Origin of the sequence: Vagococcus acidifermentans (assembly GCF_003987655.1) — a bacterium.
Taxonomy (GTDB): domain Bacteria; phylum Bacillota; class Bacilli; order Lactobacillales; family Vagococcaceae; genus Vagococcus_B; species Vagococcus_B acidifermentans.
Window position 1 is genome coordinate 1 of sequence record NZ_NGKC01000013.1, and the last position, 57,671, is coordinate 57,671.

Genomic DNA, 57,671 nt, shown 5'->3' on the forward strand with positions numbered 1-57,671 from the left:
CCATAAAGGATTAGTCTCTGCGATTCGTAAGTCATTTACCAACGCAAGTTGGCAGAGATGCCAAGTACACTTCTTAAGGAATATCCTTACGACCATCCCAAAGAAAAACTCAAAACCTTTTCGAGAAGCGGTTAAAGCTGTCTTTAAGATGACAGATATCGACTCAGCGCGAGAGGCTAAAAATCAAATCGTTGCCCGTTATAGCGACCAAACTAGCTATTCAAAAGCTTGTGAGACCTTGGATAATGGCTTCGAAGATGCTTTTCAATACGCAGTTATCAGCAATGGACACCATCGACTGAAAAGTACCAACCTTCTTGAGCGTCTGAACCAAGAAATACGCAGAAGAGAAAAGATTATTCGTATCTTTCCTAACCGTGCGTCAGCCAACCGATTGATTGGCGCTGTCCTGATGGACTTCCACGATGAATGGCTTAGTTCTACAAGAAAGTATATTAAGTTTGAACACTAAAAGACTAGTGAAACATTGTATAGTATTTTACACAAGATTATGGACTTGACTATGTTTTTTTATGATCGTTACGTTCAAGGAGAATTCAAACAAAGTTTAATGGTAACTCTGCACACTATTGTGATAAAGGAGTCTTCAGTTTTGTTCTGATTGATAACAACCATCTAACAAAGTAAGAGACTGGATCAAGTTAAGAAATAATAGCTTCTATTTTGAAAGTCTAACTCTCATGATATAATGATCGGTAAATTCGACTCAGACAAGCTTGTTGCATAATGGTGAAAGGTTTGTCAAAATAGCACAACATGGGTGATGAATATGCATAATAAAAAAATGAAAAATGCTTTAAATTATTTAAGCAGGGATAAAATGTCACATGTAGATATGCTTCAATCCATTGCTTCACAGAAATCTGACATCATATTAGCCACTAATTATGGTGTTTTGTTGCATGATAAACGTGCTAATCTCTATCTTTTATCAGTAGATTCAAAAAGCAACATGAATGAGTTTCTCGATAAATTCTCATCACCTCAATTACTCTCTGTACATCAAGACTTTTTGGCGGATGAAATATCGAAAAGATTCGGATTAAGTATATCTATGGTATGTAAACAAGCAGTTTGGGGTTCTTCACTTGACTCCAGTCATCTGGAATATGCAATTATACAGCCCTTAAATATCCAACATCTTGATAAAGTTTACGCCTTATATTCACATAAGATTGGAAAAAAGTATCTTCAAAAAAGAATTCAATCAAATAATCTTTTTGGGTATTTTGAAAATGACGAGCTAGTCGCTTTTATCGGATTACATGAAGAAGGTTCAATGGGAATGCTTGAAGTCAAATCAGAATTCAGAAACCGTGTCATTGGTTCAAAACTGCTACTGTGGCTCGTTAATGAATTGATTGAACATAAAAAAGTACCTTTTTCTCAAATTGAAATAGATAATCAAACTTCTTACTTACTTCATGAAAAACTTGGATTTGAATTTTCAGATGGCTTCGTCTATTGGCTGGAATAACATAACCTGAATTTGCATAAACAGAGGTGAAGTCAATTGAAAAAATCAAATAAACAGTTAAGTGATTTATTATTGAAAGAATTATGGGAACTATTCCCTATTGCACTGATTCATCACAAAAACATGTAGGAAATAGGTAGTCCAGCAATTTCTACTATTCGGGCAAAACCTATAGTTGAAAAATTGATTGGAATTTCTAATATTGATTCTGCTTTATGATTCCCTTGCCAACCGTATTGGCATTGAAGACGTTACAGCTGAAACCAGCAAAAATGAAAGGAAATATTTATGGAAACAAAGATTGTTACAATTTGCGGGAGCATGAAGTTTGCTAAAGAGATGATAAAAATATCGTTTGATTTAGAATTAAAAAAAGATATGCAGTCCTTCAATGCGTTTACAGTTTAGATATAGATAAAACTGAACTAATTGACTTCGATGTTTTAGATAAAATTCATAAGAAGAAAATCGACATAAGTGATGCTATTTATGTTGTCAATATTAATGGTTACATTGGAACTAGCACTCGAAGTGAAATTGAATATGCGTTGAAAACCGGGAAAGAAGTAATCTATCATGAGTCAATAAATTAATGATTCGATAACATTATAAGGAGATAATAGCTATACCAACATTTACAATCAGTCAATTGCAAGCTTATACCAGAACGAAATAAAAAAAATTAACTCATTCATTATTTATGAAATTGGTTGAAGAAGGTGCTGAAACACTCAATAAAAATGCTGGAAAACATATTTGTTTCTGTAAGGTTCGTTATTTAACATGCCATTTTTTTGCCTGTTACGGCATACAAAGCTGAATAGATAACATCAACCGACTATGTGAAATTTCCATCGGACACGAGACTCTCCCCCGCAAAAACAAAGTGTAAAAAAAAGTCCCTGGTATGCTGTCAAGAAGCTTAATCGAATCCTAAATTGAATTTTCTGAACCAATTACATTTAAAGAAATCAAAACATATAAAACGCCGAAATACTTTATCGTTAACGTATTTCGGCGTTATTCCAATGACACCCCCGACCAGAATCGAACTGATAATTGACCCTTAGGAGGGGTCCGTTATATCCATTTAACTACGGGGGCAAAGTGCTATGCAAATAGGTAAATACTTGAATATTCTCTCATGAAACACACTTTTTGTCTAGAGTTAGTTGTTGTTTTTTACCAACTATTAATCATTTTTAAAATAATTGGATAATTTTTCTATTTTTTTTCACAAAATTCAACATTGAATTGTAAACGATTTCCATTTGTTATAGAATGAAGTAAGAGAGGAGAGATTGGCTAATGAAAAAAATCATGAATCAACCCAGTGCAATTGTCGATGAGATGATCCAAGGTCTGACTAAGAGTTATCCGGACTATGTAAGTCGCCTAGAAAACACCAATGTTATTGTACGTTCTGATTTAAAGAACATGAGTCAAACGGTTGGTCTAGTCAGCGGCGGCGGCAGCGGACACGAACCTTCTCATGCCGGATTTGTCGGTGAAGGTATGTTAACTGCAGCAGTTTGCGGCGAAGTCTTCACATCCCCGACACCTGACCAGATTTTTGAAGCAATCAAAGCAAGCGATACTGGTAAAGGAGTCTTCTTAATCATCAAAAATTATTCTGGTGATGTGATGAACTTTGACATGGCAAAAGACATGGCGGAGATGGAAGGAATTAAAGTAGACAGCATCATCGTAGACGATGACATCGCCGTTGAAGACAGTACTTATACGCAAGGCAGACGCGGGGTTGCCGGAACGGTGCTCGTGCATAAGATTTTAGGCGGGCTGGCAGCTGAAGGCGCGTCACTGGAAGAAATCAGCGATTTTGCTAAACAATTGGTGCCGCAAATCAAAACGATCGGACTGGCTTTGACCGGTGCAACTGTCCCTGAGGTTGGAAAGCCCGGGTTTGTGCTGGCCGATGATGAAATCGAATACGGTGTCGGTATACACGGTGAGCCGGGTTACCGCAAGGAAAAAATCAAGACATCTTATGAATTTGGCCAAGAACTTATCGGACGGCTGTCCAAAGAATTCCAGTTTAAACAAGGCGATACATACGGCGTCCTTGTCAATGGACTCGGGGCAACACCTCTAATGGAACAGTTTGTGTTTATCAATGATGTGTTGAATCAACTTGACGAGACTGGTTTGAAAATCGCATTTACAAAAGTCGGCAATTACATGACATCTCTCGAAATGGCAGGTATTTCTCTCACATTAATCAAGCTGGAAAATCGTTATCTGGAACTGTTGAATAAATCCGTACACACAATCGCATGGTAAAGGAAGATCATCTATGCTCACACTAGAAAATCTTGAAACATGGTTGACCCTGTTTGATGAAAAAATTCATCAACACAGAGATTATTTAAGTGAATTAGACACTGCAATCGGTGATGGCGACCACGGCAATAATATGGTACGCGGCACGGAAGCAGTTATGGCGGCTTTACAGGAAAAGCAGCCGGAAACTGTCGCCGATATGCTGAAACTGGTGGCAATGTCGCTAATCGGAAAGGTAGGTGGTGCATCTGGACCATTATACGGTACAGCATTTTTAGAAATGGCTAAAATTGCCAACTCAACTGACAATCTAGCTGAACTTTTACAAGCTGGTCTGGAAGGCATTCAAAAGCGGGGCAAGGCTGTTCCGCAAGACAAAACAATGGTCGATGTCTGGTTTCCAGTCGTCGAAGCAGCCAAAGCGGATGCGTTGACTGAACAAACGATTTGGGATGCTGCGGAAGCAACCAAACCTCTCGTTGCCAAAAAAGGGCGGGCTTCCTATCTCGGCGAACGTTCGGCCGGACATTTGGACCCGGGAGCTGTTTCCAGCGCATATCTGTTCAGTGCACTCCTTGAAGCAGGTGCAGTCCAATGAGTTTGGGCATCATCTTAGTCTCGCACGTTGCTGACATTCCGATTGGTCTTCACAAATTACTGAAAGAAGTTGCAGCTGATGTGCCGATAACTTTGGCCGGCGGCACTGAAGATAACCGGGTCGGAACCAGTTTGGAGAAAATCCAGCAGGCATTGGTCGACAATCCCGCTGACGACATTCTGGCTTTTTATGATTTGGGCAGTGCGAAAATGAACCTTGAAATGGCAATTGAATTTTCCGATAAATCTGTCCATCTGTTTGACACCGCTTTTATAGAAGGCGCTTATACAGCTGCGGCTTTGATTCAAGCCGGTGTGACACTAGACGAAATCACGCAGCAAATGCAACCATTAAAAATAAAATAAAGAAAGCAGGGTAACGTATGAGTGAAGTAACAACTGATTTAAAAGAAAAGTATATCATGTCCATTGACCAAGGAACCACAAGTACTCGAGCGATTATCTTTGATCATAACTCGAAACAAGTTGCTGTTTCACAAAAAGAATTTCGACAGTACTTTCCAAATCCCGGTTGGGTAGAACACAACGCCAATGAAATTTGGAACTCTACCCTATCAGTTATTGCCGGCGCATTCATTGAGTCAGGCTTAAAACCTCATCAAATCGCCGCAATCGGTATTACCAATCAGCGTGAAACGACTGTCATTTGGGATAAAGAAACAGGCGATCCAGTTTATAAAGCTATCGTCTGGCAATCCAAGCAAACCAGCGGTATTGCCGACCAATTAAAAGCTGACGGCTACAGCGATTTATTCCAACAAAAAACTGGTCTTATTATTGATTCTTATTTCTCAGCAACAAAAGTAAAATGGATTTTAGACAATGTCGAAGGTGTGCGGGAACGGGCTGAAAAAGGTGAATTGCTATTCGGAACGATCGACACTTGGCTGGTCTGGAAACTGACAGGCGGCAAAGCCCACGTCACCGACTATACTAATGCCAGCAGAACGATGATGTTCAACATCAACACATTGGAATGGGATAAGGAAATTCTTGACATACTTGACATTCCTGAATCGCTTCTGCCGGAAGTCAAATCAAACTCGGAAATTTACGGTTACACAGAGTCCTTCCACTTCTATGGCGAAAATGTACCGATTGCCGGAATGGCCGGCGACCAGCAGGCAGCCCTATTCGGTCAAACTGCCTTTGAATCCGGAAATGTGAAAAACACTTACGGCACCGGCGCCTTTATTGTCATGAACACTGGCGAAAAACCAATCATTTCCGAAAACGGCCTGTTGACAACTATCGGCTACGGTATCAATGGAAAAGTCACATATGCATTGGAAGGAAGTATCTTCGTTGCAGGTTCTGCGATTCAGTGGTTAAGAGACGGACTGCGTCTGTTCGCCAAATCGCCGCAGTCGGAAGAATATGCCGCAAAAGTACCGGATTCAGACGGCGTGTATGTCGTGCCAGCATTTACCGGACTAGGTGCGCCTTATTGGGATCAGGATGCCAGAGGGGCTATCTTCGGCCTGACCCGTGGCGCGACCAAAGAGCATCTGATTCGTGCCACATTGGAATCTCTGGCCTATCAGACACGCGACGTCGTGGATACAATGGAAAAAGACTCCAATATCCCGATTACATTGCTGCGTGTTGACGGCGGTGCTTCAAACAACGACTTGTTGATGCAGTTCCAATCAGACATTTCCAATACTGTCATTGAGCGTGCAGGCTATCCTGAAACAACTGCTCTGGGTGTTGCCTTCTTGGCAGGTCTCGCAATCGGCTACTGGAAAGATTTGGATGAAGTGAAAAAACTGAACTCTTCCGGAAAATCTTACGAACCGAAAATGAGCGAAGAAGTACGCGAAGATTTGTATGCCGGATGGAAAGAAGCTGTCAATGCTACCATGCAATACAAACACATGCCAAAAAAAGGATAGGAGGACTCACTCATGAGTGACACAATGATTCAAGCTTTTGGAGAATTTTTCGGAACATGTATTCTGGTTTTACTAGGTGACGGCATTGTGGCCGGCGTCTCATTGAATAAAACAAAATCCAACGGTGCAGGCTGGGTTGCAATAACATTTGCTTGGGGTTTTGCTGTGACGATTGCAGTTTTTCTAAGCGGCTTTATGACACCGGGAGCGCACTTGAACCCGGCAGTTACCATCGGAGTTGCCATGGCGGGCAACTTTGAATGGTCGATGGTCGTACCGTTTATCATTGCTCAAATGCTCGGTGGTATTTTAGGCGCTGTGCTGGTGTGGCTGCACTACTATCCTCACTGGGAAGCTACCAAAGATCCGGCAACCATTCTAGGCGTTTTCTCTACTGCGCCGGCAATTAGACACACATGGTCAAACTTGCTTGGCGAAATTATCGGGACTTTTGTTCTTGTTTACGGTATTTTAGCCTTCGGGTACAATACCTTTGCTGACGGATTAAATCCGATTGTCGTCGGTATTTTGATTATTGTTATCGGTCTGTCATTAGGGGGGACGACCGGTTACGCCATCAACCCGGCACGTGACCTCGGACCAAGAATCGCTCACTTTATTCTGCCGATTGCCAATAAAGGCGATTCGGACTGGGGATACAGCTGGATACCAGTTGTCGGACCAATCATCGGCGGCATTATTGCAGCCCTGATTTACGGAATGTTCCCTGTTTTGTAAATCAGCGCAAAAACCGGTTAGAGAAGTTTTACTTCTTTAACCGGTTTTTCTTTGTATCCTAGTCGCTTGATGCCACTGTTTTTTCTTGCCGCATGACTGCCATTTTAACGAACGGTATATAAATCACAATAGAAATCAACAGATTAACAGCGGCCAAAACACCGCCCATCAGACTTTTCGTAGCAATTATTCCGCTTAATATCGGCGGCACCGTCCACGGCGGCATCACGACGACTGCCGGTACGAGTCCTGAAACCATTGCCAAATAAGTCACCGTGACGAGCACACTTGGCACTAAAATGAAGGGAACAAACATAATCGGGTTCAAGACGATAGGCAATCCAAATAAAAGCGATTCATTGATATTGAATATCCCCGAACCGAAACTCAATTTATTGATCATCATAAAGGCATCGCTGTTTCGTCCTACAAGAAAAACGGCGATAATCAGTCCCAAAGTTGCACCTGTCCCACCCAAATTGACGAAACTGTCGATAAACGGTTTATTCACAATGTAAGGTGCCATCTCACCCGCTTCAATAGCTTTCACGTTGGCTTCAATCGCTGGCGCGTTAATCATCTGTACCAGCGGCTCAATCAGACCCGACCCATGAAGCCCAAAGAACCAGACAAACGGTGTAATAAATGCAAGAAGCAGTGCTGATGGATAAGTATTAGCAATTGCCATGAAAGGTTGCTGCACTAACTCATAAAAAGAGCCAATAATATCAGTAACTCCAAATCTGGAAGAGACGGCTGCAACCAAGCCGAAAAAGCCAATCACAACCATCACCGGGAATAAATCGGCAAGTGACTTTGACACTGCCGGCGGCATGCCTTCTGGCATTTTGACCACTAATCTTTCGTTGCTGCTGAACCGTATGTACATCTCACACGAAACCACACTTACAAGCAACGCAACAAACAAACCTTTAGCCGACATCCCTTTTGCTCCGCCTAATGCAAAAAAAGAACCGAGAGAAACAATACCGGCTGAGATGCCGTCTTTGCCGTAACTGCGTGCCAAATGATAGGCAACCAGAAACACAATTATGACAGATAATACGCCAAACGTACCATCCCAGACTTTCACGCCGAATGCTTTCCATGTTTCGCCGCCGAAAAGTCTGTCCATAAACTCATTAAATGCATCAATTGGCAGATTATTGAGCATCGCGCCTAATGTTCCAATAATCATCAGCGGCATAGTAACCATAAATGAATCCCTTATCGCAACAAAATGACGCTGTGCACCGATTTTTGATGCAACGGGAATAAAATATTTTTCCATCCAGTTAACAAAATTGTTCAACTCTAACTCCTCCGTCCTTTAATCAAAAAATTGTAAAATGCATCATTTTCGAACAATACCGCCTTTAGCAGTTTAAGAAAACTGACTTCTCTTTCTTAGATTGTATCATTTTTTATTTTACAAATTACCACTATTTGTCATTTTATTGAAAAAAACAGCCTTTTCGATTAAAGAAAAGGCTGTTTCATCCATTCAGTTGAATATTAGTCTTCCGGCGGAGCCATCTTATTAGCAGCAATAACGAATGGTACCCAAATAAAGAAGGCACACACCATCGCAACCAACGTAACAAGCGGTGCCCGCCAGTCAGCACCTGTTGCCAGGAATGAGAGCAGAAGCGGCGGTGTTACCCAAGTCACTGCCTGGGAAACGGGTGCAACTAAACCTGCTAACGTCGCAAAATAGCCGATGGTCACAGAAACCATTGGCGCAACCAAGAATGGAATAAACAAAATCGGATTCAATACAATTGGCAGACCGAACATGACCGGTTCATTGATATTGAACAGTCCCGGTCCGACAGACAACTTGGCAATTGTCAAGTAATCCGACCGTTTAGAGAACAAGAGTATTGCCAAGATCAGCACAATCGTCCCGCCTGAGCCGCCGTACCAGATGTAAGCATCGAATGAACCGCGTACCCAGTTGAAGGCTTCTCCGTCCTTTATAGCTGCCAAAACTGCTTCCGTTCCCTCTTTGCCACCATAACCATTTTGGAAAATGCTCTGGTTGATTAACTGAGCCTGACCGTAAACCCCTTCAAGCAGCGGCGCAAGCACATTCGGTCCGTGAATACCGAAGAACCAGAATACCTGAACGGCCAAAGTAATTACCAAGACAGCGCCAAATCCTTGGGTAAAGCCCATCAGCGGTTTGGCTATGTACGTCTGCACGGCATCAATAAACAACATACCTGTCACTTTATTAAAGAAGAAGTTGAAAATAGCAATAACGTAAAGTGCGGCGGTAGCAGGAATAATGGCTGCAAAAGCTTTGGAGACAGCCGGCGGTACAGAGTCCGGTAATTTAATCGTGATGTTTTTATTCATCAGCTTAGCAAAAATAATAACAGAAATAAATCCAACAATCATTGCTGTAAAGAATGCGTTACCATTTAAGTGGTCCAGTTTGAGCCAGCCCCAGGCACCGTTTTGAATAGAATCAAACGTTGAAATGGCTCCAGTCACCGGGTCTTTTTCAGTGATTTGCGTAACTACTGAACCTGCATTGGTTAAGGCTTCAAGGGCCTTGTCTCCCAATTCTCCTTCTGGTACGTTCACAGTCCCCGTTGCAGAAAATGCGATGCCCTGAATCAAAGCGGCCAATGAGACCAGACCTCCGGCGAGTTCATTGACTTTGTAGACTTTTGCCAGATTGTACCCTAACGAGTAGGCAAAAATCATACCGGCAACCGCAATCGTACCATTCCAAACGAAGCCGTTGATACCAACAAGTTCGTTCAGTACAGGTATCTGACTGACATCATACCCGTCAATAAACTGTCCCGGCAAATCACGCACAATCGCATTAATCATCACCGCGAATGACCCGGCCATCGTTACAGGAATCGTGCCGATGAACGCATCACGCAAGGCAACTAAATGCTTTTGCGAGCCAATTTTGGTAGCGGTCGGTAGAATGTACTTCTCCATCCATGCCATAAATTTTTCCATGATGCTTTCCTCCTATTTTTTATATACAATCGGATATCTCCGGATTGCCGAATTGAGGTAACAGTGCGGAATACTTTCCACATACTTTTACTAGCAAAAACTGTGCCAGAAAAACAAACAGCAAAGGCTGATATATCAACCTTTGCCCACAAGTGCTTCTTAAAAAAACTTCCTTTATTTCACACACACTATAATTTAGTGTGTAAAAATACACTTTTAGTTCAATAACAGTTCATTTTTTATGGAAATGACAGCATGGAGTACAATTTAAAAAAAAATGTACAAAAATATATCCCGGCTCCGCAACTATACGGAACCGGGATATATTGGGTATTCAGTGAGTGTCCTTAAACAGGTATAGAAAATACACTCAAATAATTAATAAGCTGCCTCTATCATATCGAGCATCTTGATAAACCGCCGTTTCTTAAAAAATCCGAGCAATGTCCCCATAACTGCATCATTCATTTTTTGAAGGAAACCGTAAGAAGTCATGCTCTCTCGATAAACGACCTCACACGAGTGATCATCGAGCGGTTTGATATCATACTGTACAAGATAATCATTATGTGTGGTAGATGTTCTGAAATGATAGGCACGATTTTCAACATGTTTTTCTATTTTGATTTTTGCCTGACTGTTTTTTGAAAATGTTTTGATGTACTCAAAATTGGTTAAATTTTGACGTGTGACTTTTTTCCCAGTCTGCTTGCGAATATCAAAGATAACTGAATCAATGATTTTCTCGTAGAAAAAAGTAGCTGGCACATTTAATTGCTTCACAATTTCCATAGTAATTCACCTCACATAATCATTATATCTCAATATCCAGTAAAATACTTCATAAACATGACCAGCCGTATCAGATAATAGGCTTGGGGGCTGACCAAAGAAAACTATTTGCTCTTCTTTTTCTTCCGGCTTCTGAAAAAAAGCGCCAGACCTCCACCCATGAGCGACAAACTGGTGACAATATTCAAAACATTGTACTCACCTGTACGTGCATTGGCACTGAGAACAAACAGCACCATTCCCAAACTTATTAAAAACAAAGCATTTTTTTCCATAACCTTCAAATCCTCTCACTAGGCAGTCATTAAGCAGGGATAACTTGGAAATAAAGGACTTTTCCCCACTCTTGCGCCTTGATTTCTTCTTTTGCAAGTTTCGCTGCTGCTTCCAGGTCTTCAGCGTTCGTTTCAAAGAACAGCTTGATGCCTTGTTTGTTTTTGTATGAGAAGCTCACGCCGTCCTTGTCATATTGATTCAGCAATTCGATAATCGCGTCTTGCTGCATTGGTGAATTGACTACAATCATGTCCATCTTCCTCTCCGCTAGTTTATAACTTAATAATATAGAACTCCACCGGATGATTCAAGCAAAGAACCACCCGGCAGTCAAAAATTCTATTAATCCTCCCCTAAACTAGGATCCATTTTGTTTGCTGCCAGCACGAACGGTGCCCAAATCAAAGCAGCAACTACCAGATTGATCACTGTCAAAACAATTGCACGCCAGTCGCCCCCTGTTGCTAGGAAGCCGCTGATACCTGCCGGTATTACCCAGATAACGTTCACAACCACTGGGGACACAAATCCTAACATCGTTGCAGCATAGGCAATCGAAGCTGTCGCAAGCGGAGCCACGATAAACGGAATACCCAAAATCGGGTTCAATACAACTGGTAGACCAAACATCACGGGTTCGTTAATGTTGAACAAGCCTGGTCCGATACCCAGCTTACCGACTGTCTTGTAGTCAGCACGTTTGGAGAACAGCAAGATGGTTATCAAAAGAACCAATGTGACACCTGCACCGCCCGGCCAAACAAATGCTTCAAATGAACCTGCTACCCATTTGTAAGGAATCTCCAAACCTTTTTGGAAGGCGTTGCTGTTGTCTACCATTGCGGTACCATAAATCGTTTGCAAAACAGGTGCCATGATATTTGTACCGTGCAACCCGAAGAACCAGAGAACGTGAATCAACAGGACGATGACAATGACTGCACCGTATCCTTGAGAAAGTTTCAGCAGCGGAGCTTGAATCGTTTGTGCAATCCAATCAATAATCGGCATATTAGTTGCTTTTTCAAAGACATAATAAATGATACCAACAATATACAGGGATACTACACCAGGAATGATTGCTGCAAAGGCTTTGGAAACTGCCGGTGGTACAGAGTCGGGCATTTTAATAATGACATTCTTTTTCATCAATGTAGCAAAAATAATAACTGAAATAAACCCGAAAATCATTGCTGTAAACAAACCGGAGCCGCCCATGTGTTTGCTGAAGTTGAAATAACCCCAAGCGCCGGCGCTGATTGTCTGCACACCATCTGCAACATCGACCGTGCCGCCTGCATCAGTAATGATTTTAACAGCACTTTCCGGCAATTTTTCAGCCAGACTTAGTGTGGCAGTAGCGGACTGTGTCATCCCCATGACAAAAGCAACCAGCGATACAATCGCACCAGACAATGAATCCACTTCATAAGCGCGTCCTAATTGATAACCGAGCGACATCGAAAAAATTAATGCCATGATAGCCAGTGAACCGGTCCAAATCAGTCCGTTGATGCCGATAACAGGTTCGAAGAAGGCTGTTACCGCATTCGCTTCACCCAAATATGTTTTCGGGAAATCGCGCATAAACGCATTCAACAATGTGGCAACCGCGCCGGCCATTGTTGCCGGCATCATGCTGATAAATGCGTCACGCAAGGCAACTAAATGTTTTTCGGAACCGATACGTGCCGCAACAGGCAAAATATATTTTTCCATCCAATTAACTAAACTGTTCATAATTTCCTCCAATTCTGATATCCCATCAAATAAGTGGTGATGTGTATCATTTGTATTCGATTACATACTTACCCTACGTTATATCAATATAATGTTCAGCAGGAAAAAATTTTTTTAATTTGATTGACAGTTTCCGATAACACATACCTTACGCCAACAAATTAAAAAAATTTCCTACAACCAATGATTTACGCGGAGATTTTACGATAAATATCGATAATCTCTTTTGCCAAATCAATGAATGTGATTGCCGTCATCAAGTGATCTTGACTGTGAACAGTCAATAAAGTGATTGTCATGTGCTCGCCTTGAGCCTCTTGTGTCAGCAAGCTCGTTTGCGACTGATGAGCTTTGGTGATGGATTGCTCGGCACTGGCGACTTTTGCCTCAGCTTCATCAAACTCACCTTTTTTAGCTGCATAAATTGCCTCCATTGCATCACTCTTTGCATTGCCGGCATTCATGATCAGTCCCATGACTGCTTCTAAGTTCTTTTCATCCATTCTGTAAACGCTCCTTCTGTTTGCTACTCTTCTCCCATCAGCTTCATTGCCTGATTCAGGACATTTTCGCCATTCATCATGCCGTAGTCACTCATGTTGATGACATCTAACGGAATATTTTTAGCTGCCAATTTTGGCTCAAATTGTGATTTCATGAAACGGACTTGAGGTCCCAATAACATGACATCCACATTTTTGTTTTCCAAGTTATCATCCGCTTCAGAAGCTGAAACTGCGAAAATATCGGCATCTAAACCGCGACCTTCTGCTGCCTTCTGCATTTTAGTCACCAATAAACTGGTACTCATTCCTGCAGAACAAACCAGCATGATAGTCTTTTTAGCCATTTCTTCCACTCTCCTTTTTAGTTTTACATCTTTTATAAAGCAAATGCTGTGCCAACTTTTTTAGTCCGATAAAAAGTTATCCAGCATTGATTTAACGCTTTTCTTGCACACTGCCCACCCGCTGCACACTAAAAGACTAAACTGCACACTGTGGTCAGTGTGCAGTTTTGCTTGAGCTTTCCAGCTGGTTATTCAAATACATTTCTGTCAAATAGGCGATTTCACTGTCCGGAATCATGATGTGATAGTATGATTCAAGCGGCAGGATATTGGTTCTGACCACATCCATCTCATAACGATGGCTTCTTTTAAATGCGGCCAAATCAGGAAACTTTCTAACGTCATTTTTCAGTAAAATATTTTCAACAAGAAAAGCGGTGTGAATAATGATACCGGACGTCACGCTCGGGTCAATGATCAAATTCAAATCCATTTGGATTTTCTGGACAATCTTTTGAATGATTTCAAGTAACTCCCGCAGCGACGGCACTGCCGTAATCGTTTCCGACAACGAATCGACCATCTTCTCAATCGGCACGTCTGCTGCTACGACACGGGCAAATGCTTCAAGAGACTCTTTCCTGAAAATATCGAATGCGGAGAAGAACGGGATATGCTGATAGTCCATCTCGACAGTGCCGACGATTGCTCTGATGTCATAGCGTTCCATCAGTTCGTCGATATGCTGTTTAAAGGCGGATTTTTCAAGAAATTGCATTTGAATTATTTTGACTTCCGCTTCATTGACAACTGGTCTAATCCGCTGATACAGTTTGGCTGCCACACCCTCGCCTGTAAAACACGTGACAATGACCGCTTTTTTCAGCTGTTTATTCTCTCTAAACTGGTTGCGCACGGACGTTTCATAGGCAGTTTGGATGTTCTCGTAAATTTCATTGAGGCTTCTGCCGATACTGGCCATCCGCACGGCTTCCAGCACAATCAGCGTGCTGACCATCGAAATCGCTTTTGTGCGGATGCCGGTTTCTTCGTGAATCATGTCGCTAAAAGAATTGAGTGAACCCATGTCCGTCAACAGAAGCACGCCTCCTGAAAGGGCGTCATGCTGATTGATGATGTAATTTTTCACCTGTTCGTACATCTGCTTGACTTCCATTGTCAGCGGCATGTTGAAGGCAATGCCGGTTTCGGTGCCCAAAAGTTCCTGCACTGCTTCCAGCATACTGGAGGCGGTTGATTTGCCGTGCATCAGCAGGACGACTTTGACATTATTCTCCTGTTCCACAACGCTGTCGGCAATATCGACAGACAAAAACATCGTCATGAAACCAATCTCATCAAACGGAATATCAATGTCAAATTCCTGTTCAATGATGCTTGACCACTCCATCGCCACTTGAAACTCATTTAAGTTTTTCTTGCGCACGTCATTCAAGTTCGGATGGATAATCGATTTTTTCCCCTGAATCCGCTCGATGGTGCTTTGCAGATGCAGAGCAAACGTAAAGCGCGTGCGTTCATTAAATGTGCGGGACAGACGGCTTTCCGCCAAGTCATACAGACGGTCGGTCAGCGTCCAGATACGGTCTTCTATCAAATCACGGTGTACATCGCTGCGGGACAGCTCATCCACGTAGACTTGAAAATATTTGTTGACGTCTGTAGCAATCAGCTTTTCCAAATCGATGTCTTTCAAGCCGACTTTGGATAAGCTGGCAACTTTTTCATCGATTGTTTCATAGACATCCATATGCTTTGCCGGGTCTTGCGACCAGACAATGTCCTTTGAGCCGGGGTCAAACGTCAAGTAATTATTGTTGGCATCAATGAACCGGTCAAGCCGGTTGGACACTTCTTTAATTTTCAGCAGACCTTTTTGGACATGCAGCGGCAGGTCGCTCTGATTAATCGTGAGATACTCTTCCTGATGCGTACGGTAATGAAGAAAGGCTTTGGCACACACCAGCTTCAAATCACGTTTGACCTGTCCGATATTGCCTTCTGCCTCGTAAAGCATGAACGCTGCTATCGCATTGCGGTCCACTGTAATGCGCTGATTCAGCCTGTTGGCCTCTTGTTTAAGGAACAAGGTTAAAATGGCGTAACGTTCGTCCAGCGTACGTTCGCTGAGCGGCGGCAGTGTGATAGACATCGGAATCCGCCGCTTGAACGTGGCAAGGAAAATATCTGCAGACTCTGTAGTCGCACCGATGATTTGCACTGAAGCCGAATGGGTCATCGAACTTTCGCCAAGCGGCCGGTACATCCCTTTGTCAATAAATGTAAATAGCATTTCCTGTCCCTCGGGCGGCAGGCGGTGGATTTCATCCAGAAACAAAATACCGCCGTCCGCTTCGCCGATCAACCCTACTCTGTCGGCATCCGCTCCGGTAAATGCACCTTTCTTGACGCCAAAAATATGACTGAACAACAATTGCGGATTCTGCGCATAATCGGCACAGTTAAATGAAATAAACGGCGCTTCGTCTTTCAAAATATTGGGCTGTACAGCAAATTCATACATACATTCTGCAAACAGCGACTTGCCCGTACCGCTTTCGCCGAAAATAATCGTGTGCAGCCCCCGCGGCGGATACAGCATGGCTGCCTTTGCCTGCTGGATGCTGACTTTCAGCGATTCATCCGCACCGACCAGATTGTCGAAGGAAACATTTTGCTGGCTGTCTCCTTCTCCGCTTGCGTGCTGGCAAATCTTAAACAAGACAGGCCGTCCCTCGATGCGTTCAATCTGTTCTTCCTTGTACAACTCATTCAAATAACGGCTCACTGTGCTCCGGTCAAGATCAATCTGTTCAGCTATCTGCGTTGTGCTCAGACTCTCCTGGCTATTCAGTAGTATGTTGAAAATCTGATCCTTCTTGTTTAACATGTTCTCAACTCCAACTAATCCTTCAGACTCGATTTTTCTTTCTGACACCTTTATTTTTTTGCGCTTTTTTCTTCACTTTCTTCTTTTTCCGTTTCGTCTCCGGCTCTTTCTTCATTTTGCCGGCAGCGGCAGTTTTCTTTGCCTCGAAATCGGGCAGCTCGTCATTTTTTTTCTCAGGCTTTGTGTCAAGGATAGCGCCGTGGCTGACAAACACTTCCTGCAGCGTATGACCTGTGGCCTGAACCATTTTTTTCAACTCGCGCACAGCACGTTCATTCGACAGCGTGAGCACCATCCCGTCATGCCCCATCCTGCCTGTCCGGCCCGACCGGTGCGTATACACGTCGGCCGTTTGCGCCTGATCATATTGAACAATATAGCTCAAATCAGCAAAGTCCAAGCCTCTGGCCGCCACATCAGTGGTCAAAAGAAGCGGCAACCGGGCGTCCGCAAAGGCGCTGACGGCTAATTTCCGTTCCATCTGGTTCTGGTCTGACGCGAGTGTTGCATGGGGGACGCCCAAATAAGTCAGACGTTCCGAGACTACCCCGAGCTCGCTCACTTGGTTAAAAAACACAAGCGCCCTGAAATCCGGGATATGCGCCAGACGCCGCAGGACTTCTGTCCTTTTGCGCGTCGGAACAATCACAAATGCATGCGTGACTGTTCCTTGCGAACGGTCGCGGCCGGTAACATCAATCGTCACCAGTTCTGCGGAAAACATGTCCGAGAGCGTCGCTGCGGCAGACAGACCTGTGGCAGAGTAAGCGGCCAATTGGGTGTCCTGCTGCAAAGTTTTGATGATGCTTTGACTGCTTTGTCGGCTGGTTTCTTCAAGCAGCTGGTCGACCTCGTCAAGGACGACAGCGTTTATCAAATGGCTTTTGACTTTCTTCTGCTTGATCAGCTCGAGTACTCTGCCCGGTGTGCCGACAAGTACTTCCGGACGTTCCTTCAGCTTCTCAATTTGCCGGCGGATATTGGCACCGCCTGTCAACGGCAGGACGGCAAAGCCGAAAGGTTTGGACCATTTTCTGGCAACCGCAGCCACCTGCATGGCCAGTTCCTGGGAGGGCTGCAAAATCAGCAGCTGGTTGCCTTCCCCTTTCACCACTTTGGTCAACAGCGGCAGCAAATACGCCAGTGTTTTCCCGGAACCGGTAGGTGAGATGCCTAACACATTTTTCCCCTCCAGCAGCGGTTGAAAGCTTTCTTCCTGAATCACGGCAGCGTCGTTAAATCCTTCTTCCTGCCAAAGTGCCTGCCACTCTGCAGGCAGCTGTTCGATATATGTCATAGTAACTCCTTACGTCAATATTATTCGTCGGCGGCAAAAACGATGCCCGCTTCTTTCCGCATTTTTTCCATCACTGCGTGCACTTCTTTTCCTAACATCACTATTTGGTGGTACCGTTGCTGTGTGGCACTGGTTTCCGGCGTCTGAATCATTTTGGCAAAGGCACGCGCTTCTTCGACCATTGGATTGTCTTTTTGCGGCAGCGCAAGATTGCCGCCGTCATGCGCTCCGTCCCGTGTATGAAGGCGGATGTCGCTAATACTGTTGACAGCGTCCAACCGGATAGTCTGATTTTTTGTATAAATTTCCGACGGCAGGAAACTGTCGGCGATTTTGCCTGTCAGCATAGTGACATCGAACGTACCGTATCTCAGCACGATTGTTCCGAGTCCATCCACACCTGTCGGCAGCTTTTGCGCAATGTAGCGGCTGTCCTCCGGTACGCCAAACCAGCCGATGGCCGCATACAGCAAATAAACGCCCAAATCCATCAGTGCGCCGCCGGAAAATTTTGGTGAGAAGATGTTCGGTTCTTCCCCTGCCAGCACGGCATCATAGCGGGATGAATACTTCATAAATGTGAAGTTGGCACCGAGTATCTCTTTTTTATCAGGAAGCAGGTCTGCGACCACTTGAAAATTTTCTTCGTGAATATGACGGGCCGCTTCAAAAAAGAAGACTTGCTCCTGACTGGCGATTTCCATCAATTCGGTGTATTCGGAAAGTTTGGAGACTGCCGGTTTCTCCACGATCACGTGTTTTCCATTCAGCATGGCTTCTTTCGCCTGCTGATAGTGGAGGCTGTTCGGCGACGCGATGTAAATCACATCCAGCTCAGGATCTGACAAAAAGGCTGACAGATTTGTTTCCGTGCCGGCATTGCCGTACGTCTCCGCAAATTTTTTGGCTTTTTCTTCTGTCCGCGAATAGACGGTAGTCAGCTGATACGCTCCGCTTTCATGAGCCGCCTCCACAAATTGCCCGGTAATCCAGTTTGTTCCGATGATTCCTAACTTTAACATTTCTCTTTCCCCTCTCATTGACTATTCAAACGATTCATTGATATCAAATGGAATCGGTTTTTTTAATTTAATACTGCGTGCCGTCACCTGACAAGAATAGGCCGCCACATCCAGCCCGTCAGCCATCCCGGCAACAAAAGCTGCTTGCAATTCAGGTTGCATGCCGGCATGAATGGTCGCCACATCGACACTCGCCAACTGGACAACAAACACCACTAACGAGCGGTAGCCCTCCGACATCAGCCGGTGCAGCGACTGGACATGCTTCAATCCCCGCAACGTCGGTGCATCAGGAAATGCCGCCACACCATTTTTGGCTAGGGTGACGCCCTTGACTTCTACAATCAGTTTTTCCTGCAGCGTGGTCTCGATATACAAATCAAACCGGGAAGAACCGATTTGTTTTTCCCTTTGTAACAGACAGATATCCCCTTTTAATCCCGGCACTTTTATTATACCAGAAGCAATGCCGTCATATACCAGCTGATTAGGCGCCAGACTGTCGATGTTTACCCACTGGCCGTCTTTTTTGACGGCAATCAAATCGTAGGCTGTTTTCCGCCGGTCATGCGCCTCGTAGCTGAGCGACACTTCAGCTTGTGCCACCAGCAGTTCGCGGCAGCGCCCGGTGTTTTTCACGTGGACTGTCACCTGTTCGCCGCTGCCGTTCAAACGGCACACGGCAACGAATCGATTCACCCGCTTCAGAAAAACAGCTTTTTGAATCACTTGATACGTTACCAAATAATCCCTCTTTTCATTTTCTCACCTTTCACAATATCATATTTTACCATATAAATACCATTTTAACGGCTGGATGTGCTGTATCTCTATTTGACCGTTTGTGTTAATTGTTACAATTTCTTAATTATTTTAACGTTTCTCTCATCCCGCTCTCATGGTATCATGTGTATAACGTATCACAGCATGGAAGGGGATGAAAACAGGTGAAGCGAAAAAGATTTCCCCTGTTTGTCGGTTTGTCGGTCATAGCCGGGATTGCCGGGTCAGCGCTGCTCAATAGGCGCCGCCGCACCTCAGCAAAAGACTACCAGCCTGTTCTGGAAAATTATATTGGGAATTGGGGGTTTATCGACCCCCGGGATAAGCACAAAGGAATTCTTGGCATCACTGTGTCTCAGCAATTGATCGTTGACGGCAAACTGCTCAGAGGCGACATCATTTCCTGCACACCGGAAGAACTGGTCTTTCAAGACAGCTTCGGCTATCTGCTGACCATCCAAACTGACGGCAATGTGCCGGTGTTGCTTTTCGATGAAGCTGAAAATCAGTCCTACCGCTTGGAAAGACAAAAACCGTAAACAATACTTGTTTACGGTTTTTTCATTTTATTCGGCTTCTTCAGAGAACTGGCTGTTGTAAAGCTGTTCATAAAAACCTTTGCGTTCCAGCAGCGAATCGTGCGTCCCCTGTTCGATGATTTGTCCCTGATTCATCACAAGAATCAAATCGGCGTTTCTGATTGTCGACAAGCGGTGGGCTATCACGAAGCTTGTTCTGCCTTCCATCACTTTATCCATCGCCTTTTGAATAAGCGACTCCAGCCGCGTATCGACCGAACTGGTTGCTTCGTCCAAAATCAGAATTTTCGGGTCAGAGATAATCGCCCGGGCGATTGTAATCAGCTGTTTTTGCCCCAGTGAAATATTCGAACCTTCCTCGTTGATTTGCATATCATAGCCGTCAGGCATCGTCCGGATAAAGTGGTCCACATTCGCTGTTTTTGCCGCGTCAACGACTTCATAATTAGTAGCATCCAGTTTGCCGAAGCGGATGTTTTCAAGAATTGAGGCGTTGTACAGCCAAGCATCTTGCAGAACCATGCCGAATACTGATCGGACATCGCTTCTGTCCATCGCTTTCGTGTCGATGCCGTCGATTTGGATGCTTCCTCTATCCACATCATAAAACCGCATCAGCAAATTGATTAACGTTGTTTTACCCGCACCGGTCGGACCGACGATTGCGACTGTCTGGCCGCTCTTGACTTCAATGTTCAAATCTTTAATCAGCGGCTTGTCGGGGGTGTAGCTGAAAGACACATTTTTGAATGACACATCGCCTGCAATCGTCTCCGGTAGCGGAATATTTTCCGTGTTGCGGACTTCTTCCGGTTCATCCAATATCTCAAATACCCGTTTGGTTGCGGCTGAGGCGCTTTGCAGCACGGCCGACAGCTGGGTAATCTGACCGACAGGCTGGCTCACTTGCCAGATATACTGGATGAATGCCTGCAAATTACCGACCGTCAGTACGCCGGCAATGATATTGAATGCCCCGACGATTGCGATGACGATATAGACACTGTATGCCACTAAGTTGACCAGCGGCATCATCAGCCCGGAAATCGCTGCAGCTTTAAAACCGTTGTTTCCCAGCCGATGATTGATGGCGGTAAATTCCTTCAATGTTTCCTGTTCCCGCCCGAACAGTTTCAATATGCTGAACCCTGTCAAATTTTCCTGTACGAATCCGTTCAAATCACCCAGCGATTTCTGCTGTTCGCGGAAATACTTTTGCGAAATGCTTACGATTGTTCTGGAAATGACCAAAGACAGCGGCACGATGACAAGCACTATCAGCGTCATCGTCGCATTAATCGTCAGCATGGCGATAATCGCCATGGCAATCCCTAAAAACGCGTTGATTATGCTGATAAAGCTCTGCTGCATCGCATTGCTTATCGCATCGACGTCGTTAGTTACCCGCGACAGCACATCGCCGTATTGGTGTGTGTCAAAGTAAGAGACGGGCAGCCGGTTGATTTTTTGAGAAATATCCTGACGCAAATCACGCATCGCATGTTGCACGACATTTGTGATGAAAAAACTGGCCAAGTATTGGGAGGCGCTGTACACAAGCCCCACAATCAAAATAATAACGACTAGCCTGAAGACATAAGGGAAGTTGACACCTGTTCCCTCGGCAATATTTTTCGCAATCTCAGTGGTCGGCAAGCCGGAGAGAAACGGCAGCATGGCATTCAGCACAATCGCAACGAGAGTCAGGAAAATAGCAAGAAAGAATGTCCACTTATAGGGCGAAATGTAGCTGCCCAAACGTTTAAGCGAGCTCAAAAATTGATTTTTCATCATGCCAATTCCTCCTCTGATAATTGTGACGATGCAATATCGCGATAAATCTGACAAGATGCCAACAGTTCCCTGTGCGTACCGATATCAACGACGTCCCCCTCATCCAGCACAACAATTTTGTCCGCATGCATGATAGTACTTATCCGCTGAGCGACAATCAGCACCGTAGCATCTGTTATTTCGCGTTTCAGTGCACTGCGCAAGGCGGAGTCAGTCTTATAATCGAGGGCGGAAAAACTGTCGTCGAAAATATAAATCGACGGCTTCCGGATGATCGCTCTGGCAATCGCCAGACGCTGCTTCTGTCCCCCTGAAAAGTTACTGCCTCCTTCAGCAAGCATTTCATGAATCGTGTCTTCCTTTTGCGAAATAAATTCTGACGCTTGCGCAATCTCCAACGCTTTCCAAATCTCTTCATCGGTTGCATCAGGTTTACCGAACAGCATGTTTTCCTTGACGGTACCGCTGAACAATAAAGCCTTTTGAGGAATATAACCGATTTTTTTGCGCAACTCTGAGAGTTTGTAGTCGCGGAGGTCTGTGCCGTCTAAATAAATCGCACCTTTCGTCACATCGAAAAAGCGCGGTATCAGCTGAATCAGCGTGGATTTACCGCTGCCGGTACTGCCGATGAAGGCCACGGTCTCACCCGGATTAGCGGAAAACGACACATCGCGGATAACCGGCGCTTCTGAATGACCGGGGTAAGCAAAGGTCACGTTGTCAAAATGCAGAGCGCCTTTGATACCTGAAGAGTCAAGTCCAGCATTGTTTTCCGGCACAGACGGATGCGTATCAAGCACCTCTTGGATACGGTTCGCAGAAACTGCCGCCCGCGGATACATCATGAACACTGACGCAAACATCATAAACGAAAAAAGCGCATGAAAGATATATTCGATAAACGCAATCAGCGTCCCGACGGCTAAATCCCCGGCGTCGATTTTAACGGCGCCAAACCAGATAACGAGTACCATGATCAGGTTAAACAGCAGAAAAAAAGCTGGCTGTGCAGAAGCCATCAATTTAAAGAGTTTTTTAGAACTATTCGTGTATTCGGTATTGACCTCGTCAAACCGCTCTTCTTCAAATTTTTCATTGACAAATGCCCGAATCACCCGCAAACCGGACAGATTTTCCCGCAAAATCATGTTGATGCTGTCCAAGTTGCGCTGCTGTCTGTTCGACAGAGGTTCTGACACTTTGGCAATCAAGATGACTCCCAGCAATAAAAACGGAATCGCACCGAAGACAAAGGCCGACAGCGGCGGGCTGGTCCTGATGACCATCACGATACTTGCCGCAAACATCATCGGTGTCATAAAGCCGACACGTAAAATCATACCCAGAAAGTTCATCACCTGAAACGCATCGTTGGTCGTGCGGGTAATCAGTGATGAAACCCCTAACTTCTCATACTCTTGATGGGAGAAGTGCTGAATATTATCAAACATATCATCTCTCATGCTCATAATAATCCGGGTATTCAAGCGTGCCCCGACTATCGCCAGCATGATGTTCAAAAAAATACCGGTCACTGTGATAGCGACCATCATCAGACCAATTTTTTTCACGTAGTCCGTGTCTTGATTCATGACGCCGTTGTCAATCATGTCGGCAAGCAGCGTCGGCAAGCCCAGCTCGATTAAAATAAAGCCGAAAACACAGAAAAAATTGATCAGAACGAGCCATTTATGTCGCATCACATAATGCCACATTGTTTTCAATTAATCATCTCCCAATTCAGTTTAATTCCTCGGTAATTTCAATATAGCATACAACATTTATATTGTAAATTTTGACATAGCAACAGGTTTTTCTACATAAAACGGATGATTTTTAGCGGTTATTTCACACAGCTGTTTATTTCAGCCCGACATTGAGCTTTGGAGGCGTGTATGAGGCAATCTTCTCCGAATCAGAAAAAGCAAGTGTACAGACTAAAATGATTTTCTGAGTACCAATTGGCTCCCTTACAGAAAACACGCCTCAAAGCAGCCCGTCAGCCGGAAATATGTCTTAGTGAGCCTGTTTTTTTGCCGCTGTGCCGCTTTTTCGCTTGTCGCAAATAAACGTGTTTCTATACAACCGTGCCAAATTATGATAGAATAATTCTAATTGTTACAAGCATTCATTAATTTAGTGAACGTACGGTGAATTGATTTATCTTTATAGATGAAACAAAGGCAAGGTTTCATGTCATCCGGAACAGACTTGTTTGGATGAGCGTATACTTTTTTAAAAGGTGCATCAGAACACCTGAGTTTGTTATGTTCAAAATTAAGCGATCAAAGGAGATAAGAACAAGATGATATTTAAAGTGTATTATCAGGAACAAAAATCACAAAGCCCTCAAAGGGAAAAAACAAAATCGTTGTACATGGAAGCAGCGGACGCTATCAATGCGCGCCGCATACTGGAAGAAAAGACACCTTACAACATAGAGCTGGTACAAGAACTGGGAGAAAACCATTTAGCCTATGAAAAGGAACATGCTGACTTCTTCTTAACGGAGTTTGAATAATTATGAAGCTGTCAATTAAAAATAATGAAACAGCTGTTTTCGGCATTGGCGGATTAGGTGAAATTGGCAAGAATATGTACGGCGTCCAATTTCAGGATGAGATTATCCTCATCGACTCCGGCATCAAGTTCCCGGAAGACGACCTGCTAGGCATTGACTATGTTATCCCAGATTACAGTTATGTCGTCAAAAACCTGCCGAAAGTAAAAGCACTGGTAATTACGCACGGTCACGAAGACCACATCGGCGGCATTCCTTATTTGCTGAGACAGGCAAATATCCCGATTTACGCAGGACCTCTGGCATTAGCACTCATTACCAATAAACTGGATGAACACGGCTTGCTGAGAGATGCCGAACTGCATGAAATGAACGAAGACACCGTGCTCAAATTCAGAAAAACGTCTGTCAGTTTTTACCGGACGACCCACAGTATTCCTGAAGCGTATGGTGTTGTCGTCAAAACACCTTGCGGCAACATCGTCTATTCAGGCGACTTTAAATTCGACTTCACACCGGTCGGCGAACCGGCAAATATTCATAAAATGGCGCGCATCGGCGAAGAAGGTGTTCTGTGTCTGCTGTCAGACAGCACTAATGCGGAAATACCGGAATTCACCAAATCGGAAAAAGTCATCGGCGACTCGCTATTGAAAATTATTGAAAAAGTCGAAGGACGGGTCATTTTTGCAACGTTTGCATCAAACATTTTCAGGTTGCAGCAAACAGCGCAGGCGGCAGTCAAAACAAACCGGAAAATTGCAGTCTTCGGCCGCAGCATGGAAAATGCAATCGTCAACGGGCGCCGGCTCGGCTATATCAATGTGCCGGACGACACCTTTATAGACGGACGCACCATCAACCAATATGCCGCCAATGAAATCATGATTCTCTGTACAGGTTCTCAAGGTGAGCCGATGGCTGCTCTGAGCCGGATTGCCAACGGTACACACCGGCAAATCAGCATACAGCCCGATGACACGGTGATTTTCTCAAGCTCGCCGATTCCAGGCAACACGATCAGTGTCAACCGCCTAATCAACTTGCTGTCAGAAGCGGGAGCGAATGTCATTCACGGCAAGATCAATAACATCCATACATCCGGGCACGGCGGACAGCAAGAACAAAAACTGCTGCTGCGTCTGTTGAAGCCGAAATTCTTTATCCCTGTTCACGGGGAATACCGGATGCTGACAGCGCACTCGCAGTCAGCCCAATCAACCGGCGTACCGAAGGAAAATTGCTTCATGATGGAAAACGGCGACGTGCTGGCGCTGACAAGTGATTCTGCCCGCATTGCCGGCCACTTTAATGCAGATGATGTCTATGTCGACGGCAGCGGGATTGGCGATATCGGCAATATTGTGCTCAAAGACAGACGTATTCTGTCTGAGGAAGGCTTGCTGCTGGCAGTGGCAACGGTCGACTATAAGAAACAAACCATTGTTGCTGGACCGGACGTTCTGTCGCGCGGCTTCATCTATATGCGCGAATCCGGCGAGCTGATTCAGGAAATTCAAAAACTCTTGTTCCACACAATCCGGAAAGAATTGAAAAAGCCTGACTGCAGCGAAGCGACCATCAAGGAAGCTGTCATCAACGCATGCGACCCGTTCCTAATTGAAAAAACTGAGCGCCATCCGATGATTCTGCCGATGATTCTGGAAGTCAACAGTTAAATCAAGTAACAATTACAGAACTTAATAACCACGGAAGCAAATGCTTTCCGTGGTTTTTTGGGCTGTCTGTCAATAATTAAAAAAAAGGAACCGCAGCATCGTCTGAACATTATGATATACTATGCCTTGTAGAAAAGTGAAAAGATGGCGGCTAATCTCTTGGATAAGTTGTCAAGACAACCAGAACTATAGCGATTCCAGAAGGTGATTCATCTGCTGTCAAGCAGATGATTGACCGTTTACAGTGACATTCAAATAACGAAAACACCCCGCCGGTCATCCGGCGGGGTGTTGTTATCTGATTAAATTAGTTTTTAACCACGTTTGCAGCTTGAGGGCCACGGTCTGTTTCTTCGATTTCAAATGATACTGACTGTCCTTCTTCTAAAGTCTTGAATCCATCGCCTTCAATTGCTGAAAAGTGTACAAATACATCGTTTCCTTCTTCTTGTTGGATAAATCCGAAACCTTTTTCTGCGTTAAACCATTTAACTGTTCCTTGAGCCATTCTGTTTTTTCCTCCTCGTGCCTAAGCACATAAATAATAATGATGTAATAGTTGCCTGGTACGATATAGAGGTGTCAAACGATGAAACAACTTCTATTGAACGCCAAAACAATAATTACAATTCTTATGATAACCCAATAATAGCGCAATTGCAAGCGCAATTACATTGTTATTGTAAGTTTATAGCCGATTTGTTTCCCGAAAACTGACGTAGCTGTCATTGCCGATGACCAAATGGTCCAGCAGTTCAATCCCCATCAGTTCGCCGCATTCTTTGACTCGTCTGGTAAAGGCCTCATCTTGCTTGGACGGGGCGCAGCTGCCGGTCGGATGATTGTGCGCCAGTATAATTTGTGCCGCAGAATAACGCACTGCCCCTCTGAATATTTCTCTCGGGTGGGCGATTGACTGGTTGACTGACCCGATAAACAAAATTTCTTTTTTAATCAGTTCGTTTTTAGTATTCAAGTAAAGAACGACCAAATGTTCCTGATGGTAATCTTTCATTTCTTCAATCAGCTGCCTGCCGAGTTCATGACTGGAGGTGATTTTACCGAGTTTCAACTGGTTGCTGTTGGCGATGCGTTTGCCAAGTTCAATCATCGCCTTGATTTCGATAGACTTCACCGCACCTACCCCGTTGATGGTCCGAAGCTCCTCCAATGACGCTTTTTTCAGCTCATACAAACTGTTGAAATGATTGAGGATGTACAGCGACTGTGTCATGACGTCCATTTCACGGGAGCCGGTCCGCAAAATAATCGCCAGCAACTCCTGATGGGACAAAGCTTCTGCGCCGTATTTTTCCAGACGCTCGCGCGGGCGCACCTCTTCAGGTACGCTGGACATAAAATTGGATAATTTTCCCATAAAAAACTTCCCCTTTCGTACTTAACATACGAAAAGGGAAGCTGTTTTATCTTTGCTTGATAAAATGAAGCACGTCTGCCAAAGAATCTACGATACAAAGGGTTTTTTCCCGCGCTTCTTCATCCGGCGGCAGCATGTCCGGAACCATGACGACAGGCACTTTGGCAGCATGAGCTGCCCGAATCCCGTTAATCGAATCTTCCAGCATCAGCGTTTCAACATTCGGTGTCTCCAGCAGTTCAACTGCCTTGTGGACTATTTCGGGATCGGGTTTGGCATTTTTTACATCATCCGCAGAAACAATCCCTTTGAAATAGTTTTGGATGTTGCTTTTTTCAAGCAGCACTTCAATATAATGTTTCATGTTGCTTGACGCAATGACCGCCGGGATACGTACCTCCTGCAAATATTCCAGCAGCGGCACAACGTACGGCTTGACCGGTGCACCATTTGTCCGAAACTCGTGCATCGTCGCCTGACGTGTTTCCTCAAAAAACGACTTGATTACTTCCGCGCGGTGTTCTGAAAAGTCATGCAAATATTTTTGAAACACTTCCTCATCCGACAAACCGACTTCGGTCAGATAGTACGCGTCATCATAACCTGTCAGTCCAAATTCCTTTGCCAGACGGATGTTCACTTCTGAATAAACCTTTTCCGTATCAAACAGCAAACCGTCCATGTCGAAAATAATCCCTTTAATTGACTGCAATCATTTCTCCTCCTGTTAAATAATGTCTGACCTGAGAGATAAAGTACAATGACCCGGTAACCAGCAGCATGTCGTCTTGAGACAGCTCCGGCAGAATTGCTGCCGCTGCCTGCTGCCAGCTGTCATACACCGGATAGGGCATTCCCTCATAGTCTTGAGCTTGCCGCGCTTTCGGATAATCAAAAGCCGACAAGTAAAGATGAACATTAGGCAGACGCGACAACCGGGCCAACATATGCCCGACATCTTTTGTCAGCAGTGCGCCAAAAATCACATAAATATCCTTATCGCCAAACTCGCTCCGTAAGTTATCGACCAGCCGTTCCACTGCCGGTTCATTGTGTGCGCCGTCGAGCACGATCAGCGGTTCCTCGGAAAGTCTTTCCATCCGTCCCGGCCATAGAGCCCGGCGCAGCCCGCCAGCAATATCTTTCCGCGACACACTGTAAGAAAGCAGTTCTGACAGCAGCAGGTAGGTTTCTATCGCTGTCGCCGCGTTTTCTGTCTGATGCCGGCCGATCATCGCTGTTTCCAGATTGGTCAAGCGGTACTCCCGATTATGAAAGTCGAACACCTCGCCCCAACGGCTTGCGGGATGTTTGTACTGCGCTGTGTAATCCTGAAACATGCCGTAAAAAGAACTGTTTTGTTTTTGAGCAGCATCTTTAATGACACGAAGCGCCTCTTCCTGGATATTGCCGGTGACAACAGGAACGCCCGGTTTGATGATGCCGGCTTTTTGTTCGGCTATCAGTTCAATGGTATCCCCTAAAATATCCATGTGGTCCATGCCGATGGTAGTAATCACGGAAACCAGCGGCGTGATAACATTTGTGCAGTCGTAAGTGCCGCCCAGCCCCACTTCGATGATGGCAATATCCACTTCCTCTGCCAAAAAATAGCAGAAGCTCATCGCCGTGATGATTTCAAACTCGGTCGTATGTTTCAGCGCATCATCCTGATCCATCTCTTCCACCAGCGGTTTGATGTAAGCAACCAGATCAATCAAATCTTCATCAGGAATCGGCCGGCCGTTGATCGCCATCCGTTCATTGAAGCATTCGATATACGGCGATGTGAAGGTGCCGACCCGCAGGCCCTGCTCTTCCAGCAGACATCTTAAAAATGTCACTGTCGAGCCTTTGCCGTTCGTTCCGCCCACATGGACCGTCCGGATACTGTTTTCCGGATGGTCCAGGCGGTCCAAAAGTGCATTTATTCGCGTCAGCCCAGGGCGGGAACCAAATTTCAATCTTCCGTGAATCCAAGCCAATGCTTCTTCATATGTCACACGATTATCCCCTTCGCTTACATTTTTCTTAACTGCTGCAGGCGCTCTTGTACAGCTGCCTGTTTTTCAAGATAGTCCTGCTCTTTGGCGCGTTCGGCAGCCACAACCTGTTCAGGTGCATTGGCGACAAATTTTTGATTCGCCAGCTTGCCTTGCACGCGCTTGACTTCCCCGTTCCACTTAGCCAGCTCTTTTTCTAGGCGGCTGATTTCTTCCTCGAGGTTAATCAAGCCTTCCAGCGGCAGGAAGATTTCACCGCCTTTAATGACTGCGCTCATCGCTGTTTCCGGTGCATCCAGTTCATGGTCGATGACAACTTTTTCAGGATTGCAGAAACGGTTGATGTACGTTACGTTTTCGGTCAGGAACGATTTGACCGTGTCATTGCTGGTTTTTATCAGCAGCGTAATCGGTTTGGAAAGCGGCGTATTGACTTCCGCACGGATGTTGCGCACCGCACGAATCAAATCTTTCAGCGTTTCCATGCCTTCAGCCGCTTTTTGGTTAGTGAGCGACTCATCTGCAACCGGGTAAGATGCGGTCATGATAGAGGCCCCTTCATGCGGCAGTTTTTGCCAGATTTCCTCAGTGACAAACGGCATGATCGGGTGCAGCAGACGCAAAATCTGATCCAATGTATACACAAGAATGCTTTTCGTCAGTTGTTTTTGCGTATCATCTTCACCGTACAGCACTTCCTTGCTCATTTCAATGTACCAATCACAGAAATCATCCCATATAAAATTATACAGAACTCTGCCCACTTCGCCAAATTCAAAGCGTTCTGACAAATGTGTGACCGCTTGGATGGTATCATTCAGCCGCGTCAAAATCCACTGGTCGGCCACGTTGCGGTCACCGGTAAGGTCAATGTCTGACACTGTCATGTCTGCGGCATTCATCAGCACAAAACGGCTGGCATTCCAAATTTTATTAATAAAATTCCAAGCGGCTTCCATCTTCTCATGGCTGAATCGCATGTCCTGACCGGGCGACGACCCATTGGAAAGAAACCAGCGCAGAGCGTCTGCGCCATACTGGTCGATAACGTCCATCGGGTCCACACCATTGCCCAGCGACTTGCTCATTTTACGGCCGTCTTCTGCCCGAATCAGCCCGTGTATCAAAACCCGCTCAAATGGCCGCTGGTCGGTAAACTCAAGACTTTGGAAAATCATCCGGCTCACCCAGAAGAAAATAATGTCATAGCCTGTCACCAGTGTGTTGGTCGGGAAGTAGCGCTGATAATCAGCCGCCTGCTCGTCCGGCCAGCCCATCGTCGAAAATGGCCAGAGTGCTGAACTGAACCATGTATCAAGCACGTCTTCATCCTGTACCCAATTTTCGATATCATGCGGCGCTTCTTCGCCCACGTATAATTCGCCGGTGTCTTTATGATACCAAGCCGGAATTTGATGCCCCCACCACAGCTGGCGTGAAATCACCCAGTCATGGACGTTTTCCATCCATTGGGTGAATGTCTGGCTGAAACGCGGCGGATAAAAAGACACTGCATTGTCTGTGTGCTGATTAGCAACCGCTTTTTCGGCCAGCGGCTTCATTTTGACAAACCACTGCGTTGACAACCGCGGCTCGACAATCACACCTGTCCGTTCAGAGTGGCCGACGCTGTGAATCATTTTTTCGATATTCAGCAGCAGTCCCTGTGCGTCCAAATCTTTCACAATTTGCTTGCGGGCTTCAAAACGAGTCATGCCGGCATACGCGCCTGCCTGCTCATTCATGCTGGCATCATCGTTCATGACGTTCACGCGCGGCAAGTCGTGGCGGTTACCCACTTCAAAGTCATTCGGGTCATGCGCCGGTGTGATTTTCACCACGCCAGTCCCGAAATCCATGTCAACGTACTCGTCCGCAATAATCGGAATTTCCCTGTCCATCAGCGGCAGGATGACTGTTTTGCCAATCAGATGCTGATAGCGTTCGTCTTCCGGATGGACGGCGACTGCTGTATCGCCGAGCATTGTTTCAGGACGGGTCGTAGCAATTTCGACATTGCCGGAGCCGTCCGCCAGCGGGTACGCGATATGGTAAAAGGCGCCTTCCACATCTTTATGAATCACTTCGATGTCCGACAAAGCGGTTTTAGCTTGCGGGTCCCAGTTGATAATATATTCGCCGCGGTAAATCAGGCCTTTTTTGTAGAGAGTGACAAACACTTTGCGGACAGCTGCCGACAGCCCGCTGTCAAGTGTGAAACGTTCCCGCGAATAATCCAGCGACAAGCCGAGCTTGGCCCACTGGTCGCGGATATGGCCGGCATATTCCTCTTTCCATTCCCATGTCTTTTCAAGAAATTTTTCTCTGCCCAAGTCATAGCGCGACACCCCTTCTTCACGCAGACGTTCTTCCACTTTCGCCTGAGTCGCAATCCCGGCGTGGTCCATGCCCGGCAGCCACAACGTGTCGTAGCCTTGCATGCGCTTTTGACGGATGATGATGTCCTGCAGAGTCGTATCCCACGCATGCCCCAGATGGAGCTTGCCTGTAACGTTTGGCGGTGGGATAACAATCGAATAAGGTGCCGCTGATTTGTCGCCGCTTGCTTTAAACAAGTCCTGCGAAAGCCACTGCTGATAGCGGCCTTTCTCCACATCAGCCGGCTGGTATTTAGTTGGTAAATTGGTTTCTTCGTTCATACATGCCTTCCTCTCTTCCTAAAACATAAAAAAAGTCCTAAAATATATTGCTATACTTTAGGACGAATCAACTTCGCGGTACCACCTAGATTATAGTACAGTCCACATAACGGCCGGTACTATCTCTTCATTTGTGAGTTAACGCTCACTAAACGGATAAACTATCTGCTCCTAAGCAACCTTCGCACCTTTCCAAATAAGAATCTTTCAGCAGTTGATTCTCTCTCTTTGAAATATCCGGGTGCTACTCCTCTTATTCAACGCATTTGGTTCATTCTACAATGAAATGCCCCGTCAAGTCAATCCTAACCTTATACTAAAGCTTTAGCCGCTGCCAGTGCTTTTTGATAATCAGGTTCCGTCGCTATTTCCGGTACAATCTCTTCATGGACGATCGTGCCTTGCGTATCCAGCACGAAAATAGCCCGCGCCAAATGACCGATTTCCGGAATATAGAGCCCGTAGTTTTTGGCAAACTCCAAATCCGTATCGCGCAGCATCGTCATATCCACGCCTTCTGCTGCACACCAGTTCGCTTGCTGTTCTTTAGTATTATTTGAAATGGTGACAAAGTGAACATCGTTATTGGTTGCAGCTTCCTGATTGAACCGTTTGGTTTGCAGTTGGCAAACGCTGGTATCAATGTCAGGAACCACACTGATAATGGCCGGTTTGTCCAGCAGTGCAGTCAATTCAACCAGCTGGTCGTTTAAATCCGGCAATGAAAAATCCGGTGCTTTTTCATTTATTTGGGGCTGGACCCCTTCTAATTCAACCGTTTTGCCTTTTAATGTTACGTTCATTTGCGACACTCCCTTTTCATATATTGTTAAGACAAGTATACGCAAAATAAAATTAAAAAACAAAGAAGTTGCTTTAACGCAAGGTTTCAATCATGTTGTGATTTTCATCAAAGTAAATCAGAGTCTGCAATTCGGTCGTCAGATCAATGTATTGCACTTGCACGCTTTTCGGAATTTTTAACCGTCTTGGCGCAAAGTTCAATATCGCTGTCACGCCTGCTTTCACAAGAATATCAGCGACCGGTTGTGCCCGTTCGCTCGGAACAGTCATAATCGCCGTTGTTATTTGTTCTTTCTTTATTGTCTGTTCCAGCTCGGAAATGTCCTGAACTTTGCATTCATTCACTTTTGTGCCGATGACTTCCGGATCGACATCGAAAGCTGCCACAATGTTCAAATTTTTATTTTTTCTGAAATTATTGTTAATCAGCGCTTTTCCTAGATTCCCCACGCCAACCAAAGCAATCCTTTTTTCAATTTCCGTGTTGAGAATAGAGCTGAAGACTTCTATCAAATACGACACATCATATCCGTAGCCGCTTCTTCCCAATTCACCAAAATTAGAAAAATCACGCCGGATGGTTGCCGACGGAATCTGAATCATCTGACTGAAATCTTTTGATTTGATGCGGTTCACACCGCTTTTTTCCAAAGACTTCAGATAGCGGTAATAAAGCGGGATCCGTTTTGCTGTAGCCTTTGGTATAGTTCTGCTTTTCTTTTCCACGTAATCGCCTCCTCCCAAACATATCTTGTTATTATTTTCACATTATAGTGTAACATGCAATTGTCTTTTTTTCAATATCTTTGTGAAAATTGCGGTGGACAAAAAAACTAGCTCACCTTGACGTGAACTAGTTTAATGCTAAAACAACTCATCCATTTGCGTGTCGCTTTTGTAAAGAAACTGATCAGAGTTTTTGATTGCCTCAACTCGAATCCCTGCCAGACAGCGGTCAATCAATCCTTCCACATCAAGCGACTGCTCGTAATGTTCAACCCGCTCGAGCTTGGGTTTGGTTTTGGGCTGAGGCGGGGCAAAGATAGTGCAACAGTCTTCAAACGGCTGGACCGCCAAGTCGAAGGTATCGATCGCTTCGGCTATCTCGATGATTTCATTTTTATCCATCGTGATGACTGGCCGGATGACCGGTGTCGCCGTCACACTGTTAATCGCCAGCATGCTGTGCATCGTCTGGGAAGCCACCTGTCCGAGCGATTCGCCGGTAATGATGGCCAAGCCGTTGCGCTTCTGGCGGATGCGGTCAGTGAGCCGCAGCATGAAACGGCGGGTGACGGTCATCAAATAACCCGACGGGACGTGTTTCTTGATTTGTTCCTGAATTTCCGTGAAAGGCACTTCAATGAATTGAATGCTGCCGCCGTAAGCTGTCAGCTTCACTGCCAGTTCTTTTGCTTTGTTCAGCGCATTTTCACTCGTGTATGGCGGGCTGTGAAAATGGACTGCTTCAATCGTGACGCCTCTCTTCATGGCAAGGTAGCCGGCTACCGGCGAATCAATGCCGCCTGACAGCATCAGCATCCCTTTCCCGCTTGAACCCACCGGCAAGCCGCCTGCGCCTAAAATTGTTTCACAAGACAAATAGGCTGCCTCGTTTCTAATCTCCACCTGCAGTGGAATATCCGGCTTGACCATCTGCACGGTAATATCCGGAAAAGCCGCAATCACAGCCGCCCCGACTTCCCGGTTCAGCTCATTGCTGTCAAGTGCGAATGATTTATCCGACCGTTTGCCGATGACTTTAAACGACATGCCTGACTGATATACTGAGGCCACCATTTCAACTGCCGACTGGTAAATCACAGACAAGTCCTTGTCGATTTTCAGCACAGGTGAAAAACTTTGGATGCCGAAAATCGGCCGCAGCAGCGACATGACATGCGCACTGTCGGCCCCGTTCAGCACAAGGTGCATACGGTCATGGTCGCCGTAAATTTTGACACTCGGGTATTGGTGCAATGCGCTGCGCACATTTGCCACCAGCTGGTTGATAAACACACGGCGGTTTTTGCCTTTTGTGGACAATTCACCGTATCTTACCATAATTTCTGTATACTTCATGGGTATCCTCCACTAACTGTTGATTTGAGAAAATTGCTGATACAGCTGTTTGAAAACAATCATGAACTGCTCTGCTTCCATCAGCGTATTGGTTTCATCCAGACTGAGCCGGACACCGGTCGTCCGCTCCGACTCCGGCACACCCATTGCCAGAAGCGTACTGGATTTGACTTTCTTTTTGCTTGAGCAGGCACTGGTTGTCGACAAGTAAATTTCTTTTTGTTCAAACGCATGGACCAGCACTTCACCCCTGATGCCTTTCAGACCAAAACAAAGGATGTGCGGAGCACTCGTATCAGAATGCTCGGAAAAAATCCTGACTTTGTCAAAAGATGCCAGCGACGCCATCAAGTAATCTTTCACTGCTCTGATGTGTGCCGTTTTTTGTTCACTGTCTGTCAACGCCAAGCGAAACGCTTTGGCCATACTGACAATGCCGGCAACATTTTCCGTACCGCTGCGCTGATTGTTTTCCTGACCGCCGCCTGCCAAAAGCGGAGCGATTTTACGGCCCTGACGCCAAAAAACAAAGCCGGTTCCTTTTGGCCCGTGAAACTTGTGCGCCGAAAAAGTTGCAAAATCGACTCTGTCTGTCAGCCAGTCAGTCACCGGCACTTTGCCGACAGCCTGTACGCTGTCCACATGAAAATGAATGTTGGGATAGGCTGCAAGGCATTCGCTGATTGCACGAATCGGCTGGACCGAACCCACTTCATTATTGACCGCCATAACGGAAACTAAAATCGTTTCTTCGCGAATCAGCGGCTGCAAATCTTCCGGCTGAACATGACCGGTGGCATCCACCGGCACACGTGTCACATCAAATCCTTGTTCTGCCAGTTGATTGACCGTTTCACTGACTGACGGGTGTTCAATGCTCGAGATGATAATGTGATTGCCAAAGGGGCGCTTGGCTGCCGCTGTGCCTTTGATGACCCAGTTATTCCCCTCTGTAGCACCGCTGGTGAAAAAAATTTCCGAAGGTGCCACATCCAGCAGTGCCGCCAGCTGTTCGCGTGATTTTTGCAGCAGCAGGCCGGCTTGTTCACCCAGCCGGTGCAGACTGGAAGGATTGCCGATAAAACGCTGGCTGGTTTTCATATAAGTATCCAGCACCTCCGGAAGAATTTGCGTTGTTGCACTGTTATCAAAATAAATCACATTCGTCACCTTTTTCTATAAAATTCAGTATTCATTATATACGCATTCAAGCGTAACAGCAAACAAAAGAAAAACAGCAGGAGAGCCTGCTGTTTATAATATATCATCGCGGTTGTTCTGATAAAATGTCCGGATACGGGCTGTCACGCCCGGTTCGATTCGTTCCAGCTCCGCAGCAATCACATCCAGCGCATCACTGTAACGGTGCTCTCTGGAGAATAAACTCAAACTGCGGTCAATGGCGTTCTTGATTTCCGGATGGGAGAAGCGGAAACGGTTGGCATGTTGAATCATCTGCTCGGTCAGCGCCGCATCGTCCACCAGACTGTTGGATTTCTCCCTGAGGATGGCGATGTCTTCATCGCACGCCCGCACTAAGTTGTCGATGTAGTTCATGTCGATGCGAATTTTATTTAATTCATCGGCCAAATCTTCCACACGCTCGCTGGTGACAAAAAAGAATTCCAGATAGCTGTTCGGAATACCCGGCAAGCGCTGTTTCTCAACGAACCGGCGGATGTTGCGCAGCTCCAGCTCGTAGTCGTCAATCTTCTGAACTGCACGGTGCTCACGCACATTCAGTTCTTTGACACCTCTGTCAATCGCCACTTGCTGTTCCTCAATCTCTTCCAGTTGCGCCAGACTTTCCTCATAGAATTTCGCAACCTTCGAGAATACTGCCTCGTTGCTTTCTAGTTTCTCATTGTAAGACTCATACGTTTTTTTGATTTCATCCATCAGCGCCTGAAATCCGCGGGTCACTCCCAGCTCGTTATTGTTTAAAATATAACTTTGGGAAATGTGGTCCAGCTCAATCATCAGCTGACGGTTGTTTTTATTGGCATGGCTCAGGAAGCCGAGCAAATTGTCTTTGTTTTCAATGACATAGCGTTTGGCTGAAATTTCCTTTTCCATGATATCGTATAACTTATCAATGTCTTTCGCAGTTTCCTTGTTAGCTCGTTCAACGGCATCGACTTCCAGTTTTTCCAAGTCAAGCAGTGTGGAACGGATTTTTTCCTCCAGCTTTTCAACACGCTCGTCGATGTCGTCTTCTTCAAAGACATAGTTATCTTTTTTCAGCGTCTCGTAGCCTTCTTTGATTTCTTTCAGCTGTTCAGGGAACACCGTATCCAGCGTTTCAAACTGCGGCGGGATACGCTCGACAGTCTTTTGAATGGCATAGGTTTTTTCTTCCGCCTGGTCAAGCACTACCCGGGCTTCCATCGGGTCACCGGCTGTATTCAGCGCCATGAACTGTGAAAAATCGCGGTCGATGCTTTTAATTTGTTTTTCCAGTTCCTTAAAGGCATTGCCGTATTTTTCTTCTTCACTGACGACTTCTTCACTGATTTGATGGTACAAGTCCAACGCTTCCTGGACTGCTTCGGAGTTGCGGGCTTCGCTTTCACGCAGGTCCTTCAGACCGTCACGGATAGTTTCTACCTCGGTTTCCATTTCAGTCATGGTCTGGTTGGCCTCATCAAGCGCAGTTTTAACTTTCATAAAGCGGAAAGTGTCGTTTAAATTTTCGACTTCAAAGATTCGGCTTTCCAGTTCAGCAAAAGAGATGGTCGACAAGTCTACCCATTTCTGGTTCCATTCCCTGAACGTGTTTTGACTCTGACCGACAAGGTGCATCTTCTTAACCTCGTCAACCTCGTCCAGCACTGGCAGGTCAAACAGCGTCGTCTTGCGTTCTTCCAATTCTTGCAGACGTTCCAGATTTTTTTTCTTCAATAAAAAAGCGATTAAGTAGAGTACCGCCGCAACGACGATCACTCCCAAAAGAATCCACAGCACTATATTCGGTTCCATTAACTTTCCTCCATCTATCTCCATGAACTTCAGCATAATCTATCAAAGTTAACATCAAAAAGCAGCCCATTTTCAGAAAAATGGATGACTTTGTATAAATCTTAACATTAATTTTTTGCATCTATTTCAGATTATAGCATATTCATATCCTCACTTCATTAATAATAGCGGAAAAAATCGTTTTTTTCAATTGCGAAAGCCCTTTTCCGTTCGGCATCTTTTCTTAAAAATTTGAATGTTCGGCAAATCACGGACAATTTCCAAAAAAAATGAGGAAAATATCATTTAAACATTGATTTTATAGAATTTATTTTGTATGCTTAAATTTACTTATATTCAATTAGTCAATGATTGTGACAGTCGTTAATACGTAGGAGTGAAGACATGAAAGTCATTAAATTTGGCGGAAGCTCGCTGGCTTCAGCTGAACAGCTGAAAAAAGTACTAAACATCATTAAAAGTGATCCGGAACGCAGAATCGTTGTCGTCTCAGCGCCCGGGAAGCGCTCGGGAAGCGACACGAAGGTCACGGATTTGCTGATTCAGTATGCGGAAGCGTACTTAGCCGGCAAGGACTACACCGCCATTCAACAACAAATTATTGACCGTTATCAGAGCATGGCTGACGAACTGGGCCTGCACTCTGCCATGAATGACGTCCGGGACGGCTTGCAGGAGCTGGCTAAAATGGACAAAAACAGCCCAGAACGTGTGCTGGATGCGTTTAAAGCCAGCGGCGAAAACAACAATGCGCTGATTGTTGCCGAATTTTTGGCGAAGAACGGTCTCCCTGCAGTATATGTAAATCCGCGTGAAGCGGGTATCATTGTCAGCGATGTGCCTGGCAATGCACAGATTCTGCCGGATTCTTATGAAAAAATCTATCAGCTGACCGAACGCGACGGCGTATTGGTCATCCCGGGATTTTTTGGTTACACGGAAAACGGCGACATTTGCACGTTTTCCCGCGGCGGCTCGGATATTTCGGGAGCCATCGTGGCAGCTGGTGTCAAAGCCGAGCTTTATGAAAACTTCACCGATGTGGATGCTATCTTCTCGGCCCATCCCGGCCTGGTGAAAAATCCGAAAGCTATTACTGAGTTGACGTTCAGAGAAATGCGGGAGTTAAGCTATGCAGGCTTTAATGTGCTGCACGATGAAGCATTGATTCCGGCTTTCCATGCAGACATTCCGGTCGTCATCAAAAATACCAATAACCCCGAAGCGCCCGGCACACGGATTTCCAGTGCACGGACTATCGGCAAAGAGACCGTCTCCGGAATTGCCGGCGACAGCGGCTTCTTAAGCATTTATTTAAGCAAGTATTTGATGAACCGCGAAGTCGGTTTCGGCAGAAAGGTCTTGCGGATTTTGGAAGACATGCACCTCAAATACGAGCACATGCCGTCCGGTATTGATGATATTTCGATTATTTTGCGGGAAGATCAGTTCACGGACGAAATCGAGCAGACATTAATCAGACGTTTGAAGGAAGAACTGCATCTGGACGAAATCAAAATCAAACACGACTTGGCGATGGTGGCGATTGTCGGCGAAGGCATGAAAAACAGTATCGGCGTTGCTGCCAAGGCGACACGCGCACTTGCTGACAATCAAATCAACATCGAAATGATCAACCAAGGGTCTTCCGAAGTGAGCATCATGTTCAGCCTTGAAAATGGACAGGAAAAACGCGCAATCCGTGCCTTGTATGATGCTTTTTTCAACTAACTTACTGCTAAAAAGAAGAAACGCAGCCGTTATTCGCTGCGTTTCTTTTGTTTTTCAATTTCATTAAGGATACGTGCCTCCGGAGCATATTTCTGCTCCCAGTTTGCCGGTTTCAGCACTTTGCCGGTCACCGGATGATAGTGCGGCTTGCCGTCAGGAAAGACTTTCCCCATATTAGCGCGATGAACAATGTTGAAAATTTCTGTCGGGTCGACCCCGAGCATCACAAATGACCCGTAGGTAAAATAAAGCAGATCAGTCAGTGCATCCACTTCATCCACCAAAGGCGTCACTTCTTTGTCTGCTGCAAGAACCTTTTCAACAGACTGGTCAATCGTTTCCTTTAAATAATCGACTGCTTGCAAAAAAATCTCCTTGTCGTTATCTGCTGCGGCATACAGAAATTCCACAATCTCCTCTGCCTTAAACCCCGAGCGGTGGCGAGCCGTTCTTTCTGACAAGGGGGCCGGTGCATGATGCGCAACCGGGTCGAATACTGCATGAAATTCTTTGACTTGCTGGTACGGATTCATCATATTATATCGCCACAACTCCTGTTTCTAAATAATGTTAAAATGCTTCAATGCATGAAAAATACCGTCTTCATCGTTCGTCCACGTTACAAAATCTGCCACTCTTTTCACGTCGGCATTGCTGTTGCCCATTGCAACCCCCAGTCCGGCATGCGTCAGCATCTCAATGTCATTCCAGCTGTCACCAAAAACCGCTACCTCACCCATGTCGACACCTAAATAGTCAATGGCCTGCTGTATTCCCACCAGCTTTGAGCCGCCTTTTGGAATAATATCGACTGAATACGGATTGGATCGTGCAAAATGACAATCCGGAAAGGTCTGCTCCAATTGTTTTTGAGCAGACAGCGGGCTGATGAGAACACACTGATAAATTTTTTCCTGGAAAATTTCCAGTTCTTGATACGACATACTGCCAAAGAGTGGTTTTGCCGCCAGCTGCTCCAGTGTTTGTCCTAATTTTCGGTAATGCGTCAAGAGCGGCAAAATTTGCTTGATTTTTTTGACAAGCGCCGTTTGGCTGACTTGCATCGTCTGACTGCCATGATAGGCATGACGCGTGCCGAAAATCATGCGGCTGTTCGTCTCATCGCCATAAACTGCCAGCCGCTCAACCGTTTCGCGAGGAAACGGATAGTCATAAATCCCTCTGTCTTCCGTAAATACCAGCTGACCGTTGTACACCACGTAACAATCGGCTGGCAGATAGTTAATCAGCTGCTGCAGCTTGATGGGGCTTCTACCGGTTGCGATACCGCAAACAATGCCTTGCGCCTTCAACAAATGCACTGCCCGCCATGTAGATGGCAAGAGCGCCCCTTTTTTGTCGAGCAGCGTGCCGTCTATATCAAAAAAAACAGCTTTGATCATCTTGTTGCCTCCTCTTTAAAACAATGATGTCTGACTCGGATTCAGCCCCTCATACGTGATATGCAAATAGTCCTTCAACATCATCGCATTGTCAGCTGCGTCGCCGGCAGAATTGTTATTGAAAATAACGGCTGTCTCCCGTCCGTTCAGCGAGCGGATGACCGCAGCCAATTCTGCCAGCTCATCCGCAGAATAGCGGTATAGATTGCGCTTTTTCCGCCAGTCTGGACTTTTATCCAGCCAGTTTCCTTTGTTACGCCCGTGCAGTCTGACGTAGACAAATTCGGGGTTGGTCACCTCAGGGACAAACGGGACAGAATGAATCGCGACTTGGGGCTGGTCAACGATAACCAGCGACATCTTCTCTTTGCGCATGAACGCGAGCAGGGACGGCAGCATGTCTGCATCATACCAGCTCGTATTGCGCAGCTCGATTGCCATCATGTCATCAGGAAATATTTTACGCAGTTTCCGCAAATACACAATGTGTTCTTCCGTACAGTCAAAAAAACTCGGAAACTGAAACAAAATGGCAGCCAGTCTGCCCGAATCGCGCAACGGTTGAAGAAAGTCAAAAAAAGCCTGATACATTTCTTTTTCCGATGCGTAGCTGTCCTCCCACGACCGCTGACGCGTGATGCCCTGATATGCTTTGATGATAAATTTAAATGTGTCAGGCGTTTGCTTCAGCCAGTCCTGCGCAGCGGCTTTGGAACGGATACCGTAAAACGTTGTATTGATTTCCACTATGGGCAAAACGGATGCATATTCGGACAAGGTCAGCTCATCCTGATGCAGCAAACTGCCATGTTCTTTCCATGTTGTCAATCCGATTTGAATCATCCGTTATCACCTCTTAACACATCTTATCTTAACAAATTATCCTGTGAATGAAAACTATCAAAAACTGCCGCCGGCTTCCCGGCGGCAGTTTATTCAATTCACTATCGTCATAAGTTACACTTCATCCGCGACACCTAAAATAGTTGCAACAGTTTGCTCCATCTCCTCCGGCGCAACCACGGTATCGTGACGGATGGCCGCCTTTTCCAAAGAACTGACAGCGTCCGGAATCGGCACGCCGCTGATGTCTTGCAGTGTGTCGACAAGCGTAAAATCGTCTGCCGTCGCTGTTTTTTTCTGAATCGCTTCGACCACAGCCCGTGGAAACTTGTACGGACTAGCAGTCGCTGCAATGAGCGATACCCGCTTATCGCCGGTATCATTCCGGTAATCAGCAAGGACTTTGGCAGCTACTGCTGTATGAGGGTCAGCAACATACCCCGTTGCTTCAAACAGCCGGCTAATCTCAGCCGCAGTTTCCTCCTCTGTTGCATAATTCGCATAGAAAAGCTGAAGCCCTTGCTTCATCTCATCTGTCAGCTGATATTCGCCTGTTTCTGCCAGCTGCGCCATCAAAGCGGACGTCACTTGATCCGATTCCCCGGACAGCTCGAACAGCAGTCGCTCCAGATTACTTGACACAAGAATATCCATCGACGGCGAAGACGTCACAAAGAACTGGCGACGGCGGTCGTAGACACCCCGGTTGAAGAAATCAGTCAGCACATTGTTCTTGTTGGAAGCACAAATCAGTTTACCAATCGGCACGCCTATTTTGCGGGCATAGTAAGCGGCTAGAATGTTGCCGAAATTGCCGGTCGGCACGCACACATTGATCGCTTCTCCCTGCTGCACCGCCTGTTTGGCAATCAGCTGGGCATAAGCATAAACATAATACACGATTTGCGGAACCAGACGGCCGATATTGATTGAATTGGCTGACGAGAACTGTATCCCGTTTGCATGCAGTTTTTCCCTGAGCGCAATGTTGTTGAACATTCGTTTCACATTGGTCTGGGCATCGTCAAAGTTGCCGGTGATACCGACAACGTAGGTATTCTCACCAGTCTGGGTGAGCATCTGGCGTTCCTGAATCTGACTGACCCCGGACTTCGGATAAAAAACAATGATTTTAGTACCCGGCACATCGGCAAAACCAGCCATGGCAGCTTTACCAGTGTCGCCGGAGGTCGCCGTCAAAATCACGATGTCGCGGTTCACCTGATTCTTTTTAGCAGCAGTCGTCATTAAATGCGGCAAAATGGATAGCGCCATGTCTTTGAAAGCAATCGTCGCCCCGTGAAACAATTCCAAATAGTAATCACTGCCGACTTTTTTCAGCGGCGCAATTTGTTTATCAGAAAATTTGTCATCGTAAGCCGCAGCAATACAAGAGTGCAGCTCTTGTTCCGTAAAGTCAGTTAAAAATGCCTTCATTACTAAAAGCGCAACTTCCTGGTACGTCATCTTTGCAAGACTGGCAAAATCCAACACGACCTCCGGCATCTCAGAGGGTACATATAGACCACCGTCTGCGGCCAGTCCTTGAAGAATAGCTTGCGATGCAGTTACCTGATTATTTTTATCCCGTGTACTTCTATAAAACAACGTCATCCTAAACTCCCCTTTTCCACAGCTATAACGTAAGTAGTAACAAACAGTATATCATTTTATTAAGTAAATTTTAATAGTTTTGTTACCTATTTATCAGCTATCAGAAAAATTTCATCAATCTTTCAACTATCTGCCGGTAAAACGGGAGCTCGAAAGGCACATTCTTTTAAAAATGAAGCCGTGATGGATGCAACCAACTATTTGCCAAGACCTAGCAGCACAGCATTTTTACGCCGATTTTTGTTTGTTAGGTCCTCTTAAGCCGATAATCACTGCTAAAAATAGCAAAATGAGCGGAATAATCACACCTTTTCCTGTTAAAAATATTTTTGCCGCATTGAAAACAATGATGGCAGCAACAATCCAGTTGGCGTACGTCATAATAAATTTCATTTAAAATTCCTCCTTTAAATGAATCTTATAGTATAATACAAGATGTAACACAAAACGAACTTATAAGTTCCCAGGAGGATACGCTATGCACTTCGGCGAAACGTTTAAAAAATTCAGAATAAATAAAGGGCTGTCCCTAGTTGATGCAGCTGATAATATCGTTTCTCCACAATTTTTGGGACGATTTGAAAAAGGACAAAGCGACATGACAATCAGCAATCTCTACTTGCTTTTATCACATATTAATGTGGGGATAGACGAATTTTTTTATGAATACCAAAAGAACAGAGCATTGTTTTCTTTAGAAGTATTTGAAGAGCAGCTCGATCTTATTTATCATACGAAAGACAGGCATCTTTGGCTTAAGCTATATAGGAAAAACTTGGAAAATGTGACGGAAGAAACGAATCAATACTACCACATTGACCAATGTTTAAAAAATTGGTCGAATTACGTTTTCAAAACAGAGTATATCATTGATTTTCAAACCATTATTGACTATTTGGAAGCTATCGAAACGTGGGGAAAATACGAATACTTTTTAGCAACTTTCTTTATTCGGAATATTCCAGTCAAACACCTGAGTTTACTCTTTCAAAAAGTTTTCCAGAAAAAAATCGACCAGCTTCCCCTGCAAGCACAAGCCTATGATTTTTATTTCCACGTGTCAACACGGTTGATTGCCGAAAAAGAATATGACTTGGCTGAAAAAGTGATTGAGTATTTTGAAAAAATTCAGGAACCTGAAAAAGTGCTGTTCAACATGTGGATACTGGCTAGCCAAAAACTGTTAAAAGCCATCTTGCTGCTTGATAAAGAGCCCGAGCAAGGTGTGTTGCAATGTCAACAGCTGCTCTCTTTGTATGAGGACTTAGAATTTTATATTTACGCAAAGCGCATTAAAGAAATTGTTTTTGAGATGACAGGGGAAAAATTAGTTTAACAGGGACTGATTGAGAAAATCAATCCTGCTGCAGTTACCGTTGACTCTTTTCCAGCAAGAAAAAATAATTAAACTTTGATAATAACAACTGGCAGGCAACTGTTTTCAAACAATTTACTCGCCAGTTTTTTTACTTTGTCAATCTAATTGTTTTGACTTCATATGCTTGAAGTTCAATATCAGTATCTGCTTTGTAGCATATTTCAGTATTTTTTTCCATAAGATTTGTTTCTCTTAAATTAAATTTGCTGCATGACGTTATTTTTATCGACTGTTTGCCACCAGTTACGTTATTAATGCGCAAAATCCAACCATCGCCGTCCGCTGCTTTCTTCAATGCGCTAACCATCACCGGTTCTGATGAATCGATACTAATTTCCGGAATGAACTCTTGGCCATCAGTAACAAGGAATGGAGTCGCATTTAGCTCCCAAGCCTCTTCGATTACTTTACCTTCAATGAAATCACCTTTATGAGGCAGCAAACTGTAAATAAAGTGATGCTTTCCGATGTCTGCATTCGGATCAGGATAGATGCCTCCTTTGAGCAAACTTAATCTCATCTGATTATCCTTAATATCATAACCATATTTGCAGTCGTTCAACAAGCCGACACCATAACCATGCTCGGACAAATCTGCCCATTGATGGCCGACTGTCTCAAATTTTGCCATATCCCAAGAAGTGTTCCAATGAGTTGGACGTTCAACATTCCCATATTGGATATCGTACAATGCTTTTGTGCTGCGGACATTAACATCAAACTTGACTTTCAGCAAACGTTGGTGCTCGCACCAGTCAACATCCGTAATAAAATCAATCCGCCGCGAATGCTTGTACACACGCATTTTTTGAGTCAGTTTCGACTGTCCGAAAACAGCATTTGATGTGACGTCTGCAAACAACTCATTATTTTCAGTAACTGTTGTGCCACTGAATCGGATATCTGTCTTCTTCTCCTGATAATAAATATCTATATCCCATGCATCAAAGTTCATTGGTTTGTCTTCAAACAATTGCAGGACATTGCCCGGACCGTTTACTGCCTATTAAGTAAAATAAAACGAACAAAATTGATTTATGCCTATACCAAACCAACTATGAATTTCAATAACAAAACCTCCCTAAAAAAGTAGCAATGTACCTTTTTAGAGAGATTTTGACAACACATTTTTTTCTTCAACTATCCGCCAAACCGCGCCCTCGCCACATACGACGTGTGCAGCAGTTCATGCGCCTTCTCGCCGCCCGGTTTGCCGAGATATTCATCATAAACAGCATGGACCACCGGCGTCGAGTGACTGGTGCGGTAAAGACTGTGGTGATCGATGTCATACAGCGCTTTGGCCCTGAGTGCTTTGACATCGTAATTGTTCCTCACGCTGTCACGCGGAATCACCTGTCCGCCGCCGTTAATACAACCTCCCGGGCACGCCATGATTTCTATCATGTCAAATTGCTTGCGGCCGGATTTGACGTCTTCAATAATTTTTCTGGCATTGGCAAGACCTGATACAGCCGCAACTCTAATCGTTATGTCGCCAATGACATATTGCGCTTCTTTGATACCTTCTGTCCCTCTGACTTCCACGATATCGGTTCTGTCAAAATCGGGACTCAGCATGCGACCGGCTGTTCGAATCGCCGCTTCCAGCACACCGCCGCTGGCACCAAAGATACTGCCGGCACCTGAATAGACATCAAACGGATTGTCTGGTTTTTCCGGCTGCAATTTGTCAAACTTCAAGCCCATTTCTTTTATCATCTGAGCCAGTTCGCGTGTCGTCAAAGCGATGTCCACGTCTTGCAGTTCCGAGTGCAGCTGTTCCGGCCGGCTAACTTCAAACTTCTTGGCCGTACACGGAATGATACTCACAACCACCAAATCTTCCGGGTCAATATTTTCTTTTTCACAATAATACGTCTTCAGCAGTGCACCGAACATTTGTTGCGGCGACTTGCATGTCGACAGATTCGGAATCATTTCCGGGTAATTATGTTCCAAGAACTTCACCCAGCCTGGACAGCAGGACGTAAACATCGGCATTTCCGCACCTTGCTGGATGCGTTCCACCAGTTCGTTGGCTTCTTCCACAATCGTGAAATCGGCCGCCACATCCATGCCGAATACTTCATCGAATCCGAGTCGGCGCAGTGCTGCAATCATCTGGCCCTCCACATTCGTGCCTAACGGGTAATCAAATGCCTCCCCCAGCTGCGCCCGGATGGACGGTGCGGTAAAGACGACGACACGTTTGGTCGGGTCATTCAGCGCATCCCATGCGTCATCCACATGATTTCTTTCCGACAAAGCGCCCACCGGACAGACAACGACACACTGCCCGCAGCCGACGCAGTTGGAATCGCCGAGTTCATAGTTGAATGCACACGTGATGTGTGTTTCATGTCCTCTGTCGACCATCCCGATGGCCCCGATACTTTGCATCTCTTCACACGCTGTGACACAGCGGCGGCACAAGATGCACTTGTTGTTATCCCTGACGATATAAGGAGAAGACATGTCAATCGGCACCTTGTTCTGGCGAGCCGGGAAGTAGTCCTCATCCACATTATATTCTTGGGAAAGCAGCTGTAATTCGCAAGAAGTGCTCTTGAAACATGAAAGACATTTTTTATCATGGTCAGACAGCAGCAACTCTAACGTCAGCTGCCGGGATTTTCTGACAGCCGGCGTATTGGTATGGACAACCATTCCTTCTTCGACTGGCGCCATACAAGAAGCCACCAGATTTTTACGCCCTTCCACTTCAACCATACAAATGCGGCAGTCGCCCATCGCATTGACTTCTTTCAAATAACACAGTGTGGGAATAGTGATGCCCGACAGTCTGGCTGCGTCAAGGACGGTTGTTCCGCTTGGAACGGTCACTTTTTGATTGTTGATTGTTAAATTTATATTTGCCATTAGACTGCCTCCTTACACTTTCTCAATTGCGTTAAAGTGACAAATATCATAGCAGGCGCCGCATTTGATACACAAGTTCTGATCGATGACATGCGGTTCCTTGCGATCGCCGGAAATCGCCTGAGTCGGACACTGGCGGAAGCAAGCGTGACAGCCTGTACATTTTTCCGGAATAATTTTAAACTGGAACAAGGATTTACAGACACCGGCCGGACAATATTTTTCTTCAATATGTGCAATGTATTCGTCTCTGAAATAACGCATCGTGGACAGAACCGGATTAGCCGCTGTTTGCCCTAATGCACACAGTGACGACTTTTGCATGTGTTGCGACAGCTCTTCTATTTTATCCAAGTCCTCCATGGTGCCGTTGCCTGAGGTAATCTTCTCCAAAAGCTCAAGCAGGCGCTTGGTTCCAATACGGCACGGTGCACATTTACCGCAGCTTTCATCCACAGTAAATTCCAAGTAAAACTTAGCAATGTCTACCATACAGGTGCCATCATCAAGCACAATCATCCCGCCGGAGCCCATCATGCTGCCGAGCTTCACCAGATTTTCATAATCAACCGGCGTGTCTTTCAATGTCGCCGGGATACAGCCGCCGCTAGGTCCGCCGGTCTGAACTGCTTTAAATTCCCGGCCTTCCGGAATACCGCCGCCTATTTCTTCGACAATTTCACTGATGGTTGTGCCCATCGGTACTTCCACTAGACCCACATTATTCACATCTCCGCCAAGTGCGAATACTTTCGTGCCTTTCGAGGATTCTGTCCCGACAGCATTAAACCACTCTGCACCGTTTAAAATAATTTGCGGGATGTTGGCATACGTTTCAACATTATTCAACACCGTCGGCTTGCCGAACAAACCTTTAACTGCCGGAAACGGCGGACGCGGACGCGGTTCGCCGCGATTACCTTCGATACTGGCCATTAAAGCGGTTTCTTCGCCGCACACAAATGCCCCTGCCCCCAGCTTGATGTCGATGTCAAAACTAAAATCGGTATTAAAAATATTTTTCCCCAGCAGACCTTGTTCTCGCGCCTGCTGAATCGCAATCGTCAGCCGTTTCACTGCAATCGGGTATTCTGCACGCACATAGACATACCCTTGATTGGCACCGATACTGTAGCCGGCAATCGCCATTGCTTCAATCACCGAATGCGGGTCGCCTTCCAAAATAGACCGGTCCATAAAAGCGCCGGGGTCGCCTTCGTCCGCGTTACAACAGACGTATTTCTGATCGTTACGGCTTTGCATGGCAAACTGCCACTTCTGACCGGTCAGAAAGCCGCCGCCTCCTCTTCCCTTTAAGCCGGATTGAACCATCGTGCGAATCACATCATTCTGGCTCATCTCGGTGAGTACCTTATGCAAGGCAAAGTAACCGTCCCGTGCAATGTATTCGGTGATGTCCTCCGGATCAATCACACCGCAATTGCGAAGCGACAAGCGCTTCTGTTTAGAATAGAAGTCCGTTTCTTGCAGTGCTTTGACACTGCCGTCCTTACTGACGGTTTCTTTATACAAATATTTGGTTACAACATTACCGTCGCGAATATGTTCCTGCACGACCTTTTTCACATGCTTCGCGGTCATTTGCGAATAAAACACGCCTTCAGGATACACAATAACAACCGGACCCAACGCACACAAACCGAAACAGCCCGTCTTGACAAGCTGGACCCCCACATCCAGATTTTCTTCTGCCAAACATTCTTTAAAAGCGGCAATCACCCCATCTGCCCCGGAAGCGTGGCAGCCTGTGCCGCCGCAAACCAGAATCTGTCTGTCTACGTGGTTTTCTTCCAGCTCTTCAAAGGTGTCATGAATGGCAGCCCTTGCGCTGACAAGCGGTCTGTAACGTGTTTTAACTGCATTTAATTCACGAATATCCATGCAACACTTACCTACCCTTTCTTTTTCTGATACGTTTGTAAAATCTTCGCAACCTTCCTCGGATTCACCTTACCATACACATCCTCATTCACTTGGACAACGGGTGCCAAACCGCAAGCACCGACACACCGGGTCGCATCAAGGGAAAACAAGCCGTCTGCCTGACATTCGCCTGATTTGATTCCCAGCTGATTTTCAACTTCTTCCAAAACTTTGTCTGCCCCTTTGACATAACAGGCTGTGCCGAGACAGACATTGACTTTGTACGTCCCCTTCGGTTCCAGATAAAATTGAGAATAAAACGTGACAACACCATAAACATGCGACAGAGAAAGATTCAGTCCTTCGGCAATCATTTTCTGCACTTCTTCAGGGAGGTAGCCGTAAATATCCTGCGCACCATGAAGCACATGCATCAAACCGCCCTGAACATCTTTATATGCCGCAATCAATTCGTGCAGTTGTTTTTCCTGCTCTGCTGTTCCGCTGAACGCAGATGTTACTTGTTCCATGTAAACACTCCTTCCGAAAAGTAGTTATATCAAATAGTTTTGCGGTTTCTAACTTGAGATAATATGGGGAGAATCGCCGTTGCAGCCAGCCCGCCGATTACAGCCGTCACCAGCTGCGGTACGGAAAACATCCCAGACAATATCTGTGCTTGCGGCTCTGGCGGTGCAATCAAAATCGGTACAACAAATTTCACAATCGTGAGATAGAGTACCAAAAATTTGCTGATGGCACCGGCAACACATGCAATCAGATGCTTCACATGGGTGTTGCTGATGTCTGCGCGGGTCACCAGATGCCACACTAAAACCAAGACCATGTTGCCTAGGGCGATAAATGGCAAGATAACTAAAAAAGCCGGTCCCATTCCGAACATCCTAGCAACAAATGGCGATAATACAGCAACCGTCAACCCACTAGATAATCCGACAATCGAACCAGCAACAATTAGCACAAGATTTACAAACGACCCCGTCAAAAGCGTGTTTTTTAACGGACTGGTCAACATCTGAATGACAATCAGCAACGCAAGCGATAAACCTGTTTCCGTAATCCACCGGCTTTTGTTTGTCATAACTATTTTCCCCCTTTTGTCTAAAGACCGATACTTCTTTTAATAAATGTGAAAAAAATCACTAATGAATGTAAAACATTGGATTAAATTATTATCTATTATACCATAGCGTGGGATAGTCGTTCAAAAAAAGATGATAAAAATTAATTTTTATACAATTAAAAAATTATTTTTTAGTTAAACCACCGACAAATTGTCGGTGGTCTGTTTAATCAGCTAATATCTTGTCAATTGTGTCAAGCTCGCTAGCCGTAAAGGATAAATTATCCAGTGCTTTGACGTTGTCCTGCAGCTGGCTGAGTCGACTTGCCCCGATCAGGACGCTGGCGACGGTGTCCTCACGTAACAACCAGGCAATGGCCATCTCGGCCATCGTCTGACCGCGCTCCTGCGCAAGTTGATTTAACTGCTTCACTTTAGCCAGTGACGCATCCACCCTGTCTTTATCAAGGAACGGGCTGTCTGTCCTTGCAGCGCGGGAATCTGCCGGGATACCTTTCAAATAACGATTGGTCAACAAGCCTTGAGCCAGCGGACTGTAAACGATGGCACCTTTTTGCTCCTTAGCCAGCATGTCTGTCAGACCGTTTTCTATCTCACGGTCGAACATATTGTAGCGCGGCTGATGAATGACAAACGGTGTCTTCAGTTCTTTGAAAACAGCAATGATGTCCTCCGTCTGCTGTGCCGAATAATTCGAAATGCCGATATACAATGCTTTCCCTTGTCTGACCAGCAAATCCAGCGCTGAGGCAGTTTCCTCAAGGCATGTATCCGGGTCCGGGCGGTGATGGTAAAAAATATCCACATAATCGAGTCCCAGCCGGCGCAAACTCTGGTCACAACTGGCAGTGATGTATTTTTTTGATCCCCATTCGCCGTATGGCCCCTCCCACATATAAAAACCGGCTTTGCTGGAAATAATCAATTCATCACGATAACCTTTCAAATCTTCCCTGAAAATCCGTCCGAAGTTTTCTTCCGCACTGCCTGGCGGCGGACCGTAGTTGTTCGCCAAATCGAAGTGGGTGATCCCCATGTCGAATGCCCCGCGGATAATTGCCCGCTGATTCTCCAACTGGTCCACATCGCCGAAATTATGCCAAAGTCCCAATGAAATCGCCGGCAGTTTCAGTCCGCTGTTGCCGACACGGTTATACGTCATTGATTGATAGCGATTGCTGTCTGCTTGATACATCTGCTGCAACCCCTTTCTGTTTGATATATTCAGTTTATCATATTACTCATGATGTCCCCACTAAAATTTTTTCCCGCTTTCTAAATTTTGTGTAAACATCCCGTTTCTTTCATGTACGATGTGGCAAAAAGACTGCTGCGTGTGATATGCTTGACATAGAAAATAGCGCATGTAAGAAAGGAGGACATTCATGCACAACCGGTATGACGCACCCCGCTTTCGCGTCACACTGAACACTGACAGTAATTTGTTTGTCGTTTATATGGCAGGCAATGATGCATTGTCGGCTCACGGTGTGACCATTGAAGAAGCGAAAATGAAGCTGGTCAACTTGCTCAGGCAAGCCATGATCGCGGAGCAGCCACATTCATGCAGATAAGCACATGAGTGTTTTTTATTGCCTGAAACTTCCTTAAGCATGCCCTCGAAAATCCTCCTGTACAGTCAGACGCTTCACCAGCCGGACAGCAAGCGGCTCTTCCGGTATTTTTTTATCATTCAACGCATTGTATATATAGATGAATGAATTAACAGCCTGCTTGTCGAGGCTGTATTCCACTGTGGTCAGATGCATCAGTTCGCTTAATCGGCTGTTGTCAAAACCGATTACCGCCACATCGTCAGGCACCGAGTAACCTAACAACTGCAGCGACGACATAAACTGTGCGGCAATGTCGTCTGAAAAAAATGCCAGCGCGTCACATCGCTCATCTTGCTCAGCCCATTGTTTTGCAATAACTTGACCGCTGCGTTCAAAATTACTGTTGGTCGACACCCACGCATCTGCCAGTGCCAACTTTTTTTCCCGATAAAAGTCGTCAATTGCCTGCAGGCGGGCCTGTGTATTCAAATTCTTCGCACTGCCGAGAATATGGCCGATTTTGCGGTAGCCGCAGTCGTACAAATAATTCAGGCTCATCACATACCCGTCATAATGGTCTACGTAAGATGAGTAGATGTTTGGGGAATCGATACGGTGCCACGTGGCAATCGGACCATACATGCTATACGCTGCGATCGTCTCCCAGTCATTGCTGCGCGTCAAAATAAAGACCCCGTCAATTTGTTTGTATTTCATCAGATTCAGCGCATCCAATTCTTTTTGTTTGTCTCCGCCGGTAAAATATAAGTGGATAAAGTACCCGTAATTTCTGGCGATTTGGGTGAATGTTTCCAAAAAAACACCCAGCGTATCAAAATAGCCTTGAGCAAGAAAGCCGATGGTTTTTGTTTCGCCGGATTGGAAATGACGGGCAAGGGCATTGGGGATATACCCGGTATCTGCCATCGCTTTCAAAACTTTTTCTCTGCTCTCCTTGCTGACATAGCCGTTGCCGGATACGACCCGCGAGACTGTCGACTTGGAAACACCGGCAGCTTTAGCCACATCTATAATCGTCGCCATATATTCATTCTCCAGTCTTTTCTTTTTAAAATAATTATAACAAATTCTCCTTGACATGGGAATGTTCCCACATATTATCATAAGAATGTAACCACTCTCAAAAAGTTGAAGGAGGATCATTTATGGTAAGAAATGCTTTAAAAATCGTCACGATCGGCGGCGGTTCGAGCTACACACCTGAATTAATCGAAGGCTACATCAAGCGCAAGGACGAACTGCCGATTAAAGAAATCTGGCTGGTAGACATCGAAGACGGCAAAGAAAAACTGGAAATTGTCGGTGACATGGCCAAACGGATGGTCAAAGCTGCCGGCTTGGACTGGGAAGTACACTTGACACTTGACCGGCGTGAAGCACTCAAAGACGCGGACTTTGTATCGACCCAGTTCCGTGTCGGTCTGCTGGATGCCCGTATCAAAGATGAACGCGTGCCTCTGTCCCACGGCGTGCTCGGACAGGAAACCAACGGGGCCGGCGGTATGTTCAAAGCGTTCCGGACAATTCCTGTCATTTTAGATATTATTAACGACATGAAAGAACTCTGTCCGGATGCTTGGCTGGTCAACTTTACAAACCCGGCCGGCATGGTCACGGAAGCTGCCATCAAACACGGTGGCTGGAAGAAAACTGCCGGACTGTGCAATGTGCCGATTGGTCATAAAAAGCAGGCGGCTGAAAAGCTGGGCATCGATGAAGACAAGTTGTTCTTCAAATTTGCCGGTATCAACCATTTCCACTGGCACCGCGTGTGGGACGACGAGGGCAACGAGCGCACAGCAGAGCTGATCGACTTGATTTACGGGCCGAAAACTGAACAGGAAAGCCACCTTAAAAATATCTTTGACGCCTCGTTCCACTACGAACAAATCAAAGACTTGGGACTGCTCCCTTGCGGCTACCACCGTTACTACTATATCGAAGATGAAATGCTGGCGCATTCTGTCGAAGAATTCGAAAAAGGCGAAACACGGGCACAAGTGGTCAAAGAAACAGAAGCGCGCTTGTTTGAATTGTACAAAGACCCCAAACTCGACTACAAACCAAAAGAGTTGGAACAGCGCGGCGGCACGCACTACAGCGACGCAGCCTGCGAGCTGATTGCCTCCATCTACAATGACAAGCGCACTGAAATGGTCGTCTCGACACAAAATAACGGCACGATTACTGACTTGCCGTATGATTGTGTGGTCGAAGTGTCCGGTCCTGTCACAGCCCACGGCCACGAACCGTACAACTGGGGCAATTTCCCGCCGGCAGCACGCGGCATTATCCAGCTGATGAAGGGCATGGAAGAAACGACTATCCGTGCGGCGATTACCGGTGATTACGGTGCGGCACTGCACGCGTTCACCATCAATCCGCTGGTACCTGGCGGAAAGATGGCGAAGACCCTTCTTGATGAACTGCTGATTGCCCATAAAGAGTATCTGCCGCAGTTCAGCGAAGCAATCACGCGCATCGAAGAAACTCAGCCGGAAACTGTTGCGTACGTCGAAAAATTAATGGCCTCCAACTAAAGGCAAAAGAAGCGGATGCTTATACGTTTGTATAACCATACCGCTTCTTTTTTATGATACCAATGATAATCTCAACAGCACGACGCCGCAAAACAGGCTCATCGCAAATAAGGCCAGCTCCAGTTTGCAGTTTGTCAGCCCGCGGAACGTCTTTGTCTTCGGCAATTCTCTGATTGCCAATATACCTGTGACGATGCCGACGATATTGCCGACTGCCAGCGCACTGGCGACATAAATATAGAGGCTTGTCCTCATCGTGTCCCGGCTCTCAAGGTCGGAATAATTTGCTTGGAACACATAAAACCAGATCAGCGACAGGCATGCGATAATAAAAAACGGAGCCACTGTCGGGTGATTGGTCAGCAACTCTTGAAACGAGACTGATTCGCGCACCAGGATTATCAGCATGTACACCCCGTAAATAACGGGAATGGCAAGAAGCCATAGTTTAAACAGCTTGAACCAGCTGTGTTTATTAAAAGCGAGCATCATATTCCTCCCCTAACTGGATGATTTTTCTAAAAAGGGAATCAACAATTAAATACAATGGCAGAAAACTAACAAATTCATTGTCGGTCAAGTAATGAGTTGTTGTTTGAAAATAGAGATTGTAGGTCGAAATAGCCGATAAATAATTATTACTCAAACTCGTAATCGACAGACTTTTTATTCCTTTGACCAGTGCATAGGTCAGCTCCGATTCGATTCTGGAAATGTCGCCGCTAAGCGACAAAACGATGCACATGTCCTTGTCTGTCAATTCATTTTTGACTACTTTTTTAAATTCGAACGTTGACTTGACTTCTATCGGAAACAGGCCGATGGACTGCATGTTTCTGATAAAGTCATTGATGACATTCCGCTGTCCCCAGCCTGTCCCGAAACAAATGAGCCGATCGGCTGTGTAGATATCTTTAACCATCTGTTCATTGAACATTTGCTTAAACAGCCGATCAGTTGCATGTAAATCTTCCATCTGCATATTGCTCATTTCAGTCGTCAACTTCTCCCGCTTCCGCTCTGTCGTGTCGCTCAGACGATACTTGAATTCCGAGTAGCCGGCAAAACCCAACTTTTTCACCAATCTGGAAACGGTAGACTTTGATGTCAAGGTTTCTTTTGCCAACTGCACAATCGTCAACTTGGAGACTGTTTCCCTGTTGTTCAGGATGTACTCCAGGATTTGTACCTCTGTTTCATTTAGTTTCGAATAATTTTTACTAACTATTGCCTCAAAATCCACTGATAGACCACCCCTTGTTTTGATAAAAAATATGACAATTACCTTAAGACATAAAACGAGCGTTGGAAAATTGTCTCAAACATTCTTTATCATAACATAGATTCGGTCTGTCTATTTCAATTCAGGCCAAAAGTCTTTATTTGCTTCAATCAAGTCATCCAAAATTTGTTTTGCAACACGGGCGTTCGGTACGATTTTGCTTAACGTCAACGCTTGCCACAGAGTCTGATAAGAACCTTTTTCCCATGCTTCAACAACCAGTTTTTCAACGGCTACTTGCTGTTCCATCAGGCCTTTCTGGAATCGTGGAATGTTGCCTTGGACAAGCGGCTCAGGTCCGTTCGAGCCGACCAGGCAAGGAATCTCTACCATGGCGGTCTCGTCAAAGTTAACCAGTGCGCCTTGGTTTTCAACAATCAGCAGCATTCTTTCTTTCGTATTGTAGGCAATCGCTCTGGCCAAATCGACGATGTAAGACGCATGGTCATCTGCCTCCAGCTTAACGTCGCGTGCGGTACCGGCATCAACGACACGCTGGCATTCAGAAAATACCAGTTTTTCCCGGTGGTCCATGACTTCATTGGCCCGTGTGTAATTCGGGTCAGCAATCGCCACTTCATCTTGTGCGTAAAAATAGTATTTCAGATACGTGTTCGGCAATGTCTCTGGGTCAAGCGCAAAAACATCTTTTGCTTTTTCATAAGTGTGTTTCCAGCTTGCTTCGATATCGCTCTCAGCCGAGGATAGTTCCGCCGGCGTCACATACCCGTGTTTGGCTACGTGCTCCTTGATTTTCGGCATTAAGTCATTACCGTCTTTATCCCGAATATCCGTCCACCAGCCAAAGTGATTCAATCCGTAATAGCGGACAGTCATGTCTTTCCGGCTGGACAGTCCTAAGACTTCTGCCATGCGGTGCTCAATCCCCACCGGCATGTCGCAAATATTAATAATCTTGCTGTTAGGACGCAATTTGCGTGTCGCCTCCGCCACGATAGCTGCCGGGTTTGAATAATTCAGCATCCATGCATCCGGAGAATATTTTTCCATGTAATCCACTAATTCCAAGACCCCGCCAATCGAACGCATCCCGTATGCAATGCCGCCCGGTCCGCAAGTTTCTTGTCCGATGACACCATATTTCAATGGAATCTTTTCATCTTTTTCACGCATGGCATACTTGCCGACCCTGATATGCGCCATCACAAAGTCGATATCAGTAAATGCTTCCTCCGGTTTTGTTGTCGCAGAAAACGCAATCTCCGGCGCACGCTCCTTCAGCAAAATGCGGCAAGCATCCGCAATTTTATTTTGTCTGTCTTCATCATTGTCATAAAACTTGATTTGTCTGATCGGAAACTTGTCCAAGTTATCCAGCAGCA

The 57,671-nt window shown here is 45.5% G+C and carries 53 protein-coding genes, 1 tRNA gene and 1 other annotated feature (1 of these 55 running past the window's edge); of the genes, 14 read left to right on the top strand and 40 right to left on the bottom strand.

Going from position 1 to position 57,671, the window contains the following annotated elements; all coding sequences use genetic code 11:
- Both CBF27_RS10790 and CBF27_RS10795 read left to right on the top strand, forming a co-directional pair.
- The coding region (locus tag CBF27_RS10790; protein ID WP_211334652.1) for a transposase at nucleotides 1-472 on the top strand (472 nt) is incomplete at its 5' end.
- A 369-nt stretch (nucleotides 473-841) separates the two neighbouring features.
- Nucleotides 842-1,498: a GNAT family N-acetyltransferase gene (locus tag CBF27_RS10795; protein WP_170175095.1), complete on the top strand. Its 657-nt coding sequence runs from the start codon at nucleotides 842-844 to the stop codon at nucleotides 1,496-1,498.
- Between the two features lie 1,032 nt (nucleotides 1,499-2,530).
- On the opposite strand, the gene CBF27_RS10800 is transcribed toward CBF27_RS10795, so the two are convergent.
- Nucleotides 2,531-2,602, bottom strand: a tRNA-Arg gene (locus tag CBF27_RS10800).
- 204 nt (nucleotides 2,603-2,806) lie between these two features.
- Here CBF27_RS10800 and dhaK point away from each other — a divergent pair.
- Genes dhaK through CBF27_RS10825 form a run of 5 tightly spaced genes read left to right on the top strand, consistent with a single transcriptional unit; the run spans nucleotide 2,807 to nucleotide 7,050 of the window.
- Complete coding sequence (gene dhaK, locus CBF27_RS10805) at nucleotides 2,807-3,799, top strand: dihydroxyacetone kinase subunit DhaK (protein ID WP_126814317.1); 993 nt, start codon at nucleotides 2,807-2,809, stop codon at nucleotides 3,797-3,799.
- Nucleotides 3,800-3,812: 13 nt separating this feature from the next.
- Entirely contained in the window at nucleotides 3,813-4,397 is a 585-nt protein-coding gene (gene dhaL, locus CBF27_RS10810; RefSeq protein WP_126814318.1) for a dihydroxyacetone kinase subunit DhaL, read from the top strand.
- Complete coding sequence (gene dhaM, locus CBF27_RS10815; RefSeq protein WP_126814319.1) at nucleotides 4,394-4,762, top strand: dihydroxyacetone kinase phosphoryl donor subunit DhaM; 369 nt, start codon at nucleotides 4,394-4,396, stop codon at nucleotides 4,760-4,762. The genes dhaL and dhaM overlap by 4 nt, the downstream gene beginning before the upstream one ends.
- Nucleotides 4,763-4,779: 17 nt before the next feature.
- Nucleotides 4,780-6,312, top strand: a complete 1,533-nt coding sequence (gene glpK / locus CBF27_RS10820) for a glycerol kinase GlpK (protein ID WP_126814320.1) — start codon at nucleotides 4,780-4,782, stop codon at nucleotides 6,310-6,312.
- Nucleotides 6,313-6,324: 12 nt separating this feature from the next.
- Nucleotides 6,325-7,050, top strand: a complete 726-nt coding sequence (locus tag CBF27_RS10825) for an MIP/aquaporin family protein (RefSeq protein ID WP_126814321.1) — start codon at nucleotides 6,325-6,327, stop codon at nucleotides 7,048-7,050.
- 58 nt (nucleotides 7,051-7,108) lie between these two features.
- On the opposite strand, the gene CBF27_RS10830 is transcribed toward CBF27_RS10825, so the two are convergent.
- The 12 genes from CBF27_RS10830 to sfsA form a co-directional block, all read right to left on the bottom strand.
- Nucleotides 7,109-8,362 carry a PTS sugar transporter subunit IIC gene (locus CBF27_RS10830; RefSeq protein WP_126814322.1) on the bottom strand — a complete coding sequence of 418 codons (1,254 nt, stop codon included), beginning with the start codon at nucleotides 8,360-8,362 and terminating at the stop codon, nucleotides 7,109-7,111.
- A 203-nt stretch (nucleotides 8,363-8,565) separates the two neighbouring features.
- Nucleotides 8,566-10,035, bottom strand: a complete 1,470-nt coding sequence (locus CBF27_RS10835; protein WP_126814323.1) for a PTS sugar transporter subunit IIC — start codon at nucleotides 10,033-10,035, stop codon at nucleotides 8,566-8,568.
- 378 nt (nucleotides 10,036-10,413) lie between these two features.
- Nucleotides 10,414-10,827, bottom strand: coding sequence for a DUF3284 domain-containing protein (locus tag CBF27_RS10840; RefSeq protein WP_126814324.1), 414 nt, complete (start codon nucleotides 10,825-10,827; stop codon nucleotides 10,414-10,416).
- A gap of 104 nt (nucleotides 10,828-10,931) precedes the next feature.
- Entirely contained in the window at nucleotides 10,932-11,102 is a 171-nt protein-coding gene (locus CBF27_RS10845; RefSeq protein WP_126814325.1) for a DUF3188 domain-containing protein, read from the bottom strand.
- Between the two features lie 29 nt (nucleotides 11,103-11,131).
- Entirely contained in the window at nucleotides 11,132-11,353 is a 222-nt protein-coding gene (locus tag CBF27_RS10850) for a hypothetical protein (RefSeq protein WP_126814326.1), read from the bottom strand.
- Between the two features lie 92 nt (nucleotides 11,354-11,445).
- Complete coding sequence (locus CBF27_RS10855) at nucleotides 11,446-12,843, bottom strand: PTS sugar transporter subunit IIC (protein ID WP_126814327.1); 1,398 nt, start codon at nucleotides 12,841-12,843, stop codon at nucleotides 11,446-11,448.
- Nucleotides 12,844-13,031: 188 nt separating this feature from the next.
- A complete protein-coding gene (locus tag CBF27_RS10860; RefSeq protein WP_126814328.1) occupies nucleotides 13,032-13,346 on the bottom strand; it encodes a PTS lactose/cellobiose transporter subunit IIA in 315 nt (104 codons plus the stop codon).
- Nucleotides 13,347-13,369: 23 nt separating this feature from the next.
- Nucleotides 13,370-13,693, bottom strand: a complete 324-nt coding sequence (locus tag CBF27_RS10865; protein WP_126814329.1) for a PTS sugar transporter subunit IIB — start codon at nucleotides 13,691-13,693, stop codon at nucleotides 13,370-13,372.
- A gap of 154 nt (nucleotides 13,694-13,847) precedes the next feature.
- The gene (locus CBF27_RS10870) at nucleotides 13,848-16,544 is read right to left on the bottom strand and encodes a sigma-54-dependent transcriptional regulator (protein WP_126814330.1); all 2,697 of its coding nucleotides are present in this window, start codon (nucleotides 16,542-16,544) and stop codon (nucleotides 13,848-13,850) included.
- Nucleotides 16,545-16,566: 22 nt separating this feature from the next.
- Nucleotides 16,567-17,841 carry a DEAD/DEAH box helicase gene (locus tag CBF27_RS10875; RefSeq protein ID WP_126814331.1) on the bottom strand — a complete coding sequence of 425 codons (1,275 nt, stop codon included), beginning with the start codon at nucleotides 17,839-17,841 and terminating at the stop codon, nucleotides 16,567-16,569.
- Between the two features lie 20 nt (nucleotides 17,842-17,861).
- Complete coding sequence (locus CBF27_RS10880; protein WP_126814332.1) at nucleotides 17,862-18,863, bottom strand: Gfo/Idh/MocA family protein; 1,002 nt, start codon at nucleotides 18,861-18,863, stop codon at nucleotides 17,862-17,864.
- Nucleotides 18,864-18,884: 21 nt separating this feature from the next.
- Entirely contained in the window at nucleotides 18,885-19,607 is a 723-nt protein-coding gene (gene sfsA / locus CBF27_RS10885) for a DNA/RNA nuclease SfsA (protein WP_126814333.1), read from the bottom strand.
- A gap of 203 nt (nucleotides 19,608-19,810) precedes the next feature.
- On the opposite strand from sfsA, the gene CBF27_RS10890 reads away from it, so the two are divergent.
- Nucleotides 19,811-20,185 carry a DUF4828 domain-containing protein gene (locus tag CBF27_RS10890; RefSeq protein WP_126814334.1) on the top strand — a complete coding sequence of 125 codons (375 nt, stop codon included), beginning with the start codon at nucleotides 19,811-19,813 and terminating at the stop codon, nucleotides 20,183-20,185.
- A gap of 27 nt (nucleotides 20,186-20,212) precedes the next feature.
- On the opposite strand, the gene CBF27_RS10895 is transcribed toward CBF27_RS10890, so the two are convergent.
- Together CBF27_RS10895 and CBF27_RS10900 are read right to left on the bottom strand one after the other, a co-directional pair.
- Nucleotides 20,213-21,976 (bottom strand): ABC transporter ATP-binding protein, encoded by a 1,764-nt coding sequence (locus CBF27_RS10895; RefSeq protein ID WP_126814380.1) that lies wholly within the window; start codon nucleotides 21,974-21,976, stop codon nucleotides 20,213-20,215.
- Nucleotides 21,976-23,706, bottom strand: a complete 1,731-nt coding sequence (locus CBF27_RS10900; protein ID WP_126814335.1) for an ABC transporter ATP-binding protein — start codon at nucleotides 23,704-23,706, stop codon at nucleotides 21,976-21,978. The genes CBF27_RS10895 and CBF27_RS10900 overlap by 1 nt, the downstream gene beginning before the upstream one ends.
- 581 nt (nucleotides 23,707-24,287) lie before the next feature.
- Here CBF27_RS10900 and CBF27_RS10905 point away from each other — a divergent pair.
- Together CBF27_RS10905 and rnjA are read left to right on the top strand one after the other, a co-directional pair.
- Nucleotides 24,288-24,503, top strand: a complete 216-nt coding sequence (locus CBF27_RS10905; protein ID WP_126814336.1) for a DNA-directed RNA polymerase subunit epsilon — start codon at nucleotides 24,288-24,290, stop codon at nucleotides 24,501-24,503.
- 2 nt (nucleotides 24,504-24,505) lie between these two features.
- Complete coding sequence (rnjA, locus tag CBF27_RS10910) at nucleotides 24,506-26,182, top strand: ribonuclease J1 (RefSeq protein WP_126814337.1); 1,677 nt, start codon at nucleotides 24,506-24,508, stop codon at nucleotides 26,180-26,182.
- Between the two features lie 307 nt (nucleotides 26,183-26,489).
- Here rnjA and CBF27_RS10915 read toward each other — a convergent pair whose 3' ends face one another.
- The 10 genes from CBF27_RS10915 to CBF27_RS10960 all read right to left on the bottom strand — a co-directional run bounded on the left by CBF27_RS10915 (nucleotide 26,490) and on the right by CBF27_RS10960 (nucleotide 38,088).
- The gene (locus CBF27_RS10915) at nucleotides 26,490-26,690 is read right to left on the bottom strand and encodes a cold-shock protein (protein ID WP_126814338.1); all 201 of its coding nucleotides are present in this window, start codon (nucleotides 26,688-26,690) and stop codon (nucleotides 26,490-26,492) included.
- Nucleotides 26,691-26,870: 180 nt separating this feature from the next.
- On the bottom strand, nucleotides 26,871-27,560 hold the full coding sequence (radC, locus tag CBF27_RS10920) for a RadC family protein (RefSeq protein ID WP_245986053.1): 690 nt from the start codon (nucleotides 27,558-27,560) through the stop codon (nucleotides 26,871-26,873).
- Nucleotides 27,561-27,606: 46 nt separating this feature from the next.
- Nucleotides 27,607-28,272: an HAD family hydrolase gene (locus tag CBF27_RS10925; protein WP_126814339.1), complete on the bottom strand. Its 666-nt coding sequence runs from the start codon at nucleotides 28,270-28,272 to the stop codon at nucleotides 27,607-27,609.
- Nucleotides 28,259-29,563, bottom strand: a complete 1,305-nt coding sequence (locus CBF27_RS10930; RefSeq protein ID WP_126814340.1) for a bifunctional folylpolyglutamate synthase/dihydrofolate synthase — start codon at nucleotides 29,561-29,563, stop codon at nucleotides 28,259-28,261. Before CBF27_RS10930 ends, CBF27_RS10925 begins: the two co-directional genes overlap by 14 nt.
- A gap of 17 nt (nucleotides 29,564-29,580) precedes the next feature.
- Nucleotides 29,581-32,223, bottom strand: coding sequence for a valine--tRNA ligase (locus CBF27_RS10935; RefSeq protein ID WP_126814341.1), 2,643 nt, complete (start codon nucleotides 32,221-32,223; stop codon nucleotides 29,581-29,583).
- A gap of 55 nt (nucleotides 32,224-32,278) precedes the next feature.
- Nucleotides 32,279-32,493, bottom strand: a binding site (T-box leader).
- A 41-nt stretch (nucleotides 32,494-32,534) separates the two neighbouring features.
- Nucleotides 32,535-33,026 carry a thiol peroxidase gene (gene tpx / locus CBF27_RS10940; RefSeq protein WP_126814342.1) on the bottom strand — a complete coding sequence of 164 codons (492 nt, stop codon included), beginning with the start codon at nucleotides 33,024-33,026 and terminating at the stop codon, nucleotides 32,535-32,537.
- Between the two features lie 73 nt (nucleotides 33,027-33,099).
- On the bottom strand, nucleotides 33,100-33,753 hold the full coding sequence (locus tag CBF27_RS10945) for a redox-sensing transcriptional repressor Rex (protein ID WP_126814343.1): 654 nt from the start codon (nucleotides 33,751-33,753) through the stop codon (nucleotides 33,100-33,102).
- A 138-nt stretch (nucleotides 33,754-33,891) separates the two neighbouring features.
- Nucleotides 33,892-35,109: a tRNA uracil 4-sulfurtransferase ThiI gene (gene thiI / locus CBF27_RS10950; RefSeq protein ID WP_126814344.1), complete on the bottom strand. Its 1,218-nt coding sequence runs from the start codon at nucleotides 35,107-35,109 to the stop codon at nucleotides 33,892-33,894.
- Nucleotides 35,110-35,121: 12 nt separating this feature from the next.
- Entirely contained in the window at nucleotides 35,122-36,270 is a 1,149-nt protein-coding gene (locus CBF27_RS10955; protein WP_126814345.1) for a cysteine desulfurase family protein, read from the bottom strand.
- 93 nt (nucleotides 36,271-36,363) lie between these two features.
- Complete coding sequence (locus tag CBF27_RS10960; protein WP_126814346.1) at nucleotides 36,364-38,088, bottom strand: septation ring formation regulator EzrA; 1,725 nt, start codon at nucleotides 38,086-38,088, stop codon at nucleotides 36,364-36,366.
- Between the two features lie 384 nt (nucleotides 38,089-38,472).
- On the opposite strand from CBF27_RS10960, the gene CBF27_RS10965 reads away from it, so the two are divergent.
- Complete coding sequence (locus CBF27_RS10965; RefSeq protein ID WP_126814347.1) at nucleotides 38,473-39,819, top strand: aspartate kinase; 1,347 nt, start codon at nucleotides 38,473-38,475, stop codon at nucleotides 39,817-39,819.
- 29 nt (nucleotides 39,820-39,848) lie between these two features.
- Here CBF27_RS10965 and CBF27_RS10970 read toward each other — a convergent pair whose 3' ends face one another.
- From CBF27_RS10970 to CBF27_RS14180, 5 genes are all read right to left on the bottom strand, one after another.
- Complete coding sequence (locus CBF27_RS10970) at nucleotides 39,849-40,352, bottom strand: pyrophosphohydrolase domain-containing protein (RefSeq protein WP_126814382.1); 504 nt, start codon at nucleotides 40,350-40,352, stop codon at nucleotides 39,849-39,851.
- Between the two features lie 27 nt (nucleotides 40,353-40,379).
- The gene (locus CBF27_RS10975) at nucleotides 40,380-41,222 is read right to left on the bottom strand and encodes a Cof-type HAD-IIB family hydrolase (RefSeq protein ID WP_126814348.1); all 843 of its coding nucleotides are present in this window, start codon (nucleotides 41,220-41,222) and stop codon (nucleotides 40,380-40,382) included.
- Between the two features lie 15 nt (nucleotides 41,223-41,237).
- The gene (locus CBF27_RS10980) at nucleotides 41,238-42,065 is read right to left on the bottom strand and encodes a DUF72 domain-containing protein (protein ID WP_126814349.1); all 828 of its coding nucleotides are present in this window, start codon (nucleotides 42,063-42,065) and stop codon (nucleotides 41,238-41,240) included.
- 114 nt (nucleotides 42,066-42,179) lie between these two features.
- Nucleotides 42,180-43,679 carry a threonine synthase gene (gene thrC, locus CBF27_RS10985; protein ID WP_126814350.1) on the bottom strand — a complete coding sequence of 500 codons (1,500 nt, stop codon included), beginning with the start codon at nucleotides 43,677-43,679 and terminating at the stop codon, nucleotides 42,180-42,182.
- 228 nt (nucleotides 43,680-43,907) lie between these two features.
- Nucleotides 43,908-44,072, bottom strand: a complete 165-nt coding sequence (locus CBF27_RS14180) for a hypothetical protein (RefSeq protein ID WP_170175096.1) — start codon at nucleotides 44,070-44,072, stop codon at nucleotides 43,908-43,910.
- Between the two features lie 85 nt (nucleotides 44,073-44,157).
- Between CBF27_RS14180 and CBF27_RS10990 the strand changes: the two genes are divergently transcribed.
- A complete protein-coding gene (locus CBF27_RS10990) occupies nucleotides 44,158-45,015 on the top strand; it encodes a helix-turn-helix domain-containing protein (protein ID WP_126814351.1) in 858 nt (285 codons plus the stop codon).
- Between the two features lie 130 nt (nucleotides 45,016-45,145).
- Here the strand turns inward: CBF27_RS10990 and CBF27_RS10995 are convergent, their stop codons facing one another.
- The 6 genes from CBF27_RS10995 to mgrA form a co-directional block, all read right to left on the bottom strand.
- Nucleotides 45,146-46,036, bottom strand: coding sequence for a glycoside hydrolase family 38 C-terminal domain-containing protein (locus tag CBF27_RS10995; protein WP_281273700.1), 891 nt, complete (start codon nucleotides 46,034-46,036; stop codon nucleotides 45,146-45,148).
- Nucleotides 46,037-46,197: 161 nt separating this feature from the next.
- Nucleotides 46,198-47,940 carry an NADH-dependent [FeFe] hydrogenase, group A6 gene (locus CBF27_RS11000; protein WP_126814353.1) on the bottom strand — a complete coding sequence of 581 codons (1,743 nt, stop codon included), beginning with the start codon at nucleotides 47,938-47,940 and terminating at the stop codon, nucleotides 46,198-46,200.
- Nucleotides 47,941-47,952: 12 nt separating this feature from the next.
- Nucleotides 47,953-49,842 carry an NADH-quinone oxidoreductase subunit NuoF gene (locus CBF27_RS11005; protein WP_126814354.1) on the bottom strand — a complete coding sequence of 630 codons (1,890 nt, stop codon included), beginning with the start codon at nucleotides 49,840-49,842 and terminating at the stop codon, nucleotides 47,953-47,955.
- Between the two features lie 11 nt (nucleotides 49,843-49,853).
- Nucleotides 49,854-50,354 carry an NADH-quinone oxidoreductase subunit NuoE gene (gene nuoE, locus CBF27_RS11010; RefSeq protein ID WP_126814355.1) on the bottom strand — a complete coding sequence of 167 codons (501 nt, stop codon included), beginning with the start codon at nucleotides 50,352-50,354 and terminating at the stop codon, nucleotides 49,854-49,856.
- A 29-nt stretch (nucleotides 50,355-50,383) separates the two neighbouring features.
- Nucleotides 50,384-50,926, bottom strand: a complete 543-nt coding sequence (locus tag CBF27_RS11015; RefSeq protein ID WP_126814356.1) for an ECF transporter S component — start codon at nucleotides 50,924-50,926, stop codon at nucleotides 50,384-50,386.
- A 208-nt stretch (nucleotides 50,927-51,134) separates the two neighbouring features.
- Nucleotides 51,135-52,124: an L-glyceraldehyde 3-phosphate reductase gene (gene mgrA, locus CBF27_RS11020; protein ID WP_126814357.1), complete on the bottom strand. Its 990-nt coding sequence runs from the start codon at nucleotides 52,122-52,124 to the stop codon at nucleotides 51,135-51,137.
- Between the two features lie 190 nt (nucleotides 52,125-52,314).
- Between mgrA and CBF27_RS11025 the strand changes: the two genes are divergently transcribed.
- Nucleotides 52,315-52,503 (top strand): hypothetical protein, encoded by a 189-nt coding sequence (locus tag CBF27_RS11025; RefSeq protein ID WP_126814358.1) that lies wholly within the window; start codon nucleotides 52,315-52,317, stop codon nucleotides 52,501-52,503.
- Between the two features lie 33 nt (nucleotides 52,504-52,536).
- Here CBF27_RS11025 and CBF27_RS11030 read toward each other — a convergent pair whose 3' ends face one another.
- Nucleotides 52,537-53,529 (bottom strand): LacI family DNA-binding transcriptional regulator, encoded by a 993-nt coding sequence (locus CBF27_RS11030; RefSeq protein ID WP_126814359.1) that lies wholly within the window; start codon nucleotides 53,527-53,529, stop codon nucleotides 52,537-52,539.
- Between the two features lie 122 nt (nucleotides 53,530-53,651).
- Here CBF27_RS11030 and CBF27_RS11035 point away from each other — a divergent pair, with 122 nt between their 5' ends.
- Nucleotides 53,652-55,046 (top strand): 6-phospho-beta-glucosidase, encoded by a 1,395-nt coding sequence (locus tag CBF27_RS11035; protein WP_126814360.1) that lies wholly within the window; start codon nucleotides 53,652-53,654, stop codon nucleotides 55,044-55,046.
- Between the two features lie 51 nt (nucleotides 55,047-55,097).
- Here CBF27_RS11035 and CBF27_RS11040 read toward each other — a convergent pair whose 3' ends face one another.
- From CBF27_RS11040 to CBF27_RS11050, 3 genes are all read right to left on the bottom strand, one after another.
- A complete protein-coding gene (locus CBF27_RS11040) occupies nucleotides 55,098-55,535 on the bottom strand; it encodes a hypothetical protein (protein ID WP_126814361.1) in 438 nt (145 codons plus the stop codon).
- The gene (locus CBF27_RS11045) at nucleotides 55,522-56,289 is read right to left on the bottom strand and encodes a MurR/RpiR family transcriptional regulator (protein WP_126814362.1); all 768 of its coding nucleotides are present in this window, start codon (nucleotides 56,287-56,289) and stop codon (nucleotides 55,522-55,524) included. The genes CBF27_RS11040 and CBF27_RS11045 overlap by 14 nt, the downstream gene beginning before the upstream one ends.
- A 111-nt stretch (nucleotides 56,290-56,400) precedes the next feature.
- Nucleotides 56,401-57,671, bottom strand: the 3' portion of a protein-coding gene (locus tag CBF27_RS11050; RefSeq protein WP_126814363.1) for a 6-phospho-alpha-glucosidase. Its footprint extends 67 nt past the window's final position; the window shows 1,271 of its 1,338 coding nt (coding positions 68-1,338); its start codon lies beyond the right edge, outside the window; it ends in the stop codon at nucleotides 56,401-56,403.

Bases quoted from the DNA above. Each gene is read 5' to 3' on its own strand.
- CBF27_RS11035 (WP_126814360.1), top strand. From the start codon at position 53,652: ATGGTAAGAAATGCTTTAAAAATCGTCACGATCGGCGGCGGTTCGAGC.
- CBF27_RS10840 (WP_126814324.1), bottom strand. From the start codon at position 10,827: ATGGAAATTGTGAAGCAATTAAATGTGCCAGCTACTTTTTTCTACGAG.
- CBF27_RS11015 (WP_126814356.1), bottom strand. From the start codon at position 50,926: ATGACAAACAAAAGCCGGTGGATTACGGAAACAGGTTTATCGCTTGCG.
- CBF27_RS10970 (WP_126814382.1), bottom strand. From the start codon at position 40,352: ATGAATCCGTACCAGCAAGTCAAAGAATTTCATGCAGTATTCGACCCG.
- dhaK (WP_126814317.1), top strand. From the start codon at position 2,807: ATGAAAAAAATCATGAATCAACCCAGTGCAATTGTCGATGAGATGATC.
- CBF27_RS11030 (WP_126814359.1), bottom strand. From the start codon at position 53,529: ATGGCGACGATTATAGATGTGGCTAAAGCTGCCGGTGTTTCCAAGTCG.
- thiI (WP_126814344.1), bottom strand. From the start codon at position 35,109: ATGAAGTATACAGAAATTATGGTAAGATACGGTGAATTGTCCACAAAA.
- CBF27_RS10825 (WP_126814321.1), top strand. From the start codon at position 6,325: ATGAGTGACACAATGATTCAAGCTTTTGGAGAATTTTTCGGAACATGT.
- CBF27_RS10855 (WP_126814327.1), bottom strand. From the start codon at position 12,843: ATGAACAGTTTAGTTAATTGGATGGAAAAATATATTTTGCCTGTTGCG.
- dhaL (WP_126814318.1), top strand. From the start codon at position 3,813: ATGCTCACACTAGAAAATCTTGAAACATGGTTGACCCTGTTTGATGAA.
- CBF27_RS10845 (WP_126814325.1), bottom strand. From the start codon at position 11,102: ATGGAAAAAAATGCTTTGTTTTTAATAAGTTTGGGAATGGTGCTGTTT.
- CBF27_RS10980 (WP_126814349.1), bottom strand. From the start codon at position 42,065: ATGATTCAAATCGGATTGACAACATGGAAAGAACATGGCAGTTTGCTG.
- radC (WP_245986053.1), bottom strand. From the start codon at position 27,560: ATGGGAAAATTATCCAATTTTATGTCCAGCGTACCTGAAGAGGTGCGC.
- CBF27_RS10880 (WP_126814332.1), bottom strand. From the start codon at position 18,863: ATGTTAAAGTTAGGAATCATCGGAACAAACTGGATTACCGGGCAATTT.
- nuoE (WP_126814355.1), bottom strand. From the start codon at position 50,354: ATGGAACAAGTAACATCTGCGTTCAGCGGAACAGCAGAGCAGGAAAAA.
- CBF27_RS11040 (WP_126814361.1), bottom strand. From the start codon at position 55,535: ATGCTCGCTTTTAATAAACACAGCTGGTTCAAGCTGTTTAAACTATGG.
- CBF27_RS10895 (WP_126814380.1), bottom strand. From the start codon at position 21,976: ATGAAAAATCAATTTTTGAGCTCGCTTAAACGTTTGGGCAGCTACATT.
- glpK (WP_126814320.1), top strand. From the start codon at position 4,780: ATGAGTGAAGTAACAACTGATTTAAAAGAAAAGTATATCATGTCCATT.
- CBF27_RS10870 (WP_126814330.1), bottom strand. From the start codon at position 16,544: ATGTTAAACAAGAAGGATCAGATTTTCAACATACTACTGAATAGCCAG.
- rnjA (WP_126814337.1), top strand. From the start codon at position 24,506: ATGAAGCTGTCAATTAAAAATAATGAAACAGCTGTTTTCGGCATTGGC.
- CBF27_RS10975 (WP_126814348.1), bottom strand. From the start codon at position 41,222: ATGATCAAAGCTGTTTTTTTTGATATAGACGGCACGCTGCTCGACAAA.
- CBF27_RS10795 (WP_170175095.1), top strand. From the start codon at position 842: ATGTCACATGTAGATATGCTTCAATCCATTGCTTCACAGAAATCTGAC.
- CBF27_RS10865 (WP_126814329.1), bottom strand. From the start codon at position 13,693: ATGGCTAAAAAGACTATCATGCTGGTTTGTTCTGCAGGAATGAGTACC.
- tpx (WP_126814342.1), bottom strand. From the start codon at position 33,026: ATGAACGTAACATTAAAAGGCAAAACGGTTGAATTAGAAGGGGTCCAG.
- dhaM (WP_126814319.1), top strand. From the start codon at position 4,394: ATGAGTTTGGGCATCATCTTAGTCTCGCACGTTGCTGACATTCCGATT.
- CBF27_RS10990 (WP_126814351.1), top strand. From the start codon at position 44,158: ATGCACTTCGGCGAAACGTTTAAAAAATTCAGAATAAATAAAGGGCTG.
- CBF27_RS11025 (WP_126814358.1), top strand. From the start codon at position 52,315: ATGCACAACCGGTATGACGCACCCCGCTTTCGCGTCACACTGAACACT.
- CBF27_RS14180 (WP_170175096.1), bottom strand. From the start codon at position 44,072: ATGAAATTTATTATGACGTACGCCAACTGGATTGTTGCTGCCATCATT.
- mgrA (WP_126814357.1), bottom strand. From the start codon at position 52,124: ATGTATCAAGCAGACAGCAATCGCTATCAATCAATGACGTATAACCGT.
- CBF27_RS10960 (WP_126814346.1), bottom strand. From the start codon at position 38,088: ATGGAACCGAATATAGTGCTGTGGATTCTTTTGGGAGTGATCGTCGTT.
- CBF27_RS10850 (WP_126814326.1), bottom strand. From the start codon at position 11,353: ATGATTGTAGTCAATTCACCAATGCAGCAAGACGCGATTATCGAATTG.
- CBF27_RS10860 (WP_126814328.1), bottom strand. From the start codon at position 13,346: ATGGATGAAAAGAACTTAGAAGCAGTCATGGGACTGATCATGAATGCC.
- CBF27_RS11005 (WP_126814354.1), bottom strand. From the start codon at position 49,842: ATGGATATTCGTGAATTAAATGCAGTTAAAACACGTTACAGACCGCTT.
- CBF27_RS11000 (WP_126814353.1), bottom strand. From the start codon at position 47,940: ATGGCAAATATAAATTTAACAATCAACAATCAAAAAGTGACCGTTCCA.
- CBF27_RS10965 (WP_126814347.1), top strand. From the start codon at position 38,473: ATGAAAGTCATTAAATTTGGCGGAAGCTCGCTGGCTTCAGCTGAACAG.
- CBF27_RS10905 (WP_126814336.1), top strand. From the start codon at position 24,288: ATGATATTTAAAGTGTATTATCAGGAACAAAAATCACAAAGCCCTCAA.
- CBF27_RS10835 (WP_126814323.1), bottom strand. From the start codon at position 10,035: ATGGAAAAATTTATGGCATGGATGGAGAAGTACATTCTACCGACCGCT.
- CBF27_RS10915 (WP_126814338.1), bottom strand. From the start codon at position 26,690: ATGGCTCAAGGAACAGTTAAATGGTTTAACGCAGAAAAAGGTTTCGGA.
- CBF27_RS10935 (WP_126814341.1), bottom strand. From the start codon at position 32,223: ATGAACGAAGAAACCAATTTACCAACTAAATACCAGCCGGCTGATGTG.
- CBF27_RS10875 (WP_126814331.1), bottom strand. From the start codon at position 17,841: ATGACATATATCGAACAGCTGCCTGCAGAGTGGCAGGCACTTTGGCAG.
- thrC (WP_126814350.1), bottom strand. From the start codon at position 43,679: ATGACGTTGTTTTATAGAAGTACACGGGATAAAAATAATCAGGTAACT.